The organism is Pseudomonas sp. TE3786 (genome assembly GCF_054057335.1).
The window spans coordinates 226,078-279,015 of the sequence record NZ_JBSRZF010000005.1 but is presented as its reverse complement, the minus strand read 5'-3'; the positions used below and the strand labels follow the sequence as shown (position 1 = coordinate 279,015).

Genomic DNA, 52,938 nt, shown 5'->3' with positions numbered 1-52,938 from the left:
GGATACACAGCGCCCTGGGATACCGTACACCGCTGGAGTTCAGTGCCATGAATGAAGTGCGTAATTAAACTGTCCGAGAAATCGGGGGTGGTTCAATCCGTCCCTCTTTCCGAACAAACCCACCCCGAATGACCACTAATAAATTCCAGCTCTAAAATTTAACGAGTGGAGTATTGATCACAACTCTACATCTACAGATGTTTTTAAATCGCAATCCATTTTTATAAATTTTTGCCATCCGGTAGCTGCTGCCCACCAGTCGGCCAGGGAGAAAAAACCCTCTTTCTGAGCTATCCAGTCCTCGTTAACTTCTATATCTACTTGAACGCCCGTTTTTGTAATGGTCAACGTGACGTCGTTGCCACCTGTTTCGTACTCCCCTTCCCCTCTCTCGGCCATTTCCAAATAGCTTTCCTATCTTTATATTCATAATCGAAAAACGTGGTCTGTCCCCTATTCATTATTCATTATTTATTCTAGGAGTCGTCTGATGCGGTTTCTTCCCGGTAAATACCTCGTCTGGAAACGTTCCTTCCGTTGCAGCTGTACCTGCTACTTCTTTTGCACCAAGAAAATTTTATGAAATCAAGTGTTACCTAAATAAACGGCCCCGTCCGAGAACTCCATTAGCCAAGGCTCAGTTGATGACGTACAAAATGCATTCAAGACGCGGCCGTCAGATAATTTAAAAAACGGATCGATTGGCTGAGAATCAATAAGCCAACCTACCTCAATAATGGATAAACCTAAAAGCTCAGAAACATGTTCAAGGGCGTCGTCATCCCAACAAGCGAACAGCAGCTCCCCCCCCTTAGATACACGCCACGCACTCTCAGTCCGAAAGCTCCAACCCACCGAAAAAAGCATCAAAGTATCGCCATCCCAAAATACTCTTTCAATTTTCATAGGCAACATAAGAGCCACAGCCTGCAAGAATGTATTCATCATTTAGTCCACTTGCTCAATATGCGTACGCTCTCTAATCCACTGCTTCCGTTCAGCCTTCGATAAACCCTGCGGGGGCTGCGGCGGCTTCCCAGTAGTGGGATCAACAGGTCCGCCATTAGCGTTCTCGAATGATGCGCGCTGTGGACTCCGACCATCCGCCTGCATCACCCGAACTCGCGAACCATCAGGCAAGATGTATTGAGTTCCGACAATATTTCCGCTGGTCGGAGAAACTACTGGTTTTGTTGGGTACCCTGCTGCTTCAAAATCAGCAATCATCTTAGACTGACTTTTAGGAAGATTCACTCCAGATATATGACTAATTGACCCCACATTTGCTTTTGCACCCTCGACAGGCGTTGAGGGCAATACATTAACCTGACCACTCGGCAACTCACCAGCAGGTGTTGCCCTTGATGTCGGTTCAAACTCGACCCATTTCCCCCCTACCCATGAAACGAGCTTTCCGCCTACACCTGCGACTAACAACCCGGTGGCGCTATCAAACAGCAGCCCGCCCGCGTTCGCTGCGGACATCGTGGCTAGATCGTCGAGCGATCGCTCTATGGACTGCGCGGGGATAGGGCTGCTAATCCAGTCGGTAAATGCTCCAGGAAGGCCAATTAGCTTTTCAAACACGCCGCTTACAACATCCAACGGATGTGCAAGCGTATCCCCCACTCTGCTAGGTAGCGTTGAAGCCGAGTCTTTAGCTCCCGCGTACGTTTCTCGCGAAATGAATCCAGCCTGCGCCGCAGCAGGATCGCCAACTACAACCTGGCTTTGATCAATATTTCCCCAATACGCGTTTATGCCCGCTTCATATTCTTGTCGAGTCCAACCCTCCAGATATGCTTTTTCCTGCAGCGCTCTTCCGTATTCATACATTTGCTGGTCGCGCAACTTGCTCAACTGATCCGTTGCACGGGTAATGTTGTCCTTACAAGCTAGGACGTCCCCACCTGCGCCGTCACAGGCGGCTCTTGCTTTGTCTGCTTCTTCTACTTCCTGATGAAGTAACCAATTGTATTGAGTGCTGCTTTGCGCGACCCATGAACCGGTTTGAAGCTTTTCTGAATCAGCATCAGGATCTTGGATCGCGGTAGCTAGCACCCCAATCAGTTGTGAGTTCATCACCAGAAGGCTTTTCCTTTGCTCTTCTGGCATCAGTTCATATTGGGCGGCAAGATGGCTTACAAGGGCCTCGTTGACACCGGCGGCGATGGCACCGGTCCTAAAATCACCACCTGCGGCTTCAGAAGCTAACCCTCCCATCACCGCATGCAAACCAATTTTCTCTAACCCGCCAGGCTCAAGGTGATACTCCTTACCGATATCACCTACTAGGTTGAAGCCATAGGCGGCAAATGTGTTGACCAAGCTCGTTTGTAACGCATCACCCAAGCTCCCTTCTCGCCCTAACGCCTTATTCAATACAGCAGAAGTGGTGTTCTGCAGAGCCTGGTTCGCGGCGAACTGGCCCACGCCCTGCAGGCTACTCAAACCACCAGCAGTGTTAGAAACAGTGACCGCCCCCGAATTAGCCATAGCCCCATTGGTGGCGTTAGTCGCTGCCGGAGCCGGCCCCGTCTGAGTACCTGTCCACTCGTTGTAAACCCCTGCGGTAAGGCCCGCAGTTGCGCCAGCGACCATGTAGTTTTTCAGGTTGTCGCTGCTGAACGTCTCCTTCAGTGCGTTACCCACATTGCCTTTATTGTTGATGGTGCTTACGGTGGCCGTGCCGGCGGCAGACGTCAGCATTGCGGTTGCGGCAAGGTTGGCCCAACCTGCGGCCACTGTGGAGCCCACGGCCGCGCCACTGGCTACGGCAGATGCGCTTGCCGTTCCAGCTGCAGCCATGGCAGAACCAGAACCTGCAGCTGCGCCGGCGGCAGAGCCGACCAAGCTAGACGCTGCGCCTGCGGTGAAGTACGTCACGATGATTATGATGATGATCATCGCCGGCCCGCCCAGGCCGGAGTGGCTGTCGCTCCACTTGTCGTGGAGCTCTTTGACCTGACGCCAATCGACGTCGCCGCGTGCCTCTGCTTCTTTTAGCCAGGCCATGCTCGGGTCGGCTTTGACCATCGCGTCGATGGATTGGCTGACCGTTTCTTTGTTGATCTGCCTAACGTCGATATGTAGCCCTTCGACGGCTTTAATCAGTACTTCGCCCTTGGCAGAAAGTTGGCTCTGACGGAGGGTTTCATCAACCTTGCCCTTGTTTTCCATGCTGGTCCAAACCCAGCTACTGCTGCTTTCCTCGTGGCTTTCCTGATGTTTGTCTTTGACTGCCTCAAAGGAAATGGCACCGCCACTGTCGAGAACTAAGTCACCGCCGCTGTCCAGCTTGGCTTTGCGGTAAAGCTGGTCGCTGCCACTTTCCAGGGTAAGGTCACCACCGGTGGTGATACTGGAACCGATATTTCTAATATCGGTGACTTCATCTCGCTTGGCTTCCTTGGTTCCCCATGAGCCCTTCGCCTTCTTGTCATAGAGGCTGTAATCCGAGTTTTCCGCGCTGAGCACCGCTAGCTGGTTGCCCGCATATAAGTAAGCTTCATTCCCTGCTTTCAGGTCACTCGCGCTGACAACAAGGTTGTTGCCTGCAGCGATCTTCAGATCCCCACCCGCTTCAATAACGCTGGAAACCTGCTGTACATGGTCCTCTTTGCGAGTGACCTTTTTGCCGCCGCTTTTGCGGTAGGCATCCAGGTGGTTTTCGTTGGCGGCAGAAGCGATGGTCACATCGCCTACTGCCTGCAACGCCACATCGCCTCCTGCTTTGACGGTGCTGCCAACGATGGCCAAATCGCGGCCGGCTTTAGCACTCAGATCGCCACCGATCTCGATGCCAGAGCTGTATTGGGTAGTTTGATCTCTGTTGCTATACCCCTTGCGACTCTTGTTATTGGCAACATCCATCTCACTCTGGCTAACGATCAACAAATCCCGCCCAGCGCTAAGTTCGGCATTGCCACCGGCCTTCAGATTCCCGCCCTGGTTGACGATGTCGCGCCCAGCCGACAGCGTCAGCCCGTTGCTGGCTTCAATCCCCGCCGCGCTATCAACAAAATCTTCCCTTCTCTCAAAACCCTTCTTGGCGGACTCATGGGTGGTCACGCTGCGCTCGTTGACGATGTCGCCGGTCAGGGCAATAGCACTCACATCTTTGCCGGCGATGATCCCGCCTTTGGCGTTGCGAATGCTGTCGGTGGCCAGTAGCGACAGGCGTTCGTTGGCTTGCATCAGGCCGCTGTTGTTGATGCTGTTGGCGCTGACGCTGAGGGTGTTGCTGGCGCGCAGGGTGCCGCTGTTGTTGAGGGTGCTGCCGGAAATCAGCGCGACGTCGCTCCCTTGAATCAGTGCCCCTGTCGGTGCCAAGCGGTCATTGGCCTGGGCGAGGTACAGCACCGGCACCAACACTTTCTGGCCGTTCACTTGCTGTTCCTGCATCCACACGATGTCGTGGGTCAGTGCGGCCACTTGTTCGGCGCTGAGGGCGATGCCGGGGACCAGGTTGAGGGCCGTTTTGCTGGCGATGGCGTTGTCCATCAGGTATTTGAACTGCGCTTCGTCGCTGGCCAGGCCGTCGAGGAAGCGTTTGCCGGTGCGCGCGACTATGGCTTCTTGCACCAGGCGCTGTTCGTACAGGCCGTCGCCAAGGCGGCGCTGGGTGAGGTCCTGGTTGTAACCGATGATGTTCAGCAGGTAGTCGGAGCTGAGGAAACCACGCAGGGTGGCGAACGCCGGGTTGGTTTCCACCAGGTACGGGTGGCTCCTGTCGGTGTTGACGTGGAACAGACCGTTCTGCCCTTGCGGCAGGTTGAAGGTTGGCAGGGTTACCGCTTGGTGGCTGCTGTCGGGGGGCAGTTGCGGGTTGATGCTGATGTTGGTGGCGATGTTGCTGCCGCTGGCATTGGTGTCGGCGGTGTTGCCGCCGGCGACGTAGGCGAAGGTCGGGCGTACCACGCTGCTGTCGAAGCCAGCCTGGGCGGTGATGTTGACGGCGCCGGCGGTCTGGATGATGCCGGAGTAGCTGAGGTCGCCGCTGGGGGTGGCGGTGATGCTGCGGAAACTTTCGGTCTCTTTCTCGGTGCGGCCGATGAAGTGGTTGAGGGCCGCGGTCAGGCTGTTGGAGTCGACGCTGCTTTTGTTCCAGTAGGCGGCGGTGAATTGTTCGGCTTCGCGCTGCCAGCTGCCGATGTTTTCGGTGCGTTCGGAGCGGAACACGCGGTAGGTGCGCACTTCGCCGGGTTCGATGGCGGTGTTTTGCAGGTTGGCCACGCGCACGGTGAGGTCGCTGCCGGCGCTGATGGCGCTGCTCTGGTTGGTCAGGGTGGTGCCGCGAACGTCGAGCTTGCCGCCGGCGGTGAGGAAGGAGGCGGCGGTGCTATCGGCGCTGACGGCCAGGCGGTCGAATTCTTCGATTTCCCACACGCCGTTGCGTTTGCCGTCGCAGTCACCGGCGCCGTAGTAGCGGCTGCACGGCAGCTCGGCGATGCGCGCGCTGTATTTGCTTTGGGTGGTGCTGAGCACGTCGCGGATGTTGTTGACGGTGGTGGCGTGAATGCTCAGGTCGCCGCTGCTTTCGAGGGTGCCGGAGCGGTTCTCCACCAGGGTGGCGGCTTCGTCCTGGTCGTTTTTGGCGATGCTCAAGGCGCCCAGGCTGTACACGGTGGCCAGGCGGTTGGTGAAGCTGTCGGTGCGCAGCGCCATGTCGTTGCCGCTGAAGATCAGGCCGCCGTCGTTGCGCAGGCTGTTCGATTCAATACGCAGGCTGGTGGCTGCGCCGAGCGTGCCGTAGTTTTCCAGGCGGTCGGCGCGGGCAAGCAGGCTTTGCGCGGCGCTGATTTTGCCGCGGTTGATCAGGTTGCCGCCAATGCTGAAGTCGGCTGCACCCCCGGCCTTCCACTGCGCATCCACGCCGGTGTCGACGCTGGCGGCGACAACGCTCAGGTCGCCCTGGCTGAGCAAGGCACCGTTGCCGCGGTAGGCACCGGTGAGGGTCAGTTTGAGGTCGCCATCGGTTTCGATGCTGCCGTCGTTTAACCAGGTGTCGCCGGTGGCGGTGATGCCTTGGGCAGACAGCAGTTTGCCGGTGGCGCTCTGGGTGAAGGTGCCGACTTTCAGGCTGATTTTGTCGGCTTGCAGTTGGCTGGTGTTGGTCCAGTTGGCGACGTCCAGGCTCAGTTCGCCGTGGGTAACAAAGCTGCCGCCAGCGATGCCAACGTCGGCCAGGGCCAGGGCAAATTGATTGCCGAGGTGGCGCACGCTGCCGCGCTGGTTGCTGAGGCTGGCGCTGGTCAGGCTGAGTTTGCTGTTGCCGATTTCGACCAGGCCGCCATCGTTGTTGAACAGGCCGCCGAGCACGAACTGGCTTTCACCGCTGCTGCCCAGGGCGCGCAGTTTGCCGCCGTTGTTGCTCAGGCTGTCGGCGGTGAGTTGCAGGGTGGTGGTGGATTCGAGCAGGCCGTTGTCGTTGTTGAGGTGGCCGCTCAGGGCGAGGTCGATCTGCGTGGCACCGAGGGTGCCGCTCTGGTTGTTGAGGCTGGCGGCGTCGACTTTGAGGGTGCTGCTGGCCAGCAGGCTGCCGGCCTGGTTGCTGATGGCACCAGCGGTGATGGTTTGCTGGCCTTGGCTGGCGGCGATACGGCCGCTGTCGTTGGTTACGCTGCCGGTGGTGGTGACGGTCAGTGCGCCGCTGTCGGCCTGCACGGTGCCGCCCTGGTTGTTGAGGGTGTGTGCGTTGAGGGTCAGGCCATCGGCTTTGCTCAGCAGCAGGCCGTCGGCGCTGTTGTTGAGGGTGGCGGCCAGGGTCAGGCTCAGGGCTTTGTTGCTGGCGACGGTGCCTGCGCTGTTGTTCAGGTTGTCGGCAGTGACGCTGAGGGTTTTCTGGGCGACCAGTTGGCCGCCACGGTTGTCGATGTTGGCGGCTTTTACCGTGGCATCACCCACGGCGAGAACTTTTTTGCCCTGGTTGTTGAGCTGCTGCAGGTCGGTGTTCAGGTTGCCTTGGGAGCTGATGCTGCCGGCGTTGTTGAGGGTGCCGCCTTGCAGGTGAAGCAGGGCGGCGCTGTTGCCGCTGCCGTCGGTTTTTACCCCGGCCTCGATGCTGCCGTTGTTGTTGATGACCCCGCCATTCAGGGTCAGATTGGCACCGCTGGCCAGGCTGCTGGCGATGTCGATTTGCTCGGCGGTGAAACCGGCGGTGTTGCTGGCGTAAAGGGTGTCGGTCAGTTCGATCTGTTTGGCGTTGGCTTGCACGTTGCCGGCACTGGCCACGCGGGTGACGGTGAGTTTGCCGTTGGCGTCGATATTGATATCGCCACCGCTGGCGGCCATGTCGGCGGCGAGTTTTACCCCTACCCCGGCTTCGGTGCCGACCAGGCGAATGGCACCGGCGTACATGCCGCCCAGGGCCGAGCTGTCGATGGCGAGCAAGGGCTTGCTGCTGCCGTCAGCGGCTTTGGCGGTGGCGGCCAGGGTGGCGGCGTCGACCTGGTTGCGGCCGGCGATGATGTTCAGGCGCTGGGCTTGCAGCTCGGCGTTGAGTTTGGCGCTGCGGGTAATCAGGTCGAACTGGCTGATGTTCGAGGCATTCAGGCCGGCACCTTCGATATTGATTTCGCCGCCGTTGACGTCGAAGTGATCCAAACGTCCGCCGTCGAGCACTGGGGTACCGGTGGTCAGGGTGGCGCGCGGGGTGTTGATAAAGCCGCAGCCATCACAGCTGATGCCGTGGGGGTTGGCCACCACCACGTGGGCACCCTGCCCGGCCACTTCGGTGTAACCCTTGAGCTGGCTCTGGTTGCCGCCGGTGACCTCGTTGAGGATCAGCGTGGCGGCGCGGCCATTGAGGTTGCTGTTGCCGAGGATCACCCCGCCCAACTGGGTTTCGTTGAATGCAGCGGTGCCGTTGTTAAGGATCAGGCCCTGCTGGCCGACGTTGTAGTCGGTGAATTTGTTGTGGGACAAACCGCTGCCGTTGGGGGTGGCGATGTTCACCACCGGCACGCCGTTCTGCGCGTTGCCCAATTGCGTATTGCCGCCCGCTGCGGCGTCCACGCTCAGCTCCGCGGCCGTGCTGACGATGGGATTGAGGAACATCACACCGGCGAGGATGCAGGCGATGTTTTGGAAAAACGGGCTACGAACGTCCATGCAAAAAACTCCAGCCGAGCAGCGACACTAAATCGTTGAAAAGGCGCTTAGAAAAACAGATCGAATCGGAAGTACAGCGGGTGCTCCTGGCGCTCGATGGCGTCCGGGCGTTCCAGTGAGCGGGCGACGGTCACACTGGCGGCGACGTTGCGGCCGCGGGTGCTGAACTCGATGGCATTGCCAGACAAGCGCCCATGCTGGTCACCGTTGTGGCCGTTGCCGTGAATCACCCCGAGGTCGTAGGCCAGGGCCACGCCGTATTCCTGCAGAAACGGGCTGAGGGCTTGCCAGGCCACCGGCCGGCGCCAGCGCACTTGGTTACGCCAGTAAGCGCCGCTGTCGCCGGACAACGACTGCTCCTTGAAACCGCGCACTGAGCTCAGGCCACCGAGGCTGATGCGCTGCGGGCTGAACAGCACGTCTTCGCTGCGCTGGCCGTTGACCAGGCTGTCGACGCTGAAGTTTTCATTCCACAGGGTGAAAGGCTGCAGGTAGCTGGCGGTGAGGCTGTACTTGTTGTAGCGGGCCACCGGCTGGCTGTGGTGCGGATCACCGTCGCCCTGGGCGTCGAAGGCACCGGTGCCTTGCTGCCAGCCGAGGTCGAGGTTGACGAAGGCAGTGCCGATGCGCCGGCCATGGTTGAAGCCCAGCTGGCTTTCGCTGAGGCGCTGGCTGGAGACATCGATGATGTTGTTGTTCAGGTAGTTGCGGGTTTGCAGGTGGCTGATGCCGAGGTTGGCGGCGGTCTTGCTGACGTCGTCGCGGTACAGCACCCGCTCGGCGCGCAGGCTGTGGGTTTTGCTGTCGCCATCGGAGCCGAAGGTGAACCCGGCACCCTGGCTCTGGGTACGGTAGTAGCTCTGGCTGTAGCTGTAGTTCAGGGTCCACCAGCCGTAGGGCAGGCTGTAGCCGAGGCTCTGGTTGGCCGAGTGTTTCCAGTGGTCGCTGACGGTGTCGCCACCGCCGCGCAGGCTCAGTTGGTCGGCCAGGCCCAGCGGGCTGTCCCAGACCAGGCCAGCACCCCACTGCTGCTCACCGGTGGAGGTCTGGCCATCGTTATGCCGGTTGAGGTTGGCTTGCCAGGGTTTGCCCGGCTCGCCTTGCAACTGCACGCGACTGCCGCCAACCGCCTGACCGGGCACCAGTTCCAGCTGCGCGGGGCGCGATTGCAGGCGGTTGAGCTGATCGACCATCTGCTCCAGCTGGCGCAGATTGAGCACCTCGCCGGTGCGGCCGGGAAAGGTCATGGCCAGTTCCCGTGGGCTGGCGATGGCACCGTCGTTGAGGCCCTCCAGCTGCCCTTCCACCACCAGCACCTGCAGTTCGCCATCGGCCAGATCCTGCTGCGGCAGGTAGGCGCGGGAGGTGACGTAACCGTGGTCGATGTAGAACTGGGTGATGCTTTTCAGCAGCTCGTTAAGCTGGCTGCTGCCCAGGCATTGGCCCTCGTAGGGGCGCAGCAATTCGGCCTGGCGACTGGGCGAAATCAGGGTGACGCCCTGTAGCTTGATGCGCGAAATGGCAAAGCACTGCGCATCCGGTTTGCCGGCCTGCTGGGTGGTTTCAGCGGCTTTGCCGGGCAACTGCTGGAGCTCTTCCAGGCGTTTTTGCTGCTCTTGCAGCACCCGTTCCTGGCGGTCGCGGATCAGGTCGCGGTCGGCGGGAAGTTCGGCGTGAGCGAGGGTGGTAACAGCTAACAAGGCGCCAATGGACAGCGCCCTACGACGTAGCGCAGGCATGTCTTCAATCCCTTGAAGAGGGGTGGGTCGAAATGAACGGCGCGGATTAAAACGGATAAACGAGAGGCTGGCGACGAGTTTTTTCCCGGCTGGCCATTATTGCGACATCACTCACAAGGGGGCGGGAAAATGTCTTACAGACGCGGAGGGATTGGGACGCTTGTACGAGATTAGAGTGGTGTTTGCGGCTCAGGCCGATAGACGCTCACGCAGCCGCCCAAGCATGCCAAACAGGCTGCCAACCTTGTCGCGTTCCTGGTCATCGCGGGGCTGTTCGGCAACCCGGTTGATCTGCTGGGCCGGTGCGGCGCGCCATTGTTGCGCTTGCTCGGCGGCGGCTTTCAGGCCTTTTTCGAACAGGCCGCGGCGAATCGGTTTGGGCAGGTAGCGGAAGATCTGTGCTTCGTTGATCAGCTTGAGCAGCGCCTGGGTGTCGCAGAACGGTGTAATCACCAGGCTGAGCAAACCGGGATGGGCCTGGGCCAGGCTTTTCAGCAATGGCGCGGTGTCGTCGCCGGCCAGTTTCAGATCGCTGACCAGCAGGTGCACCGGCTCGCTGTTGAGTACCGCCACTGCCTCGACCAGGTTACGGGCGCGCAGCAGACGATGGCCGGCGGCGCTGCAGAAATCGCCGACGCAGGCCAGGGTGTCGGCGTCTTCATCCAGCAGCAGCACGGTCAGCGCCGTGCTGCTGGCCACCGGCACTTCCAGCAGCGGTGTCTGGCGTGCCGCGACCTCGGCGGCCTGACGCAGGGTAAAGGCCATTTCCTGCTGGTCCCAGGGTTTGCTCAGGTAGCGGAAGATGCCGCCGTTGTTAAGGGCGTCCATGGCGGCATCCATGTCCGAGTAGCCGGTGAGCAGAATACGCAGGGTGTTCGGGGCGATTTCCCGGGCCTTCTCCAGTAGCTGCGCGCCGGTCATCTGCGGCATGCGTTGGTCGCAGACAATGATCTGCACCGGTTCGCTTTTCAGCCGTTCGAGGGCCCGCAGTGGGTCGCTTTCGGTGAGCACCTCGTACTGGCGGCGAAACTGCAGGGCCAGGCTGCGCAGGATGCGCTCTTCGTCGTCGATAAAGAGAATTCGCGTGGTCATCTCAAGCGCTCCGTTGCAGGGTGTCGGGGGCCGGCAATAGCGCAGCCGGCGAACTGGTAACGGCCTGGCGCGGCAGGCGCAACAAAAAGCGCGTGCCGCGTCCGGGTTCGGATGCCACGCGAATCACCCCGCCGTGGTCCTGAATGATCTTGAAACTGATGGACAGCCCCAGCCCGGTGCCCTGACCCACCGGTTTGGTGGTAAAGAACGGGTCGAAAATGCGCTCTAGCACCGCCGCTGGCATGCCCTTGCCGTTGTCTTGCACCGAGATGAATACCGCCGCCTCGTCGGCCCAGCTTTTCACCTGGATCTGGCCGTAGCCGTCGATGGCCTGGGCGGCGTTGGTCAGCAGATTGAGCAATACCTGGTTGATCTGCGAGGGCGCGCAGGCAATACGCGGCAGCTCGGCCAGTTGCATGACCACCTCGGCTTTGTCTTTGGTGGCGTTGCGGGCGATCACCAAGGCGCTGCGGATGCATTCGTTAAGGTCGACTTCCTCGCTCATGGCGCGGTCCAGACGGGCGAAGTTTTTCAGACCGACCACCAGCTCGGCGATCTGCCCCAGGCCATACAGGGTGTCGTTGAACAACTGGTTGAGGTCATCCATCAACAGCTCCGGCGCCGCCTCTTCGCGGGCCTGGGCAGCCGCTTCGAAAGCTTGCGTCAGCTGCGTCTCAGGGCAATCAGGGTCGGCCAGGCAGTCGGCCAATGCCGCTTGTGCCTGGGCCAGGGTAAACAGCGGCGCACTCAGGTCGCGCAGCAGTTCGACGTTGTTTTTCACATAGCCCAGCGGGGTGTTCAGCTCGTGGGCGACGCCGGCCACCATCTGCCCGAGGGAGGCCATTTTTTCCGACTGCACCAGCTGTGTCTGCGATTCCTTGAGATCGACCAGCGCCTTGCGCAGCACCGTGTTGCGCTGAGCAATGCGCGCCTCCATGGCCTTGAGCAGGTCGAGCACGGTGCCGATGCCCTGGTAGCGACCCTCCTCGTCCACCAGGATGAAGTCTTCGGTGATCGGGTATTGCAGTTGGCCGGTGATCTGTTTGGCGGCGTCGTCCAGGTTGGCGTCCAGGCGGACCACCAAGGGCGTCGGGTTCATCACCTCGTGCACCGGATGACGACCGCGCAGGTCGCGGCCGAAGCGCTGCATAAAGATGTCCTGCAACACGGTGCGGCTCACCAGGCCACTGGGACGGCGCTCGCTATCCACCACCGGCAGGGATAGAAAGGCTTTGTGTTCGGGGGTCAGCAAGCGGTCGGCGACGTCGCTGATGGTCATGTTCGGCAACAGCGGCTCGACCGGCTTGAGCAAACGACTAAGGGCACTGGCGGTGGTCATTGCGAAAGCATCCTTGAGGAAACGCGTTCGCCATTCAACCAGCGCCAAGTTGCCGACATGTGACAGCCATCACAATGGGCTGCGGACACATTTGCTGAACGCACTGGCCGATGGGTTGATCCAAACTGGTGAGTGGATGGATTACCCTGTTTTTTTCGTTGTAAGGAGAAACGTATGCCTTGGTATGCCTGGCTGATTCTGGTGTTGGCGATTGGTTCGATTGTGGGTGGGTTGATGATGTTGCGGGATACGGCGAAGAAGCTGCCGCTGACGGAGGAGCAGTTGCGCAAGGTGCATGAGCGGAATGCGCAGATGGATGCCAAGGAGGCGCAGGATCGTTGAGATCCGGCACCTCTTTGGGTGAGTGTTGCACGGGCGAGTCCGGGTGGCCTTCGTTACCGCATGTGCTGGGCGTTTTGGTTTCGCGCCTTACGCGCGAGTTTCTTTTGTCAGTCGACACAAAAGAAACCAAAAGGTCTTGCCCCAACCTGGGGTCTCCGCTGCGCTGCGACTCCCCTCGTTCCGTCGTTGTTCCGGGGGGCGGCGAGATGGGCCATCCATGGCCCAACACGCCTTTCGCGGCTCCTGCCGCTCAACCCCCTGCACAACGACTCCACTCGTCCTGCGCTAATGGGGCGGGTAAATCAAGATCTACAGCCAGATCAAAAGCCAGATCAAAAGCCAGATCAAAAGCCACGGTGCATTTGCTTTTATGTTCGCGGCTGAATCTCCGTCTGCGCTGCGGTTCGACGATTCGGGATGACGGTGTTCGCGACGAAAACCTCCGTCATCCCAGCGCAGGCTGGGATCCAGAATTCTGCAGGCACACGACATTGGTTCTGTGAACAAAGAACAGGCTTTTGCTTGTGATCTGGCTGTTGATCTACCCGCCCGATGACGGCCCCTGTAAGACTCAAGCCAACCGCAACACCACCGCCCCCACCACTATCACGCAAGCGCCAAACACCCGCGCGGGGTTTAACTGTTCTTTGAGAAACACCCCGGCAATCAACACCCCAAACAGAATCGCGGTTTCGCGCAGCGCGGCGACCACCGCGACGGGTGCCAGGGTCATGGCCCATAGCACCAGGCAGTAGGAGGTGACGGTGCCAATCGCGCTAAGCACGCCTGCGCGCCAGTACCGCCGGCTGTAGGCGATAAACACCGCGCGGCGCGCCGCGAGGGCCCAGCTCAGCATGGCCACGCCGGTCAGTAGAAACAGCCACAGGGTATAGGCCGCAGGCGTATCGGCGTGGCGCACACCCAGGCCATCCACCAGGGTATAGGCGGCAATCACCACGGCATTCAGCAGCGACAGCAGCAAACCCCGGCGCTGGTTGGCGGAGGGTTTGCCGCTGCGGCGGATAAAAGCCATGGCCAGGATGCCCAGGCAGATCAGCACGATGCCCAGCAGCGCACCGAGGGACAGTGGGTCATCCAGCCAACACAGGCTGAACAGTGCCACCAACAGCGGCGCGGTGCCGCGCATGATCGGGTAGGTCTGGCTCATGTCGGCGAGCTGGTAGGCGCGGGCCACCAGGGAGAAATACAGCACATGCAGCAGCACCGAGGCGGCCAGGAACGGCCAACTGGCGGCTGCCGGTTGGGGCAGCCAGGGCAACAGCATGGCTGCCAGCACAGCCGCAGCGCTGGTGAGCAGTACGGTGCTCAACAATTTATCGGTGCCGCCTTTGACGATTGCATTCCAACTGGCATGCAGCAGGGCTGCCAGTAACACCACCAGATAGACCGACACCACCACTCCTTATGCAGAACCCGGCAAACGCCGACTGTACAAGGGAACGATGAAGCTCAACAACGCTGGGCGAAAGGTCAACCGTGGCGGTGCAGGGCGCGCACCGGGTTGAGCAATTGTGGCTGCAACAGACGCACGTCCGATTCGATCTGCTCGATGATCCGTGCCACGTCATCGCGGTGCAGGTTGGCGCTGCAGCGGATACCGGCGATGGACAGCAGAGTGGCCCCGCTGTCGGGCTGGAAGATGCGCACCAGCATCGAGTTCGAGCTGTCCATACGCGCCTCCAACCCCAGGGGGGCGAAGTGTTCCTGTAGCTGCAAACAGGCGGCGGGGAAGGAACATTTGCTCACTTCAAGACCTCCTTACGGGCTCGGAAACTATCGATTCAGCCTAGGCCACAGCGCGCGCTCGTGCCCCCGGCAGCTGGCTCGGCGGCATGCCATCCGTCGATACCCCGTGCTCACGCTACCGCCTGACCGATTCCCTGAACCTCCGCCGCCTGAAGGCTTCGATAACCCATAGGGCCCACCGTGGAGGCTCAGGGCTGACGAGCCAGAAAGCTTTGAACAATGCGTTCGTTGGCCTGTTCACCTGCCTCTTGCCCACGTGAGAAAGCAGTCGACCTGACCAGGAGATAGATACTGATGGCTACCCCGAAAAAACCTGCCCCTTCCAATAAGCCTGCCGCCAACCCACCACCTGCCCCACCCGCCACCGCCGGCCTGCCTGCCAGTGCCACGCCTGATCAGGTGTCCCAGGCCGAAGCCGCGCACCAGGCGGTAAGTGGTTGCCCGTTCAATGCCAACAAGGCCAAGGAGTACGGCCCGGCATCCAGCGTACCGAGCCCGGGCGAAACCGTGGATGCGCCGCCAATCGCCGGCGCCAGCACCCTGAGCGAGGACAACGTCAGCGACAAAACCGGCGCGGCCCAACCCGGTTTCAATGCCAATAGCGGTGAGCTGCCGCGCGTGCAGGCCGATAGCGCCGGCCAGCGCCTGACCACCAACCAGGGCGTACCGGTTGCCGATAACCAGAACTCACTGAAAGCCGGCCTGCGTGGCCCGGCGCTGCTGAAAGACTTTATCCTCCGGGAGAAAATCACCCACTTCGACCACGAACGCATTCCCGAGCGAATCGTTCACGCCCGCGGCTCGGCGGCCCATGGCTTTTTCGAAGCCTATGAAGACCTCAGCGAGCTGACCCGCGCCGCGCCCTTCGCCAAAGCCGGCAAACAGACGCCGGTATTCGTGCGCTTCTCCACGGTGGCCGGCGAGCGTGGTTCGAAAGACACTGCCCGCGATGCCCGTGGTTTTGCGGTGAAGTTCTACAGCGACGAAGGCAACTGGGATCTGGTGGGCAATAACATCCCGGTGTTCTTTATCCAGGACGCGATGAAATTCCCCGACCTGATCCACGCGGTCAAACCCGAGCCGCACAACGGCATGCCGCAGGCGGCGTCGGCCCATGACACCTTCTGGGACTTTATTTCGCTGTCGCCAGAGTCCGCCCATATGATCATGTGGGCCATGTCGGACCGCGGCATTCCGCGTAGCTACCGGATGATGCAAGGCTTCGGCGTGCACAGCTTCCGCTTTGTGAATGCGCGCGGTGAGTCGAGCTTTGTGAAGTTTCACTGGAACCCGAAACTGGGCACCCACTCCCAGGTGTGGGACGAAGCGGTAAAAGTCTCCGGTGCCGATCCGGACTACCACCGCCGTGACCTGTGGGACGCCATCGAAGCCGGTGCCTACCCGGAGTGGGAACTGGGCGTGCAGGTGGTCAGCGAAGAACAGGCAGCCAAATTCAGCTTCGATATTCTCGACCCCACCAAGCTGATTCCCGAAGAGCTGGTGCCGGTGCGCCCGATCGGGCGCATGGTGTTGAACCGCAACCCGGACAATTTCTTTGCCGAAACCGAGCAGGTGGCGTTCTGCGCCGCCCATGTGATTCCCGGCATCGACTTCAGTAACGACCCGCTGCTGGCCGGGCGTATCCACTCCTATGTGGACACCCAGATCAGCCGTCTGGGTGGGGCCAACTTCCATGAAATCCCGATCAACGCCCCCATCGCCCCGGTACACAACAACCAGCGCGACGGTATGCATCGGCAAACCATCAACCGTGGGCGGGTGGCCTATGAGCCCAACTCGCTGGCCGGTGGCTGCCCGTTCCAGACCGGCGAAATCGGTTTTGTGCCATTCCCGGAACCTCTGGAAGTGGGCGACGAGGTGCGTGGCAAGCCGGAGAAATTCGCCGAGCACTACAACCAGGCCACGCTGTTCTTCAATAGCCAGGCACCGTTCGAGCAGCAACACATCATCGATGCGCTGCGCTTCGAGCTAAGCAAGGTACAAGTGCCGGCCGTGCGCACTCGGGTGCTGGCAATGCTGCGCAATATTTCCGAAGAGCTGGCGCAGGAAGTGGCCAATGGCTTGGGCGCGCCGTTGCCCGATCCGTTGCCCAAAGCCCTGGCCGAACCGGTGGCGGCGGAAGTGGACCTGTCCCCTGCCCTGTCGCTGCTGGCACGGCCGGGCGACGGCAGCATTACCACGCGCATGGTGGCAATTATCGTCGGCACCGGTATCGACGGCGCGGCGGTGAAAGCCAGCGCCGATGCGCTGATTGCACAGGGCGCGGTGGTGCGGCTGGTCGGTCATCGGGTTGGGCCGTTCAAAACCGCTGGCGGACCGGAGGTGATAGCGGATGCCTCGCTGAACAACCAGCCATCGCCCACCTTCGATGCCGTGGTGGTGCCTGATGGTCAGACGGCTATCGATGCGCTGAAGGTGGACGGCCGCGCCCTGGAGTTTCTGCGCGACGCCTTCCGTCATGGCAAAGCGATTCTGGCGGTAGGCGCTGGTAGCGATTTGCTCGATGCGGCGGATATTCCGCTGGCGAACAATCCGCCGGGGGTGTTTGTGGGGGGCAAGGCCGATAAAGGGCTGCTCGGCAACTTTATTAAAGGCATCGCCAGCCACCGCTTCCCGGAACGGGAAAGCCATCCGCCGGTGGTGTAAACCCGCACAACAAAACGCCCGGCAAATGCCGGGCGTTTTGTTGTGCGGCCATAGGAGCGGCTACAGCCGCGAAGCGGTCGCCTCAGGTCAGCTCGATCAGCGCCTGCACCAATTCATTCTGATTAAACGGCTTGCCTATATGGGGCAACGCCAGGTCCGTATCATCCAGCTTGTCGGCATACCCGCTGGCCAGCAGCACCGGCAACGTCGGCCAGCGCTGGCGGATATGTTGGGCCAGTTCGGCACCGGTCATCAGTGGCATGGCCAGGTCGGTAACCACCACATCAATGCATGGGTTGCTGGTCAGCACCTCCAGCGCCTCGACACCGGAAGTGGCCTGTACGGCGGTGTAGCCGAGGTCTTCCAGCATGGCGACGGTGCTCAACAACACCAGCGGGTCATCGTCGACCACCAGTATGGTCAGCGGCTGCACCACGGCAGAGAGGGAAAACACCGGCGTTTCCTCCAGGGGTTCAGCGACCTCCACGGCGCTGGCCACCGGTAACCACATTTCTGCGCTGGTGCCCTGCCCCACTTCGCTGCTGAGCATCAGTCGGCCGCCGGATTGCTGGGCAAAACCATGCACCATCGACAAGCCCAGACCGGTGCCCTTGCCTACGCCTTTGGTGGTGAAGAAAGGCTCGCGGGCGCGATTGAGGGTTTCGGCATCCATACCCGCGCCGCTGTCGGTAACCGACAGGCAGATATAGCGACCGGCCTTGAGCTCGCCCTCATCCGCCGCCAGACTTTCCTCGCGGGCCGCAATCACGATCTGGCCACCGCTGGCCATGGCATCGCGGGCATTGACCGCCAGGTTGAGCAAGGCCATTTCCAATTGATTGCTGTCGGCCAGCAACGGGCTGAGGCGCAGGGGAAAACGTACTTCGATGCGGCTTTGCGGGCCGAGGGCGCGCTGCAGCAAGTCGGACATACCGCGCACCAGCGCCGGCGCATCCAGGGCTTCGACCACCAGTTTCTGGCTGCGGGCAAAGGCCAGCATGCGCTGGGTAAGCGTGGCTCCGCGTTGCGCGCCCTGGATGGCGTTGTCGAGCAACTTGAGAATTTTCGGGTCGTCGGGCACCCGGCGACGCACCACTTCCAGGCTGCCGAGCACCACCATCAACAGGTTGTTGAAGTCATGGGCGATGCCACCGGTAAGGCGCCCCAAGGATTCCATCTTCTGCGCCTGGAACAGCGATTCGCGGGCCTTTTCCAGGGCGCGCTGGGCCTCCAGGGTGTCGGTGATATCGCGGGTGATCTTGGCAAAGCCGATCAGGGCACCCTGGTCGTTGCGAATCGGGTCGACCACCACGCTGGCCCAGAAGCGGCTGCCGTCCTTGCGAATACGCCAGCCCTGGCTTTCAAAGCGGCCTTCGGCCAAGGCGCGGTTGAGGCCGCGTTGCGGCTCACCGTTGGCAACATCTTCAGGGCCGAAAAATACCGAGTAGTGCTGGCCGATGATTTCCTGCGGGGTATAGCCCTTGATCCGCTGGGCACCGGTGTTCCAGTTGGTGATCACCCCCGTGGGGTCGAGCATATAAAGGGCGTAGTCGGTGACGCCCTCGACCAGAATGCGAAATTGCCGGTCGCTCTGTTTCAGCGACTCTTCGGCCGCTCTACGCTCGGTCAGGTCGCGGGTGACCTTGGCGTAGCCAATCAGGCTGCCGTCCTGGCCACGAATCGGATCGATCACCACATGGCACCAAAAGCGTTCGCCGTTCTTACGCTGACGCCAGCCTTCGCCTTCGAAGCGGCCTTCCACTTCGGCAGTGAGCAGGGCCAGTTGCGGCATGCCGTTGGTACGGTCTTCTTCGGTATAGAAGCGGGAAAAATGCTGACCGAGGATTTCTGCCTCTTCGTAGCCTTTGAAACGCTTGGCTCCAGCGTTCCAGCTGCTGACCAAGCCCTGGGTGTCGAGCATATAAATGGCGTAGTCCGTGACCGCGTCGAGCAGCAACCGATAGCGGTCCTCGCTCATCAAGGGGTCTGGCTTGCGCTTAACCTGAGGCATGCAGGCTCCGGGGAGCTGAAATAGATGAATTGGCGGTTTGCGAATCATAGCGGCCCTGTCGACGACGGGTCTATTGGCCGCACGCCCTGTGCCCCTGGCAGATCCATGGGGTTGATGTGTTGTAGAGCCCCCGGCCCTGCATTCGTTCTGTGTATTTCCACGTAAGATTGCGCGCCGCTGCCCTCGCTCCAGGCGGCTTACGCTACCGCGACGCACCAGCCTGTTACCTAATGCCCCGCCCCCAGGCACCACACTGGTGCATTTACAATTTTCCGTTACCTGGCAAGGTTTTACCGGCCTGTGGAATAGCCAGATACGGCGGGATTCTGATCCAATATGTCGTCATATTTACAATGGTTCGAAAATTGCTGGCATACACTCGTTCGGGACCTGATCCCGTCGTACTTACGCGTTATCTCCCGTGATCTACACACTAAGGACACCAATCAATGAAGAAAGCATGGCTGACTCTTACCGCCCTGGCCCTTTGCGTTGGCGCCGGCGCGCTGCAAGCCAAAGAATTCAAAGAAATCCGCTTCGGTGTTGATCCTTCCTACGCTCCCTTCGAATCCAAAGCCGCTGACGGCAGCCTGGTCGGCTTCGACATCGACCTGGGCAACGCCATCTGCGCCGAGCTGAAGGTCAAGTGCAAATGGGTCGAAAGCGATTTCGACGGCATGATCCCTGGCCTCAAGGCTCGTAAATTCGACGGCGTGATCTCCTCCATGACCGTTACCCCAGCCCGCGAAAAAGTCATCGACTTCTCTGACGAGCTGTTCTCCGGCCCGACCTCCCTGGTGTTCAAGAAAGGCGCTGGCCTGACTGCTGACGTGGCCTCGCTGAAAGGCAAAACCGTTGGCTATGAGCAAGGCACCATTCAGGAAGCCTACGCCAAGTCCGTGCTGGACAAAGCCGGGGTAAAAACCCAGGCCTACCAGAACCAGGACCAGGTTTACGCCGACCTCACCAGCGGCCGTCTGGATGCCTCCATCCAGGACATGCTGCAAGCCGAGCTGGGCTTCCTGAAATCGCCACAAGGCGCTGACTACGAAGTGAGCGCGGCCATCGACAGCGAACTGCTGCCGTCGAAAACCGCCATCGGCCTGTCCAAAGGCAACGACGAGCTGAAAGCCCTGCTGAACAAAGGCATCAAAGCCCTGCACGATGACGGCAAATATGCCGAAATCCAGAAGAAGCACTTTGGTGAGCTGAATCTGTACCTCGGTAACAAGTAAGCTCTGCCGAGCGTGGCGGCGCTAACCTCCGCCCCGCTCTATCGCCCACCTCTCGAGGTGGGCGTTTTATTGGAAACGAAGGTTCGGATTCATGTTTGAAAACCTGCTGCAATTTCTCGGGCTGTCCGCCTTCAGCTTGAAGGGCTTTGGCCCTCTGCTACTGCTCGGCACCTGGATGACCATCAAATTATCGGTACTGTCGCTGCTCGTGGCCGTGATTCTCGGCCTGCTTGGCGCCAGCGCGAAACTGTCCAGCGTGCGCGCCCTGCGCATTCCGGCGCAGCTGTACACCACCCTGATCCGCGGCGTGCCCGATCTGGTGTTGATGCTGCTGATCTTCTACAGCCTGCAAACCTGGCTGTCGTCGTTCACCGACGCCATGGAATGGGATTACATCGAGATCGACCCCTTCGCGGCGGGTGTGATCACCCTCGGCTTTATTTATGGCGCGTATTTCACCGAGACCTTTCGCGGCGCGATTCTCGCCGTCCCGCGCGGTCAGGTGGAAGCGGCCACGGCCTATGGCCTGAAACGCGGTCAGCGTTTCCGTTATGTGGTGTTCCCGCAAATGATGCGTTTCGCCCTGCCGGGCATCGGCAATAACTGGATGGTGATGCTCAAGGCCACGGCGCTGGTGTCGATCATCGGCCTGGCGGACGTGGTGAAAGCCGCGCAGGACGCCGGCAAAAGCACCTATCAACTGTTCTATTTTCTGGTGCTGGCTGCGCTGATCTACCTGGCCATCACCAGCGCTTCGAACTTTGTCCTGCGACGCCTCGAACGGCGCTATGCGGCCGGCGCGCGGGAGGCAGTGCGATGATTGAATTACTGCAGGAATACTGGCGGCCGTTTCTGTACAGCGACGGCGTCAACGTCACCGGTCTGGCCATGACCATGTGGCTGCTCAGCGCTTCGATCTTCTTCGGTTTTCTGGTGTCCATTCCGCTGTCCATCGCCCGGGTTTCACCGTCGCGCTGGGTGCGCTGGCCGGTGCAGTTCTACACCTACCTGTTCCGTGGCACGCCGCTGTATATCCAGCTGCTGATTTGCTACACGGGTATCTACAGCATCGCTGCGGTGCGCGAAGTGCCGATGCTCGACTCGTTTTTCCGCGATGCGATGAACTGCACCATCCTGGCGTTTTCGCTGAACACCTGTGCCTACACCACCGAGATTTTTGCCGGTGCCATCCGCAGCATGAACCACGGTGAAGTGGAAGCGGCCAAGGCCTACGGCCTGAATGGCTGGAAGCTGTACGCCTACGTGATCATGCCTTCGGCCCTGCGTCGTTCGCTGCCCTACTACAGCAACGAAGTGATCCTGATGCTGCACTCCACCACCGTGGCTTTCACTGCCACCGTGCCGGATATTCTGAAAGTCGCACGGGACGCCAACTCGGCGACCTTTCTGACCTTTCAGTCGTTCGGTATCGCCGCCGTCATCTACCTGGCCATCACCTTTACCCTGGTGGGCCTGTTCCGCCTGGCGGAAAAACGCTGGCTGGCCTTCCTCGGCCCCGCGCACTAAGGATTGCCCATGCGTCATTTACAGCACGACCTGTTGGCCCCGGTGCCCGGCACTGCGCGGCAGATCCACAGCTTTCATTTCGGCCCCGAGCAAAGCGGCAAGAAGGCCTATATCCAGGCCTCGCTGCACGCCGACGAACTGCCCGGAATGCTCGTCGCATGGCACCTGAAACAGCGCCTGGCCGAGCTGGAAGCCGCTGGCCAGTTGCTTGGTGAAATCACTCTGGTGCCGGTCGCCAACCCAATTGGCCAGGCCCAGGTGGTGATGGATATGCCGCTGGGCCGCTACGAGCTGGAAACCCGCGAGAACTTCAACCGCGCCTTTATCAATGTCAGCCAGCAGGTCGGAGACGAAGTCGCGGCACTGCTCAATGACGATGCCGAGCACAACCTGCGGTTGATTCGCGCCAGCCTTAAACAAGTGCTGAACAGCCGCACCGCTGCCACCCAGCTGCAATCGCAACGACTGACCCTGCAACGCCTGGCCTGCCAGGCCGATGTGGTGCTCGACCTGCACTGCGACTTCGAAGCCGTGGCGCACCTGTACACCACGCCGGAAGCCTGGGCACGGGTCGAACCGCTGTCGCGTTATATCGGCACCGACGCCAACCTGCTGGCCAGCGACTCGGGCGGGCAATCGTTCGATGAGTCTTTCAGCTTGTTCTGGCTGCAATTGCAGCAGCGCTTCGGCCAGCAGTTCCCGATCGCCCAAGGTGCCATTGCGGTCACCGTCGAGCACCGTGGCGTGCTGGATGTCAGCCACGAGCAGGCCGCCGCCGATTGCCAGGCGATCCTCAACTACCTGAGCCACTTCGGCGTGATTGCCGGCGAGCCCCCTGCCCTGCCCGAACTGCGCCAGCCGGCGACGCCGCTGGCCGGGGTTGAACCGGTGACCACCGCGGTCGGTGGCCTGCTGGTGTTCAGCGCCACCCCGGGACAGATCATGGCCGCTGGCGATCTGATCGCCGAGGTCATCGACCCGATCAGCGACAGCGTCACGCCAATTTATTGCAGCACCGCGGGCCTGCTGTACGCCCGTTCGATGCGCCGCATGGCCACCGCAGGCATGGCCATCGCCCACGTTGCGGGCAGCAATGCCTACCGCAGCGGCTACCTACTTTCGCCTTGAGGACTCCTCGCCCATGTACAAACTGACCATCGATGGCCTGCACAAGAGTTACGGCGACAACGAAGTGCTCAAAGGCGTATCGCTAAAGGCCGAAAGCGGCGACGTGATCTGCCTGATCGGTGCCAGCGGTTCGGGCAAGAGCACCTTTCTGCGCTGCATCAACTTTCTTGAGCAGCCTAACGACGGTGCCATGAGCCTGGATGGCCAGCAGATCCGCATGGTCACCGACCGCGGCGGCATGCGCGTGGCCGATGAAGACGAACTGCAGCGCATCCGGTGCCGCCTGGCCATGGTGTTCCAGCACTTCAATCTGTGGAGCCATATGACGGTGCTGGAAAACATCACCATGGCCCCACGCCGGGTGCTGGGCGTAAGTAAGGAAGAAGCCGAAAGCCGTGCACGCCGTTACCTGGAAAAGGTCGGTTTGCCCGAGCGCGTGGCCAACCAGTACCCGGCGTTTCTCTCCGGCGGTCAGCAGCAACGCGTGGCGATTGCCCGGGCGTTGGCGATGGAGCCGGAGATCATGCTGTTCGACGAACCCACCTCGGCCCTCGACCCCGAGCTGGTAGGCGAAGTGCTGAAAGTGATCCAGGCCCTGGCCGAAGAAGGCCGCACCATGATCCTGGTCACCCACGAAATGGGCTTCGCCCGCCAGGTGGCCAGCCAGGTGGTGTTTTTGCACCAGGGCAAGATCGAGGAACAAGGCACGCCCAAGGATGTGCTGGATAACCCGCAGAGCGAGCGGTTGCGCCAGTTCCTCAGCGGAAACCTGAAATAATCCCCAGTCGTCCCAACGCAGGCTGGGACCCAGAATGTTTCGGCGAACGTATTCCCCCAGACGATTCTGGATCCCAGCCTGCGCTAGGATGACGGTGTGCGGTTGGAGGCATGCGGCAAACCCAATAAAAAACCGGGCACAAGGCCCGGTTTTTTATTGGCTGAAACGACTCACGCCTTGGGCAAGGTCACGCCCAACTGGCCCTGGTATTTGCCGCCACGGTCTTTGTACGACACTTCACAGGCTTCGTCCGACTGCAGGAACAGCATCTGCGCCACGCCTTCGTTGGCGTAGATCTTCGCCGGCAAGGTGGTGGTGTTGGAGAATTCCAGGGTCACATGGCCTTCCCATTCCGGTTCCAGCGGGGTGACGTTGACGATAATGCCGCAGCGCGCGTAGGTGCTTTTGCCCAGGCAGATGGTCAGCACGTCACGGGGAATGCGGAAGAACTCCACAGTGCGCGCCAGGGCGAAGGAGTTCGGCGGGATGATGCAAACGTCGCTTTTGACATCGACAAAGCTCTTCTCATCGAAGTTCTTCGGGTCGACGGTGGCCGAGTTGATGTTGGTGAACACCTTGAATTCGTCGGCACAGCGTACGTCGTAGCCGTAGCTGGACACCCCGTAGGAGATCAGCGCGTTGGCGCCTTCGGCCCGCACCTGACGCTCCACAAAGGGCTCGATCATGCCGTGCTCTTGGGCCATGCGGCGAATCCACTTATCCGATTTGATGCTCATGGCGAGGTGTCCTGAATAGCGAGGTGAAAAAGTGTGGGCATCTTACCGGGAGGCCGTGCCGGGTTCAAACAACGCCCCGTGCGGGGCGTCGGTGGCGGCTTAATCGTCGGAAATCACGATATTCGGCATGCCGGGCGCATTCTGCCCGCTCTGGGCAATACGCGCGCCCACAGCTCGGGCGACTTCCTGATAGAGCATGGCGATCTGGCTTTCCGGATCGGCAATAGCCGTTGGCTTGCCGCCATCGGACTGCATGCGGATGGCCATCGACAGCGGCAGCGAAGCCAGCAGGTCGACGTCGTACTGCGCCGCCAGCTTCTCGCCGCCACCTTCACCGAACAGGTGCTCGGCATGGCCGCAGTTGGAGCAGATATGCACGGCCATGTTTTCCACCACGCCGAGCACCGGAATATTCACTTTGCGGAACATTTCCACGCCTTTACGCGCGTCCAGCAGGGCCAGATCCTGCGGGGTGGTGACGATTACCGCACCAGCCACCGGCACTTTCTGCGCCAGGGTCAGCTGGATATCACCGGTGCCTGGCGGCATGTCCACCACCAGGTAATCCAGATCGCCCCAGGCGGTTTGCGTCACCAGCTGCAGCAAAGCACCGGAAACCATCGGCCCGCGCCAGACCATCGGCGTGTTGTCATCGGTAAGAAAGGCCATGGACATCACTTCCACGCCGTGGGCCTTGATCGGCACAAACCACTTCTGCTCTTTCACCTGCGGGCGGGTGCCCTCGGCAATGCCGAACATGATGCCTTGGCTGGGGCCATAGATATCGGCGTCGAGAATGCCGACCTTGGCACCCTCACGGGCCAGGGCCAGGGCCAGGTTGGCAGCGGTGGTGGACTTGCCCACCCCGCCTTTGCCGGAGGCCACGGCGATCACGTTCTTGACGTTGGCCAGGCCCGGCACCTGGGCCTGAGCCTTGTGCGCGGCGATGTTGATGTCGATCTGCACGCTGGCGCTGTCGATGCCATCGACATTTTCCAGGGCCATTTGCAGCATCTGCGCCCAACCGTTCTTGAACAGATCGGCGGCGTAGCCCAGCTCCAGGCGCACACGCACCTTGCCGCCATCGATGCTGACATCGCGCAGGCAACCGGCGCTTACCGGGTCTTGATTGAGGTTGGGATCGGTGAACTGGCGCAGGGTCGCTTCGACCACCTGGCGGGTAACGGCGCTCATGGGGCAACTCCGAAAGGCTGAGCAAAACAGGCGGGCATCTTACTCCAGCGCAAATTGCATGTGGGCTAAAAGCATCGCGGCTCAAGCCGCTCCTACGGGAATGTGCGGTCGGTAGGAGCGGCTTCAGCCGCGATGCGGGTGAAAAAAAACCGCCAGGCCTTTATAGTTGCCGACTTCCCTCGTAATGCCAGTGCAGCCGATTACCATGTCCGAGCCCCGCAAAATCCTCGTCACCAGCGCCCTGCCCTATGCCAACGGTTCGATTCACCTTGGCCATATGCTCGAGTACATCCAGACCGATATCTGGGTGCGCTTTCAGAAGCACCGCGGCAATCAATGCATTTATGTCTGCGCAGACGACGCCCACGGCTCGGCCATCATGTTGCGCGCAGAGAAAGAAGGCATCACCGCCCAACAGTTGATCGACAACGTCAAAGCCGAGCACAGCGCCGACTTCGCCAGTTTCCTGGTGGACTTCGATAACTTCCACTCCACCCATTCGGAAGAAAACCGCGAGCTGTCCACCTCGATCTACCTGGCCCTGCGCGACAAAGGCCATATCGCCACGCGTTCGGTGACCCAGTATTTCGATCCGGAAAAAGGCATGTTCCTGGCCGACCGCTTTATCAAAGGCACCTGCCCGAAATGCGGCACCGACGATCAGTACGGCGATAACTGCGAAAAATGCGGTGCCACCTACGCGCCCACCGAGCTGAAAAACCCGCGCTCGGCCATTTCCGGTGCCGTGCCGGTGCTCAAAGACTCCAAGCACTTCTTCTTCAAGCTGCCCGACTTCCAGGCCATGCTGCAAACCTGGACCCGCAGCGGCACCTTGCAAGACGCGGTAGCCAACAAGATCGCCGAGTGGCTGGATTCCGGCCTGCAGGAGTGGGATATCTCCCGCGATGCGCCGTACTTCGGCTTTGAAATTCCCGATGAGCCGGGCAAGTACTTCTACGTCTGGCTGGACGCCCCTATCGGCTACATGGCCAGCTTCAAGAACCTGTGCAACCGCACGCCGGAGCTGGACTTCGACGCGTTCTGGAACAAGGATTCGACCGCCGAGCTGTACCACTTCATCGGCAAGGACATCGTCAACTTCCACGCCCTGTTCTGGCCGGCGATGCTCGAAGGCGCGGGCTACCGCAAGCCGACCCAGATCGCGGTGCACGGCTACCTGACCGTCAACGGGCAGAAAATGTCGAAGTCGCGCGGCACCTTTATCAAGGCGCGCACCTACCTCGATCACCTGTCACCGGAATACCTGCGCTACTACTACGCCGCCAAGCTCAGCCGTGGCGTGGATGACCTGGACCTGAACCTCGAAGACTTTGTGCAGAAGGTCAACTCCGACCTGGTGGGCAAAGTGGTGAATATCGCCAGCCGTTGCGCGGGCTTTATTCACAAAGGTAACGCCGGCGTTATGGTCGACAGCAACGCCGCGCCAGAGCTGACCGAGGCCTTCCTCGCCGCCACGCCGAGCATTGCCGATGCCTACGAGGCCCGCGACTTCGCCCGTGCCATGCGCGAAATCATGGCCCTGGCCGACCGCGCCAACGCCTGGATCGCCGACAAGGCTCCCTGGGCCCTGGCCAAACAGGAAGGCAAGCAGGATGAAGTGCAGGCCGTCTGCGCCCTGGGCATCAACCTGTTCCGCCAACTGGTGATTCTGCTCAAGCCGGTATTGCCGACCCTGGCCAGCGATGCCGAGGCCTTCCTCAACGTGGCACCGCTGAGCTGGGACGATCACAAAACCCTGCTGGCCAACCATCAGCTCAACGCCTTCCAGCCGCTGATTACCCGTATCGATCCGAAAGCCGTGGAAGCTATGACCGAAGCCTCGAAAGAAGACCTGGCCAGCAGCGAAGCCGCTGCCGCGCCTGCCGGCAATGGCGAGCTGACAAAAGATCCGCTAGCGGCCGAAATCGGCTTTGACGCCTTCGCGGCTGTCGACCTGCGCATTGCGCTGATCGAGAAATGCGAGTTCGTTGAAGGTGCCGACAAGTTGCTGCGCCTGACCCTGGATATCGGCGATGCCAAGCGCAATGTGTTCTCCGGCATCAAGAGCGCCTACCCGGACCCAAGCAAACTGGAAGGTCGCCTGACCCTCTATGTGGCCAACCTGGCGGCACGCAAGATGAAGTTCGGCGTCTCCGAAGGCATGGTGCTGGCCGCCGGCCCTGGCGGTGAAGAGATTTACCTGCTGAGCCCGGACAGCGGCGCGAAGCCGGGGCAGCGGGTTAAGTAAGGCGGTACCGAGCGGGGCTGAGTAATCTCAGCTCCGTTTTTATTTCTGCAAGGAAGCAATGATGAAATTCACTTGGATGATGCCTGTTTTGTTGCTGGTTCTAGCGGGCTGTGATCAGCGCCAAACGGCGGGTTATGACACCTCCGATGTACAGGGCGAAAAGTCCAAAACCAGCAGCTTTCTCGCTTATGAACACACCCTCGATTTCCGACTCGACGAAGCCGTAGTTAGCCAGCGCGTTACCGACACCCGCGAAGCGTGCATCAGCGGCCGTTTCGGGGCCTGCGAGCTCCTCGGTATCGAGCAAGGCGACAACCACTATCGCGCGGCGAGCCTGCGCGTGCGCATCGTCCCGGAAGGTGTCGAGCCTTTGGTGGCCCTGGCCGGCAACGGCGGCCAACTGGTTAACCGTCAGACCCACGCCGAAGACCTCGCCCAAGCCGTCAGCGACAACAATCAGGTGCGCGAGCGCCTGCAGCGCCAATACAAAACCCTCGAACAATTCCAGGACCGCAAAGACCTCAGCGTCAGCGACATGCTCGCCCTCGCCCGCGAAATGGCCGAGGTGCAAGTGCAACTCGACGCCACCTCGCAGGAAGCGGCCCAACAGCAGCGCCGGATCAACACCAACTTGCTGACGCTGAACTTCAGCACCTCCGTGCAACGCCAAGGCCGCTTCAGTCGCATCTGGGATGCCGTCGGCGACCTGCTCGACAACGCCACCGACGGCACCACCAAGGCCCTGGAAGTGCTGGGTTACGGCATTCCGTTCCTGATCGTGCTGTTGCCGCTGGCGCTGCTGGTGCGCTGGGTATGGCGCAAGGTCACGCGGCGCAAGGCCAACTGATTTCCGCTAGGCCTGTACACCTGGCTGTACCGAGCCGGTGCCATCCCGGATAATGGCACCCCTCTCTGGCCATGCAGCGACAGCCCCGCGTGATGACCGCTTTTTTCCTCGCCCTGATTGGCGCCGCGCTGGTCAATAACCTGCTGGTACTGCTGCCCGCTGGTGCCGACGCCGTGCAGGCGCAACCGGCGCGGCTGGCCTTGCTGGGTCCGGCCAGCGCGCTACTGATCGCCGTGGCCACGCCGCTGGGCTGGCTGCTGTTTCATGGCCTGCTGTTACCGCTGCAACTCGATTACCTGCGTCTGTTCGTTTACCTGCCGTTGGTGGCGGCGCTGGCCTGGCTGTGCCTGCGCCTGCTGCGCCGGGTCCGTGCACTGAGCGTCGAAGGCCTGGGCTGGCCGCTGTTGGTCGGCAATGGCGCGGCCTTGGGCAGCATGCTGCTGGCCGAGACGCAGCCCTTTGTGCAGGCACTGGCGTTGGGGGTGGGCGGCGGACTGGGCTTCTGGCTGGCGCTGCGGCTGCTGGCGGATCTGCTCGCCCGCATCGACCACCAGGCCGTTCCGGCGGCCTTTCGCGGCGCACCCATTGTGCTGATCAGTGCCGGCCTGCTGGGTTTGGCGCTGCTTGGTCTGCAAGGGTTGGCAGGGCAATGAGCAGCTTGATTTCCGTGGTCGCCATCGACGCCCTGCTGCCGCAGACCCAGTGCGGCAAGTGCGGCCATCCGGGCTGCAAGCCCTACGCCGAGGGCATTGCTCAAGGCGAAGCGATCAACAAGTGCCCGCCGGGCGGCGAAAGCACTATCCAAGCGTTGGCGCAATTGCTCCAGGTGCCGGTGCTGCCGCCAGAGGTACCCCCCATTCCGCCGCAGCTGGCGTTTATCCGCGAGGCCGAGTGCATTGGCTGCACCAAGTGCATTCAGGCCTGCCCGGTGGATGCCATCGTCGGTGCCGCCAAGTTGATGCATACGGTGATTACTGACGAATGCACCGGCTGTGAATTGTGCGTGGCACCCTGCCCGGTCGATTGCATCGATCTGCTTCCCCTGGCCGAGCCCGAGGCACAGGCACAGCGGCGGCGTGCCGATCATTTCCGTCAGCGCCATGAAAACCACCTGACGCGCTTGCAGCGCGACGATGCGCAGCGCCAGGCGGAACGCGTGGCGCGCGCGGAGCGTCAGGCGCAACCGGTTGCCGTCGCCACCCTCGACCCTGTGCAAGCGGCTATCGAACGAGTCAAGGCGCAGAAAGCCGCCAGCGGCGATGATCAGCACAAGCGCTTGAAAATCGAAGCGGCCATGGCTCAGGTGGCGTACAGCAAAGCACAACGGCAACTGGCGACCTATGGCACTGCGGAGCTGGAGCAGCAGGTGGAGGCGTTGCGTCAGGTCGCCGAAACCGCCCAGGCGGCGCTCAAGGCTGCCAACGCAGCGGCACCTGCCGATGACAGTCAGATCGCGCTGAAAAAAGCCAAGATCGCCCTAGCGGTTGCCCGCGCCGCACTGAAAAGCGCTGAGCGCGAGGGTGCCGAGCTGGCGGCCCTGCAAGCCGCTTTGAGCGCAGCGGAACAGGCGTTGCACCACGCCGAAGCGGCCTGCAACAAGCCGGCACCCAATCTGCTACGCATCGACAAGCGTCCGATAGACAGCCAATCCCGCGCGCTGAAAACCGAGCTGGCCTATGCCCGCGCTGAGGTCAGCAAAGTCGAGCGCCAGCAGCCGCTCGATGAGGTGGCGTTGGCTACAGCAAAACAACGTCTGCGTAATGCAGAGGCACAACTCAATGCCTACCACGCCCCTTAACCTCGCGTTCGACCCGCGCCCCAGCATGCAATGGGTGCTGCTGGCCTGCGTGCCCGGCGCGCTGGTGCTGAGCTGGCAATACGGCTGGGGCACGCTGCTGCAACTGCTGCTCGGCCTGGCTACCGCGTTGACCTGCGAGGCGCTGGTACGCCGTCTGCGTGACCAGCCCGCCAGCGCTGCTACGGCGCTGGGTGGTGTGGCCCAGCTCGGCGAAGGCAGTGCGTTGGTCAGCGCCGTGCTGCTGGCGTTGGCGCTGCCGCCCTATGCGCCCTGGTGGCTGAGCGTCAGCGCCGCGGCCTTTGCGCAGGTGTTCGGCAAGGCGCTGTTTGGCGGCTTTGGCAAAAACCCGTTGAACCCGGCCATGCTTGGCTATGCCTTCGCCCTGCTGGCCTTTCCGCTGCAGATGAGCCAATGGCCGGCAGCGGGCAGCGGCCAAGGGCTGATCGCCGCGCTGCAGCAGGTGTTGGGCGGGCAACTGCCGGTGGATGGCTGGAGCCAGGCCACGCTGCTGGACAGCCTGAAACACAATGATCGGCTGACCGTAGATGAGCTGTTCCAGCGCAACCCAGCCTTTAGCCAGTGGAGCGCCGGCTGGGTCAACCTGGCCTTTTTGCTCGGCGGCTTGTTGCTGCTGCAACGCCAGGTGATTCGCTGGCACACCCCGGTGGGCATGCTGGGCGCGTTGTTTGTGGCCAGCCTGCTGTGCTGGAACGGCACGGGCTCGGATTCCAATGGCTCGCCGTTTTTCCATCTGTTTTCCGGGGCGACCATGCTGGGTGCGTTTTTTATCGCCACCGAGCCGGTGTCCGGCCCCGTCAGCGACCGGGCGCGCCTGCTGTTCGGGATTGGCGTGGGGCTCTGGCTGTATGTGATCCGCACCTGGGGCGGTTATGCCGATGGCGTGGCGTTTGCCGTGCTGGGCATGAACCTGCTGGTGCCGCTGCTGGAACGGCACGCCGCACAGCGTATGGAGAAACCGGCCCATGAGTAAGCGTTCGCTGGCCGTCTTGGGCGGGGTGCTGCTGGCCTTGATAGCCGCCGTCGCGGGTGTCGAGCGCCTGCTCAGCGAACAGATCGCCAGCGAGCGCCAGGCCGCCCAGGAGCGGGCACTGCTGGATCTGCTGGCACCGGGCAGCTACGACAACCATCCCCTCGCCGCTCCAATCGCCCTGCCAGACACTGAGCGACTCGGCCTGCCGGCACCGGCCTTCGCTTATCTTGCCAGCCGCAACGCTATGGCCAGCGCGGTGCTGCTACCGGCCCGTGGCAATGGCTACGAGGGCAGCATCGACCTGCTGCTGGCCATCTCCCCCGCCGGCCAACTGCTGGCGGTGAAGGTGTTGAGCGAGCATGAAACGCCCGGCCTCGGCGATCTCAGCAGCGCGGCGAAAAGCCCCTGGCTACGCGGCTTCTTTGGCCATAGCGCCAGCGATGCCGATTGGCGGGTGAAGGCCGATGGCGGCCAGTTCGACCAGATGGCCGGTGCTACCGTGACCTCCCGCGCAGTCAGCAAGGCGGTGCAACAAGGCCTGAGCTACTTCGATGCCCATAAACCGTTGCTGCTCAAGCAGGAGGCACCATGAGACCGCTATGGCTGGTGGGGCTGGCACCGTTGCTGGGGGCCAGCGATCAGTTGATCAGTGCCTTGGGCCTGAGTCTGGTGGCGCTGCCCCTGCTGCTGGTGCTGGGCGCGCTGGGCGGGCTGCTGGTGCGTCTGGAACCAGGGCTGCGCAGGCTGGCCCTGGCGATGGTTGCCTGCACGCTGCTGACCCTGGCCGATCTGCTGCTGCAAGCCTGGGCCCTGGAACTGCGCCAGGCCCTGGGGATCTTCCTGCCGCTGTTGCTGGTGACACTGGTACAGCCGCCCGCGCAATGGCGTCAGGGGCTCAACCAGGCAGCGCTGTTCGGTGCCGTCGCCGTGCTGCTGGGCAGCCTGCGCGAAGTGCTGGGCAGCGCTACCCTGCTGCGTCATGCCGAGTGGTTATTCGGTGCGGCGGCGGGCAATTGGACGCTGCACCTGGCCGGTTTCAATGGCCTGCATCTGTTTGCCCTGGCACCGGGTGCCTTTATTCTGCTGGGCCTGCTGTGGGCTGCAGCCCGCTGCGTCTTCCCTTCCACTCTTGCTGCTGACTCCAACGCCCGATGAACGCTGCCAAACGTTACGAGATCTTTCGCCGTCTACACGAAGACAACCCCGAACCGAAAACCGAGCTGGCGTACAGCACGCCATTCGAATTGCTGATTGCGGTGATTCTTTCGGCACAGGCCACCGACGTCAGCGTCAACAAGGCCACCGCCAAGCTCTACCCGGTGGCCAATACCCCGGAGGCGATTTACGCCTTGGGCGTCGAGGGTCTGAGCGAATACATCAAGACCATCGGCCTGTACAACAGCAAGGCCAGGAACGTGATCGAAACCTGCCGCCGCCTGATCGAGCTGCACGGCAGTCAGGTACCGGAAACCCGCGAAGCACTGGAAGCCCTGCCGGGCGTTGGCCGCAAGACCGCCAATGTGGTGCTCAACACCGCGTTCCGGCAGCTGGCAATGGCGGTGGACACCCATATTTTCCGGGTTAGCAACCGCACCAACATCGCCCCGGGCAAGAATGTGGTCGAGGTGGAAAAACAGTTAGTCAAATTCGTACCCAAGGAATTTCTCCTCGACGCTCACCATTGGCTGATCCTCCACGGCCGTTATGTGTGCATCGCACGCAAGCCCCGCTGCGGCAGTTGCCGGATCGAAGACCTGTGCGAGTACAAAGGCAAAACATCCGACGATTGACTTATTTGCGAATTCCCTGACAGTCGATTGAAAAAATCTTTTTTACCAGCCTCGGATTTGCCGATATAAGGTGCGCCAATGGCCCTGTAGCCGGAGTGGACGTCAATGAGCACTAGCAAAGAAGAACTGGAACTCGACGAAGACGTGGTAAGCGACGATGGCGATGACGTGGTGGAAGCCCCGGTCGAAGTGGCAAAAACCAATCTGACCAAGCGCCGCATCATCGACAACCTCTTGGAAGAGCGACGGTTGCACAAACAACTGGCCGAATACGATTTCGATCTGTAATCAGCCAATAAAAAGCCCGACTTGATGTCGGGCTTTTTATTGGGCGTTACATCGCCTCGTAGGAGCGGCTTCAGCCGTTTCGACAGGATCAATCAATCGCCGCGTGACGGCGACAGCAGTTCGATCTTGTAGCCATCCGGATCTTCAACGAACGCCAGGATGCTGGTGCCGTGCTTCATCGGGCCGGGCTCGCGGGTAATTTTGCCGCCACGGGCGCGGATGTCTTCGCAGGCTTTGTACACATCGGCCACTTCCAGGGCGATATGGCCATAGCCGGTGCCCAGTTCATAGCTGTCCACGCCCCAGTTGTGGGTCAGCTCTATCACGCTGTTTTCCGCTTCATTGCCGTAGCCGACGAACGCCAGGGTGAACTGCCCTTCCGGGTAATCCTTGCGGCGCAGCAGGGTCATGCCCAGCACTTCGGTATAGAACGCGATGGATTTATCCATATCGCCGACACGCAGCATGGTGTGCAGCAGTCTCATCAGTCGTTTCCTCATCGTTTGCCCGTAGTTTCGGGCTTATAAACACAAACCCCGGCTCATGGCCGGGGTTTGTTCAGGCACCTGCAGCTTATCAGAACAGCTTGCGGCCCTTGTTGGCGGCGATGCGCATGCGCAAGGCGTTCAACTTGATAAAGCCAGCCGCGTCGGCCTGGTTGTACGCGCCGCCGTCTTCTTCGAAGGTGGCGATATTGGCGTCGAACAACGAGCCGTCGGACTTGCGACCGGTGACGATGACGTTGCCTTTGTACAGCTTCAGGCGGACCACACCGTTCACGTGGGCCTGGGAAGCGTCGATCATCTGTTGCAGCATCAAACGCTCAGGGCTCCACCAGTAGCCGGTGTAGATCAGGCTGGCGTACTTGGGCATCAACTCGTCTTTGAGGTGAGCCACTTCGCGGTCGAGGGTGATCGACTCGATGGCGCGGTGCGCACGCAGCATGATGGTGCCGCCAGGGGTCTCGTAGCAGCCACGGGACTTCATGCCGACATAGCGGTTTTCGACGATATCGAGACGACCGATACCGTTCTCCCCGCCGATCTTGTTCAGCGTGGCCAGTACGGTGGCCGGGCTCATTTCCACGCCGTCGAGGGCGACGATGTCGCCGTTGCGGTAGGTGAGTTCCAGGTAGGTCGGCTTGTCTGGAGCGTTCTCCGGGGAGACGGTCCATTTCCACATATCTTCTTCGTGCTCAGTCCAGGTGTCTTCCAGCACGCCGCCTTCATAGGAGATGTGCAGCAGGTTGGCATCCATGGAGTACGGGGATTTTTTCTTGCCGTGACGCTCGATCGGGATGGCGTGCTTCTCGGCGTAGTCCATCAGCTTCTCGCGGGACAGCAGGTCCCATTCACGCCAAGGAGCAATCACTTTCACGCCGGGCTTGAGGGCGTAGGCACCCAGTTCGAAACGTACCTGGTCGTTGCCTTTGCCGGTGGCACCGTGGGAAATGGCGTCGGCGCCGGTTTCATTGGCGATTTCGATCAGACGTTTGGCAATCAGCGGACGGGCAATGGAAGTACCCAGCAGGTACTCGCCTTCGTACACGGTGTTGGCGCGGAACATGGGATAAACGAAATCACGCACGAATTCTTCGCGCAGGTCGTCGATGAAGATTTCCTTGACGCCCATAGCCTGTGCCTTGGCACGGGCCGGCTCAACTTCTTCGCCTTGACCGAGATCGGCGGTGAAAGTCACCACCTCACATTGATAGGTGTCTTGCAGCCACTTGAGAATTACCGAAGTGTCGAGGCCACCGGAATACGCCAGGACAACCTTCTTTACGTCCGCCATGCCATCACTCCACGGGGTTCTACGGAAAACCCGCGATTCTACTGGCAGCAACGCGCGATTTACAGAGGCGCGACAGCTTATGACGATGAAGCGACGGTTTCTTTCGTCTAAACGACGACCGGATCAGGACGTGGCAGCCGGTTTTATCGGCGCGGCGGTAGCCGGTGTCGCGGATTCCGGGGCCACTGGCTGGCGAGACAAGTGCACGGTTACGCGGCGGTTCTTCGCGCGATTGGCGGCGTTGATGTTCGGCACCAGCGGGTATTGCTCGCCATAGAAGCGCACAACGATCTGCTCTTCGGGCACGCCATTGGCTTTGAAGTATTCCATGACCGCCAGCGCCCGGCGGCGGGACATGTCGCGGTTGGTCAGGCGGTTGCCGCCGTTGTCGGAGTGGCCGTCCAGTTCGATATGGTTAACGCTGGGATCGGCCTTCATGTACTGCAGGATGATTTCCAATTTGGCGCGGGAAACATCGTCAAGATCAGCGCCGCCGCCGGGGAAATTGACCTGGGCTTGCTTGATCTGGTCGAAGTTCACCGGCAGCAGTTTGGTCGTGCAATCCAGGTAATCGTGATAGGCCTTGTTGAATTTCACCGGCAGCAGGCGTATTTCCACGCCTTCACCGCCTTCCGCGGTGCGGTGACGCACCAGTGGGCTGCGGCCTTCGAGCAGACCGGTGAGCAGACGCGCACCTTGCTGCTGGGTGCTATTAAAGGGCAAGGCACCGTTATCGACAGTCACCATTCCCAGGTTGATATCGCCACGACCCGGCTGCCAGGGCGCAGCGGCGGCCACCAGGGTGGCTGAACCCGCCCCCAGCCAACGCTCACGAGCCTGTAGGCGAAAAGTGACCTGCTCACCGGCACGGCGAACGAATTGGCCTTGGCCAAAATCGGTAATGTCTTGCGACAGACGGCATTCGAATTGATCGCCATCCACCTTCCATTCGACCTTTTCCAGACGCGTCTGAAAGGTGATCGCCACGGCCGGCAGGCTGGCGAAGAGGCTAAACAAGGCGAGATAGCGCTGGCGCACGGTAGGCTCCACAAGGATTTACTGCATTCTCAGGGGGTATCGGTTGGCGCTGGCAAAACTTGATAGCGGGTGCCGCTCTCAGGCTTTTCCGGTAGCATTCGCAGCAGTTTTTACCGCACAAATTTCGCTGATCTGGTATCGCCCCCCATGACTGACCGCCTAACCCTGTTGCGCCCCGACGACTGGCATATTCACTTGCGCGACGGCGCGGTGCTGCCCCATACGGTCGCCGACGTCGCGCGCACCTTTGGCCGCGCCATCATCATGCCGAATCTGGTGCCGCCAGTGCGCAATGCCGCCGAAGCCGATGGCTATCGCCAGCGCATTCTTGCCGCACGCCCGGCCGGCAGCCAATTCGATCCCTTGATGGTGCTGTACCTCACCGACCTGACCAGCCCTGACGACGTGCGTGCCGCCAAGGCTTCGGGTTTTGTCCATGCCGCCAAGCTCTACCCCGCCGGAGCCACCACCAACTCCGACTCGGGAGTAACCAGCGTCGACAAGATTTTCCATGTTCTCGAAGCCATGGCCGAAGTTGGCCTGCCGCTGTTGGTACACGGCGAAGTGACCCGCGGCGAGATCGACGTGTTCGACCGCGAAAAGGTGTTTATCGATGAGCACCTGACCCGCGTGGTCGCGCGCTTCCCGACGCTGAAAGTGGTGTTCGAACACATCACCACCGGCGACGCGGTGCAGTTCGTCAACAGTGCCCCGGCCAACGTCGGCGCCACCATCACCGCCCACCATTTGCTCTACAACCGCAACCATATGCTGGTTGGCGGCATCCGCCCGCACTTCTATTGCCTGCCGATTCTCAAGCGCAATGTGCACCAGGAAGCCCTGCTCGACGCCGCCACCAGCGGCAGCGCCAAGTTTTTCCTCGGCACCGACTCGGCACCCCATGCCCAGCATGCCAAGGAAGCCGCTTGCGGCTGCGCCGGTTGCTATACCGCCTATGCGGCGATCGAGTTGTATGCCGAAGCGTTCGAGCAGCGCAATGCGCTGGACAAGCTGGAAGGATTCGCCAGCAAGAACGGCCCGGATTTCTACGGCCTGCCACGCAATACCGACACCATTACCCTGGTCCGTGAAGAATGGACTGCCCCGACCAGCTTGCCGCTTGGCGAGCACAGTGTCGTCCCGCTGCGCGCCGGTGAAAAACTGCGCTGGCGCCTGCTGGAGCAAAACGCGTGAGTGAAGACAACTACGACGACGAACTGGAAGGCGGCGGCAGCAATTCGCGCCACCCCATGGCGGCACGTTTTCGCGGCTATCTGCCGGTGGTCGTCGATGTCGAGACCGGCGGTTTCAACTCCGCTACCGACGCACTGCTGGAAATTGCTGCAGTCACCGTGGGCATGGATGAAAAGGGGTTTCTGTTTCCGGAGCACACCTACTTCTTCCGGATCGAGCCGTTTGAAGGTGCCAATATCGAGCCGGCGGCGCTGGAGTTCACCGGGATCAAACTGGATCACCCACTGCGTATGGCAGTGAGCGAGGAGTCGGCGCTCACCGATATCTTCCGTGGCATCCGTAAAGCGCTGAAGGCCAATGGCTGCAAGCGCGCGATTCTGGTCGGCCATAACAGTAGCTTCGACCTGGGCTTCCTCAATGCGGCGGTCGCTCGCAATGACTTGAAGCGCAACCCGTTCCACCCCTTCTCCAGCTTCGATACCGCTACCCTCGCCGGCCTCGCCTATGGGCAGACGGTGTTGGCGCGCGCCTGTCAGGCGGCCGGGATGGATTTCGATGGCCGGGAAGCGCATTCGGCGCGTTACGACACCGAGAAGACTGCCGAGCTGTTCTGCGGCATCGTCAACCGCTGGAAAGAGCTCGGCGGATGGCAGGATTTCGACGACTGATCCTGTTGGTTTCCAACAAAAACCCGGCCTTGGTGCCGGGTTTTTTATTACCTGCCCATCGGCGCTTTACCGTTTATCGGTCCGCGGGAATATCCGCGCCAATCGCCCTCCAGCGCTTTGACAAGCGTTCTCATTAACATTAGTATCCTTCGCATCACGCCATATTGAGTTTTGGGCCTTTTATGTACGTATGCCTTTGCATGGGTGTCACCGACGGTCAGATCCGCGATGCAATCAATGAAGGTTGCTGCAGCTACCGCGATGTTCGTAACGCTCTGGAAGTTGCCAGCCAATGCGGGAAATGCGCGACCCTGGCCAAGCAGGTAGTTCGCGAAACCCTCACCGAAGTGCAAAGCAGCCAGGCCGCCCTCGCCTACCCAGCAAATTTTGTCATGGCATAAAGTAGTCAGATTCTGAAAACCGGACCTAGTGTCCGGTTTTTTTATGCCCAAAATTCAAGCAGTTAGCGCCAAGACGCAGAAATAAAACATTCGTATTCGGTTTTAATTTTCGTTTAAATTCAAACACTTACATTTGACAGTCGAAATTCGCAGGGTCAGACTCTCAGGCTATCACTCCCTTGCACGGCAGGACCCCGACATGAAAGGCGACAAGAAAGTCATCCAGCACCTCAATAAAATCCTCGGCAACGAGCTGGTCGCCATCAACCAATACTTCCTGCATGCGCGCATGTATGAAGACTGGGGCCTGAAAAAGCTGGGCGAGCACGAGTACCACGAGTCCATCGATGAGATGAAACACGCGGACAAGCTGATCAAACGCATTCTGTTCCTTGAAGGCCTGCCAAACCTGCAAGATCTCGGCAAGATCCTGATCGGTGAGAACACCAAGGAAATGCTGGAGTGCGACCTGAAGATCGAGCACAAAGCGCATATCGATCTGAAAGAAGCCATCGCTTACTGCGAAAGCATTTCCGACTACGCCAGCCGTGAACTGCTCGAAGAGATTCTCTGCTCCGAGGAAGATCACATCGACTGGCTGGAAACCCAGCTCAGCCTGATCGATAAAGTCGGCCTGCAGAACTACCTGCAATCGCAGATGGACGAGTGATTCGTCAGGCATAAAAAAGCCCCGCAGATGCGGGGCTTTTTATTTACTGCGTTTGATCAGGCGTCCGCTTTGGCGGAGGCTGCCTTGACCAGGGTTTGCAGCTCACCCTTTTCAAACATCTCGACCATGATGTCGCTGCCACCAACCAACTCACCACCAACCCACAGTTGCGGGAAGGTTGGCCAGTTGGCGTATTTTGGCAGGTTGGCGCGGATTTCCGGGTTCTGCAGGATGTCGACATAAGCGAATTTCTCGCCGCATGCCATGACCACCTGGGCCGCCTTCGACGAGAAGCCGCATTGCGGAGCGTTCGGCGAGCCTTTCATGTACAGCAGGATGGCGTTGTTAGCGATCTGCTCTTTGATAGTTTCGATGATATCCATGGGTACCTCAGCACTAAGGCCTGTCTGATCAACTCGCCGACTCACGGGCCGACACGGTGGCGGGCATTGTAACGGAAAGCCGCGCGCTTGGCGCGACCCTCCTATCGTCGTAATCCGCAGACGTTGTAGGCCAATCAGGCCGCCGCCACTACCACCGGCACCCCATTCAACGCCGCGTTGCCAGACAGCACGTCCAGCTGACGTTCATCGGTCAGGTCATTGGCGCTGGCACCCGGTTGCGCGCTGGCAATCGCCATCTGTACGCCTGGGCGGCCGTGACCCCAGCCGTGGGGCAGACTGACCACGCCTTGCATCATGTCATCGCTGCCCGCCACTTCCACTTCGATCATGCCGACCCGCGAACGCACGCTGACCAACTGGCCATCGATGAGCGAGCGGCTGGCCATATCCTGCGGATTCATCAGCAATTGATGGCGCGGCTTGCCTTTCACCAGACGGTGATAGTTGTGCATCCAGGAGTTGTTGCTGCGTACATGGCGACGGCCGATCAGCATCAGTTCATCGGCCTTGGGCGCTGGCTGGGCGGCGAAGCGTGCCAGGTCGTTGAGGAGAATCTGCGGTGCCGCCTGCACGGTTTTGCTCGGGGTTTTCAGGCGCTCCAGCAGATTGGCTTTCAGTGCGCCCAGATCGAGACCGTGGGGATGCTCGCGGAGTTTGGCCACCGACAGTTTGTGCTCGGACTTGTCGCCATACAGGCCAAAGCGCAGGCCCATGTCGATCATCTGCGCCGGCTCGATGGTCGGCTTCAGCTCGGTGCCGTTCTTCGCCGCGAAGGCCTTGGCCAGGCCGACGAAAATCTCCCAGTCGTGCAAGGCACCAGCCGGCTTGGCCAGCACCGGCTCGTTGAAGCGGGTGACATTGCGCACGGCGAACACGTTGAAGGTGGTGTCGTAATGATCGTGCTCCAGCGGAGCCGTAGGCGGCAGGATCAGGTCGGCGTAACGGGTGGTTTCGTTGATATAGAAGTCGATGCACAGCATAAATTCGAGGCCATCCAGGGCCTGCTCCAACTGCCGGCCGTTGGGGGTCGATAACACCGGGTTGCCGGCCACCGTCACCAGGGCGCGAATCTGTCCTTCCCCTGGGGTCAGCATCTCTTCGGCCAACGCGGATACCGGCAGCTCGCCGCCGTACTCCGGCAATGCCGAAACCCGGCTTTGCCAGCGATTGAAATGGCCGCCCGAGGTGGTTGCCACCAGGTCCACAGCCGGCTCGGTGCAGAGCACGCCGCCAACCCGGTCGAGGTTGCCGGTGACCAGGTTGATCAGTTGCACCACCCACTGGCACAGGGTGCCGAATACCTGGGTGGAAACCCCCATACGGCCATAACACACCGCCTTGTCGGCACCCGCGAAGTCCCGGGCCAATTGCCGGATGGTGTCGGCCGGCACACCACAACGGGCGCTCATGGCCTCGGCCGTAAAGGCAGCCACCGCCTTACGCACCTCCTCCACGCCATCGATGGGCAAGTGGCTAGTGCGAGTCAGGCCCTCTTCGAACAGGGTATTGAGCACACCAAACAGCAGCGCCGCATCCTGCCCGGGCCGGACAAAAATATGTTGATCGGCAATCGCCGCCGTCTCGCTGCGGCGCGGGTCGACCACCACCACTTTGCCACCACGGGCCTTGATCGCCTTCAGCCGTTTTTCCACGTTGGGCACGGTCATGATGCTGCCGTTGGAGGCCAACGGGTTGCCGCCGAGAATCAGCATGAAATCGGTATGGTCGATATCGGGGATCGGAATCAGCAGACCATGGCCGTACATCAAATGGCTGGTCAGGTGATGGGGCAACTGGTCCACCGAGGTGGCCGAATAACGGTTGCGAGTTTTCAGTTGGCCGAGAAAGTAATTGCTGTGGGTCATCAGCCCGTAGTTATGCACACTCGGGTTGCCCTGGTAGATGGCCACCGCGTTCTGCCCGTGGCGCGCCTGAATATCGGCAAGGCGACTGGCCACCAATTCAAACGCCTCCTCCCACTCGATGGCTTGCCATTCACTGCCAACGCGGCGCATGGGTTGGCGCAAGCGATCGGGGTCGTGCTGGATATCTTGCAGGGCCACCGCCTTGGGGCAGATATGGCCGTTGCTGAAGCTATCTTGCGCGTCGCCCTTGATAGAAAGGATCTGCTGACTGCCGTCAGCCAGGGTTTCGGTTTCGATGCTAAGGCCACAAATGGCCTCGCACAGATGACATGCACGGTGATGGAGGGTCTTGGTCATGGCCTAGCCTCATTTTTATTTGGGACGACCAATCAGGTCGGTAAGCGTCGACTATGGAGTGCCCGACCGGCCTTCGCCATCAGCCTAAGCCCCGTGAATCGGGGCTTATCAGGCCTACCCATACACTCGTTCAGACGCCGACTACAGCAATTCTCAGCTGCGAACCACGGCGCGTTTCGGCGGATATATGCCATTTATATCGATAACAACGCCTTCGCTAGTCGCATTACTCAAACAAAGTGCGTATCTTTAGACCACTGTGCTGCATGTGTACCGCGAATCGCAACCTGGTGTTTAGATCTCGATCCAACCATCTACACGTATTCCGATAACTCTTTGCACTCAGTACTGGCTGGGCCTGAAGCCCGCCGCAATCCACTCTGTTCAAGGATCTACACCATGGCTAATCGCGAAACTGGTACCGTTAAATGGTTCAACGATGAAAAAGGCTTCGGCTTCATCACTCCAAGCAACGGCGGCGCTGACCTGTTCGTGCACTTCAAAGCTATCCAATCCGATGGCTTCAAAAGCTTGAAAGAAGGTCAGACCGTATCTTTCGTGGCCGCTAAAGGCCAGAAAGGCATGCAAGCTGAAGAAGTACAGGTAGTCTAAGACTCCCCGCGCTTCATAAAAAAACCCCGCTTCGGCGGGGTTTTTTTATGCCTGGCGTTTGACGCTTTTCCCTTCGCCGATGCCGCTGCCGGGTTTGCCAATGCCCGTAGCCGCAGTGTACAAAGGCTGCCCTCAGGCGCTACCGGGCGCAGCAAATCGCCTGGTTTGAGACATCTTGTACAAGCGTCGCTCCGGTCGAAGATGACATGAGGCGACATTTCCTTATAAGATCCGGCCTCCCCATATTCGTCGCACCGTGCGGCCCCCAGCCGCTGGTAGAGCCTTTTTTTTCGTGAAAACCCAAGGCTTGCTCACCAGCGCAATCGTTGTACAAAAGGTAGTTAATGATGAGCGCAAGACACTTTCTCTCGCTAATGGACTGCACGCCCGATGAACTTCTGGGCCTGATCCGTCGTGGCATCGAGCTGAAGAGCCTGCGCAATCGAGGCATCCTTTTCGAACCCCTGAAAAACCGCGTGTTGGGCATGATCTTCGAGAAGGCCTCAACCCGCACCCGCCTGTCGTTCGAAGCCGGCATGATCCAGTTCGGCGGCCAGGCCATCTTTCTCTCGCCGCGCGACACCCAGTTGGGCCGTGGCGAGCCGATCAGCGATGCGGCCATCGTGATGTCGCGCATGCTCGATGCGGTGATGATCCGCACCTTTGCCCACAGCACCCTCACCGAATTCGCCGCTCATTCGCGTGTGCCGGTGATCAATGGCCTGTCGGACGACCTGCACCCCTGCCAGCTGCTGGCCGATATGCAAACCTATCTGGAGCTGCGCGGCTCGATCAAGGGCAAGACCGTGGCCTGGATCGGCGATGGCAACAATATGTGCAACAGCTACATCGAAGCGGCCCAACAGTTCGACTTCCAACTGCGTATCGCCTGCCCACAGGGTTACGAGCCGAATCCAAGCTTTATCGCCCAGGCCGGCGAACGCGTGACCATTGTCCGCGACCCGGTTGAAGCCGTGGCCGGTGCCCACTTGGTAAGCACCGACGTGTGGACCTCCATGGGCCAGGAAGAAGAAGCGGCCGAGCGACTGGCCCTGTTCAAGCCTTATCAGGTCACCCGCGCCCTCCTCGACCAGGCCGCCAGCGACGTGCTCTTCCTGCATTGCCTGCCCGCCCATCGTGGCGAGGAAATCAGCGAAGATCTGCTCGACGATCCGCGCTCCGGTGCCTGGGATCAAGCTGAGAACCGTCTGCACGCGCAGAAGGCGCTGCTGGAAATGCTGGTCGAGCCCGGCTACCGCCCGGCATGAGTGCTGGCCCGCTGTTAACCCTGCGCGACCTCAGCTGCGGCTACCGCGATCATCCCGTGGTGCAGCAGCTGAACCTGCAATTGAATGTCGGGGATATCGGCTGCCTGCTCGGCCCCTCGGGCTGCGGCAAAACCACCACGCTGCGCGCCATTGCCGGTTTCGAACCAGTGCTCAGTGGTGAAATCCAGTTGGCCGACACCCTGCTGTCGCGCGCCGGATTTACCCTGGCGGCGGAAAAGCGCCGCATCGGCATGGTGTTCCAGGACTACGCCCTGTTCCCACACCTGACGGTGGCCGACAACGTCGCCTTCGGTATTCGCCAGCAGGCCAACTGCGCGCAGGTCACTGCCGAGCTGCTGGAACTGGTGAAGCTCTCGACCTTGAGCAAGCGCTATCCCCACGAGCTTTCCGGCGGCCAGCAGCAGCGCGTGGCGCTGGCCCGCGCCCTGGCACCGGAACCGCAACTGCTGCTGCTCGATGAGCCCTTCTCCAACCTCGACAACGAGCTGCGCCGGCGGCTTAGCCAAGAAGTTCGCGAGATCCTCAAGGCCCGCGGTACCAGTGCCATTCTGGTGACCCACGACCAGGAAGAAGCCTTCGCGGTCAGCGATCAGGTCGGGGTGTTCAAGGAGGGTCACCTGGAGCAATGGGACACGCCCTACAACCTTTACCACCGGCCGCAGACCCCCTTTGTCGCCAGCTTTATTGGCCAGGGTTATTTTATTCGCGGCGAAATGCTGACCCGCGAATCGGTGCAAACCGAGCTAGGTGTGGTGGGCTGTCAGCCCCGCGATTGGCCGAGCGGTAGCCCGGTGGAGGTTTTGCTGCGCCCGGATGACATCGCCTTCGCCGACCAGGCCGAGCAGCAAGCGCTAGTCCTGAGCAGCAGCTTCCTCGGCTCCAGCACCCTGTATCGCCTGCGTCTGGCCACTGGTGGGCATGTCGAAGCGTTATTCCCCAGCCATGTGCAGCACCAGGCCGGCGAGCATGTCGGCGTGCGCCTGGCCGCCGAACAGGTGGTGACCTTCGCCGCCCCGGGCAGTCAGCTCTAAAGCACCACCACCTGATCGCGGCCATTGTCCTTGGCCTGGTACAGCGCGCGATCGCCGCGCTGCATGGTGGTCTGCCAGGGTTCCGGGCTGATGTAACGGCTGATGCCCACCGACAGGGTCATACGCAACTGGGCCAAGCCTTCCCACTGGGTAACGCTGAGGGTCTGGCGCAAACGCTCCATGGCATGCAGCGCGCCGATTTCGTTGGTGTTGGAAAGCACCAGCAAAAACTCCTCACCGCCCATACGGGCAACGAAATCCACATCGCGGACTACCCGCTGCAGAATCGTCGCCAACTGGCACAGCACCGCGTCGCCCCCGGCATGTCCATAGGCATCGTTGACGTGTTTGAAGAAGTCCAGATCGATCAGGCACAGAACAAAATCGTAGGTGCCGCGATCAGCCAGGGCCTTTTGCTGATCCAGCACCTCGTTGGCAAAGCGACGGTTGTAGAGGCCGGTGAGCTCGTCGGTGATCGCCAGTTGCTGAATTCGCTCCAGGGCTATCTGGAGGTCGCGATTGCGCTCTTGAAGAATATCGCGCAGACGGCTCATCTCCAGGCCAAGCATGGACACGCCGGCAATCAACACAAAAAACGCCGGCGCGCGAATCGCCTCCACATGCCAGTCGAACACCACCCCGCGATGCATCAGCGCCGCCATCAGCAGGCCGTAGCACACCGCGGTAAACAGGCCGATGCGAATAAAACCGCGCAGATCGAGGCGGAAGGCACCGAACATCAGCACCACCAGCACCATCATCAGAAATAGCGAACGCAGACTGTCGGCGAAGTACACGCTGACAAAGATCACGCCAATGGCCCAGCCCATCTGTGGCAAGGTCAGGCTGGGATCATGAAAGCGCAGGTTGAGATTGAACCAGGTCAGGGCCAGAAAAGCGCCCATGCTGGCCAGCACGGCGATGGTCAGCAGCAACATGCCGGCCACCGTCAGTTGCATAAAGCCACCAGCGAATGCCAGCCAGCACAACAGCAGATAGCCCAGGGAGGCACTGCTGGCTAACAGAATCCGGCGTACACGCAACAGTTGTTGGCGAGACGGCATCGGCGGGTCCTTCTCCGTAAGGATCGTTAGCGCAGTATAACCACCCGAGTGTTTGCCGCCCGCCTCGTCAACAGAAGCACGTCACAGATGCAAACGGCCACTGGCCACCAGTACGGCGTGGCCGGCGATTTTCACCCGCTCGCCATCCAGCCGGCAGAACAGCTCGCCGCCACGGGCCGAGCACTGGAAGGCATTCAGCTCGGCCTTGCCCAGGCGCGCTGCCCAGTAGGGAATCAGGCTGCAATGGATCGAACCGGTCACTGGGTCTTCATCGATGCCGATGGCGGGGGCGAAGTAGCGGGAAACGAAATCGTGCTGCTGCCCGGGGGCGGTAACCATCATGCCCAGCCAGGGCAACTGCGCCACGGCAGCCAGATCGGGCTGGCAATCGCGCACCTGCTGCTCGTTTTCGACCACCACCAGCAACTCTTTGCCGGTATCCAGCACCTCGACGATGGGCGCATTCACCGCCGCCTTGATCGCCTCACTGGCAGCGATCACCTTGCCCGGCAGCGTGGGGAAATCCAGCACCAGGCGCTCGCCGTCACGGCTGACGCTAAGGGCACCGGACTGGCAGATGAAGTCCAACTGCAGCGCGGTTTCGCCATGCAGGTTGAACAAAGCATAAGCGCTGGCCAGGGTGGCATGACCGCACAGCGGCACTTCACAGGTAGGGGTAAACCAGCGGATGTGCCAGACCGCGCCTTCCTTCACCACAAAAGCGGTTTCCGCCAGGTTGTGCTCGGCGGCAATCGCCTGCATGCGCGCCTCGTCCAGCCAGCTGTCCAGGCGGTAGACAATTGCCGGGTTGCCGGCAAACGGCTGCTGGGTAAAGGCATCGATCTGATGGAAGTCGAGGGACATGGGCGCGCTCCTTGGCAGGGAAAGGCACCCAAGATACCGACTTGCCAGCACGCCGGCCTTATACAGCCGACGCTTTTTGCAGCGTTACAGCGCTCAACCTTCGCTGCGTACCCGCTTCACCGCATCCAGCCAGCCGGCGTAAAGCTTTTCCCGGTGGGCGGTGGCCATGCGTGGGCCGAACAGGTGCTGGCGATGCCAGTGCTGGGCGATGGCCTGCAGGTCCGGGTAAATGCCAGCCTGCAGCCCCGCCAGATAGGCCACGCCCAGGGCGGTGGTTTCCGTGACCTGGGGACGCTCCACCGGCACGCCGAGAATATCGGCGAGAAATTGCATCACCCAGTTGTTCTCCACCATACCGCCATCCACCCGCAGCGAGCTGGGTGCGGCCGCGCCATCCTGCCCCATGGCGACCAGCAGGTCGCGGGTCTGGTAGCACACCGACTGCAGGCCAGCGGTAACGATTTCCTTGATGCCGGTGTCACGGGTCAGGCCGAAGATCGCGCCGCGGGCTTTCGGGTCCCAGTACGGCGCACCCAGGCCGGTAAAGGCCGGCACCAGAAACACCCCACTGGCATCGCCGGTCTGCTCGGCCAGGGCTTCGGTATCGCGGGCATGGCTGATCAGCTTGATGCCATCGCGCAGCCACTGCACCGCAGCGCCGGCAACAAAGATGCTGCCTTCCACCGCATAGGTCACTTCGCCCTTGAGGCGATAACCCACGGTGGTCAGCAAGCGGTTCTGCGATACCACCGGGGTTTTGCCGGTGTTCTGGATCATAAAACAGCCGGTGCCGTAGGTGCTTTTCACCATGCCCGGTTCAAAGCACGCCTGGCCGACCAGCGCCGCCTGTTGATCGCCAGCCATGCCCAGCACCGGAATGCTGGCACCGAACCAGTTGGCATCGGTGGTGCCGAAGTCGGCCGCGCAGTCCAGCACCTCGGGCAGCACGCTGGCGGGAATCTCGAACAGCGCCAGCAGGTCGGTATCCCATTGCTGGGTATGGATATTGAACAGCATGGTTCGCGAGGCGTTGCTGGCGTCGGTTTTATGCGACTTGCCGCCCGTCAGGCGCCAGAGCAGAAAGCTGTCGACGGTGCCGAAACGCAGCTCACCGCGCTCGGCGCGCTCACGGGCACCGGGAACCTGCTGGAGAATCCAGCGCAGCTTGGTGGCAGAGAAATAGGGGTCGATCAACAGGCCGGTCTTGGCCGCCACCGTGGCTTCATGGCCGGCGTCCTTCAGGCCGGCGCAGTAATCGGCGGTACGCCGGTCTTGCCAGACGATGGCCGGGTGGATCGGCGTACCGGTGGCGGCGTCCCACACCAGAGTGGTTTCGCGCTGGTTGGTGATGCCGATGGCCGCCACTTCCGAGGCATTCAGGCCACTCTGGCGCAGAGCATCGCGACAGACTTTCAAAGTGGTGAGCCAGAGATCTTCACCGTCGTGCTCGACCCAGCCGTCTTTGGGGAAGTACTGCTTGAATTCCTGTTGCGCGCGAGCCACCGGCAAGCCCTGGGCACTGAACACAATCGCGCGGCTGCTGGTGGTGCCTTGGTCGATGGCAAGAAGGTACTGGGACATCTGCGCTTCCTTATTATTTTTCGTTAGGACATCGCCAGGGGCGAACCTGCTGAGGTGTTGCTTACTCGCGACCAATCGGGGCGAAGGTGCCCTGGCAATGTGCGGCCAGCACATCGGCCGCCAACTGCACTTCCAGACCGCGACGTCCGGCACTCACATAAATGCTCGGGTACTGCTTGGCGCTTTCATCGATAAAGGTGCGCAGGCGCTTCTTCTGCCCCAAGGGGCTGATCCCACCGAGCAAATAACCGGTGGAACGCTGCGCTGCGGCCGGGTCGGCCATCTCGGTTTTCTTCACCCCGGCGGCATGGGCCAGGGCCTTGAGATCCAGGGTACCGGCCACCGGCACCACCGCGACTAACAAATCGCCTTTTTCGCTGGCCGCCAGCAGCGTCTTGAAGACGCGCGCAGGGTCCAGACCCAGTTTTTCCGCCGCCTCCAGACCGTAGGAAGCGGCCTTGGGGTCGTGGCTGTAACTCAGCACCTGGTGCTCGGCGCGGGCTTTTTTCAACAGGTCGATGGCTGGGGTCATGTTCGAATGTGAAAATAATCGGGCAAAGTTCGCGTACCTTAGAGGCAGACCTGGCAAAAGTCGAGCGCCACGGGCGGTGCCATGGCCCGCGCCCATCGGCCTATAATGCCGCGCAAAACAAGGAAGCCCTTATGACCCTGGCGCCCCGACAGCAAGACATCCTCGACCTCGCCCGCGAACGCGGTTACGTCAGTATCGACGAGCTGGCGCAAGCCTTTGCCGTGACCCCGCAAACCATTCGCCGCGACATCAACCAGCTTGCCGAACAGGGCCTGCTGCGCCGCACCCACGGCGGTGCCGCCAGTGAAGCCTCGAGCACACAGAACACCGCCTACGCCATGCGCGCCGGGCTGATGCGCGATGAAAAGCAGCGTATCGCCGAGGCCATTGCCGCCCAGGTGCCCGACCACGCCTCGGTGTTTATCAATATCGGCACCACCACCGAAGCCATCGCCCGCGCCCTGCTCAACCACCGGGGTTTGAAGGTCATCACCAACAACCTGCATGTGGCCGCACAGCTCAGCGACAAGGCCGATTTCGAAGTACTGGTGGCCGGCGGTACGGTGCGCAGCGACGGCGGCATCGTTGGCCAGACGGCGGTGGATTTTATCCAGCAGTTCAAGGTCGACTTCGCCCTGATGGGCATCAGCGGCATCGATGATGACGGCAGCCTGCTGGACTTCGATTACCAGGAAGTGCGGGTTTCCCAAGCCATCATCGACAACGCCCGGCAAGTGCTGCTGGCCGCAGACTCCAGCAAGTTCGGCCGCAATGCCGTGGTGCGCCTGGGCTCGATCAGCCTGATCAACCAGCTGTTCACCGACCGCGCCCCCTCCGCCGCCCTCGCTCGCCTGCTGGCGCAGCATAAGGTCCAGCTGAAGCTGGTCTGAGCTTTCCCCGCGATGCCTCCAGTGACCATTCGGCATGCCAGCGCACGCCCGGCTGGCCAGTGGCAAAACATTCGGCTACCATTTTCGAAATCGAACATAACAACGTTCACTTTCGACTTCAGAGGCCTGCCATGCGCGCAACGCAGAACCCCACCAGCTCGGTTGCTGAAATCTATGACGTCGCCGTGGTTGGCGGCGGCATCAATGGTGTGGGGATTGCCGCCGACGCAGCAGGTCGTGGTTTGTCGGTGTTCCTTTGCGAAAAAGACGATCTGGCGCAACACACCTCCTCCGCCAGCAGCAAACTGATCCACGGTGGCCTGCGCTACCTCGAACACTACGAATTCCGACTGGTACGCGAGGCCCTCGCCGAACGCGAGGTGCTGCTGGCCAAGGCCCCGCATATCGTCAAACCCATGCGTTTTATTCTTCCCCACCGCCCGCACCTGCGTCCGGCGTGGATGATTCGTGCCGGGCTGTTTCTCTACGACCACCTCGGCAAACGGAAAAAGCTGGCAGGTTCACGCGGTCTGCGCTTTGGTGCCGGCAGCCCGCTGAAAGCCGAGATCAGCCGCGGTTTCGAATACTCCGATTGCTGGGTGGACGATGCCCGTCTGGTAGTTCTCAATGCCATGGCCGCCCGCGAACAGGGCGCGCATATTCACACCCGCACCCGCTGCGTCAGCGCCCGGCGCAGCAAAGGCCTGTGGCATATCCATCTGGAGCGCGCCGACGGCAGCCTCTATTCGATTCGCGCCCATGCGCTGGTCAATGCCGCTGGGCCATGGGTCGCGCGCTTTATTCAGGACGATCTGCAGCAAAAATCGCCCTATGGCATTCGCCTGATCCAGGGCAGCCATATCATCGTGCCGCGCCTGTTCGATGGTGAGCAGGCCTATATTCTGCAGAACGAAGACCGCCGCATCGTCTTCGCCATTCCCTATCTGGAACGTTTCACCCTGATCGGCACCACCGACCGCGAGTACCAGGGCGACCCGGCCCAGGTGGCGATCAGCGCCGAAGAAACCCAGTACCTGCTGGATGTGGTCAACGCCCACTTCAAACAATCCATCAGCCAGGCGGATATTCTGCACACCTACTCTGGCGTACGGCCGCTGTGTGATGACGAATCGGACGACCCGTCGGCCGTCACCCGCGACTACACCCTGGCCCTCTCCGCCCACCCCGGCGAAGCGCCATTGCTCTCGGTGTTCGGCGGCAAACTGACCACCTACCGTAAGCTGGCCGAGTCGGCCATGGGCCAGCTGGCACCCTTCTTCAGCAAGATGCAGGCAAGCTGGACCGCCACCTCGCCACTGCCCGGCGGTGAGCAGATGAGCAGCCGCAGCGCCCTGGTGGAAAGCCTGTGCAGCCAGTACGGCTGGCTGCCCACCCAGGTCGCCCGCCGCTGGGCCAGCACCTACGGCAGCCGCAGCTTCGCGCTGCTGGATGGTGCCACCAGCCTGGAAGACCTCGGCGAACATATGGGCACCGGCCTGTATGCCCGCGAAGTGGATTACCTGTGCCGCGAAGAATGGGCTCGCGATGCCGCCGATATTCTCTGGCGGCGCAGCAAGCTTGGGCTGTTTATGACCCCCGGGCAGCAAGCGCGGTTGACCACCTACCTGGAAAGCCCGCAGGGAGTGCATGCGGCGTGAACTGAATCTATGTGTGTGCTTGGCAAGACCTCTGCCCCGCCATTTGGCGGGGCTTTTTTATGGAAGTTGTCGAGCGAGCCAGATCGGTATAAGGCCGCTAAAGATCAAAACCTCGCGGCGAAAGCCGCTCCCGCAGAGAACGCATGTCCACCTGGGAGGGCTTTAGCCGCGATGCCTTTGCTGGTTGCCAGACAAAAAAACGCCCAGCAAACCGGGGCTGGTTTGCCAGGCAGTTACACCCAGGAGCGCGGGTGTCAAAGGAGGAGTTTCAGTGCTGCATCAGGCCACTTGCGCCAACTGCGCCTTGGCCTGATTCAAGCCTTTTTCCATAAATTCGCCGCCCAGGTTCAGCCCCTCGGCGTGGATAAATTGCACCTCGTGGATGCCGACAAACCCCAGGGCCTGCCGCAGATAGGGTTCTTGATGGTCCGCCGCGCTGCCGGCGTAGATACCGCCACGGGACGTCAGCACATAGGCGCGTTTGCCGGTGAGCAGACCCTGCGGGCCGGTATCGGTGTATTTGAAGGTGACGCCAGCGCGCAGCACATGGTCGAGCCAGGATTTCAGGGTGCTGGGGATGGTGAAGTTATACATAGGCGCAGCCAGCACCAGTACGTCGGCGGCCAGCAGCTCATGGGTCAGGGTATTGGAGCGGGCCAGGGCGGCTTTTTCGGCGTCGCTCTGCTGCTCGGCCGGGGTCATCCAACCGCCGAGCAAGTCCATGTCCAGGTGCGGCACTTGCTGCACCGCCAGGTCACGCACGGTAATGGTGTCGCCTGGGTGTGCGGCCTGCCATTGCGTAATAAATTGTGCGGTGAGTTCGCGCGATACCGAGCCCTGTTGGCGGGCGCTGCTTTCGATGACCAGAACCTGGGACATAAGACTGACTCCATCTGCGTTGTGCGTTGATGAAGCAAGGTTACGGTCATCGATATTGATTAAAAAGAGGAAAAAACCGCTGCAACCAATCTATTAATTTGATTTATCCCCCGGCTAACTCTAGGCTTGCCTCACACCGGCTTGCAGGTGACCTTGATGCGCATCTTGATCACTTGCGAGGTGAAGCGCCCGGTCAGCAGCGCGTCTTTACCCGGCGGCAGGGTGACCTTGCGGCTGCGGGGTGCTTCCGGCCCATTGCGGAACACCGCTTTGCATTCCGCCGCCGCCTGACCGTAGTTGTACAACTGAACTGCGCCCATATTGAAGTCGACCTCTTGGGTCGATGCCGACACCTCGGCACCATTCATGGTCTTCTCCAGTTCGATGGGGAATGCCCGGGCGCTCAGCGAGAAGGCACTCAAGGGCAGTGCAAGCAGGGCAATAGAGACGATCTTATTCATTATTGGGCTCCAAACGGGAACCCAGCTTAGGACAAGAGGATGCGAGGATGAAAGCG

The 52,938-nt window shown here is 60.9% G+C and carries 48 protein-coding genes (1 of these 48 only partly in view); 26 read left to right on the top strand and 22 right to left on the bottom strand.

The window, feature by feature from the left end; genetic code table 11:
- Positions 1-177: 177 nt before the first annotated feature.
- The 6 genes from ACVW0Y_RS08770 to ACVW0Y_RS08745 all read right to left on the bottom strand — a co-directional run bounded on the left by ACVW0Y_RS08770 (position 178) and on the right by ACVW0Y_RS08745 (position 12,282).
- Positions 178-405 (bottom strand): hypothetical protein, encoded by a 228-nt coding sequence (locus ACVW0Y_RS08770; protein WP_457437580.1) that lies wholly within the window; start codon positions 403-405, stop codon positions 178-180.
- Positions 406-585: 180 nt separating this feature from the next.
- The gene (locus ACVW0Y_RS08765; RefSeq protein WP_457437579.1) at positions 586-945 is read right to left on the bottom strand and encodes a hypothetical protein; all 360 of its coding nucleotides are present in this window, start codon (positions 943-945) and stop codon (positions 586-588) included.
- A gap of 3 nt (positions 946-948) precedes the next feature.
- A complete protein-coding gene (locus ACVW0Y_RS08760; RefSeq protein WP_457437578.1) occupies positions 949-8,112 on the bottom strand; it encodes a two-partner secretion domain-containing protein in 7,164 nt (2,387 codons plus the stop codon).
- Positions 8,113-8,159: 47 nt separating this feature from the next.
- Positions 8,160-9,851 carry a ShlB/FhaC/HecB family hemolysin secretion/activation protein gene (locus tag ACVW0Y_RS08755; protein ID WP_457437576.1) on the bottom strand — a complete coding sequence of 564 codons (1,692 nt, stop codon included), beginning with the start codon at positions 9,849-9,851 and terminating at the stop codon, positions 8,160-8,162.
- A gap of 189 nt (positions 9,852-10,040) precedes the next feature.
- Positions 10,041-10,943, bottom strand: a complete 903-nt coding sequence (locus ACVW0Y_RS08750; protein WP_457437574.1) for a response regulator — start codon at positions 10,941-10,943, stop codon at positions 10,041-10,043.
- A 1-nt stretch (position 10,944) separates the two neighbouring features.
- Positions 10,945-12,282: an ATP-binding protein gene (locus ACVW0Y_RS08745; RefSeq protein WP_457437573.1), complete on the bottom strand. Its 1,338-nt coding sequence runs from the start codon at positions 12,280-12,282 to the stop codon at positions 10,945-10,947.
- A 174-nt stretch (positions 12,283-12,456) separates the two neighbouring features.
- Here ACVW0Y_RS08745 and ACVW0Y_RS08740 point away from each other — a divergent pair, with 174 nt between their 5' ends.
- Entirely contained in the window at positions 12,457-12,624 is a 168-nt protein-coding gene (locus ACVW0Y_RS08740; RefSeq protein WP_457437571.1) for a DUF2897 family protein, read from the top strand.
- Positions 12,625-13,195: 571 nt separating this feature from the next.
- Here ACVW0Y_RS08740 and ACVW0Y_RS08735 read toward each other — a convergent pair.
- Together ACVW0Y_RS08735 and ACVW0Y_RS08730 are read right to left on the bottom strand one after the other, a co-directional pair.
- On the bottom strand, positions 13,196-14,038 hold the full coding sequence (locus tag ACVW0Y_RS08735; protein WP_457437570.1) for an EamA family transporter: 843 nt from the start codon (positions 14,036-14,038) through the stop codon (positions 13,196-13,198).
- Positions 14,039-14,115: 77 nt separating this feature from the next.
- The gene (locus ACVW0Y_RS08730) at positions 14,116-14,391 is read right to left on the bottom strand and encodes a DUF1652 domain-containing protein (RefSeq protein WP_457437568.1); all 276 of its coding nucleotides are present in this window, start codon (positions 14,389-14,391) and stop codon (positions 14,116-14,118) included.
- Between the two features lie 540 nt (positions 14,392-14,931).
- Between ACVW0Y_RS08730 and ACVW0Y_RS08725 the strand changes: the two genes are divergently transcribed.
- Positions 14,932-17,058 (top strand): catalase, encoded by a 2,127-nt coding sequence (locus ACVW0Y_RS08725; RefSeq protein ID WP_457437592.1) that lies wholly within the window; start codon positions 14,932-14,934, stop codon positions 17,056-17,058.
- Positions 17,059-17,140: 82 nt separating this feature from the next.
- Here the strand turns inward: ACVW0Y_RS08725 and ACVW0Y_RS08720 are convergent, their stop codons facing one another.
- Complete coding sequence (locus tag ACVW0Y_RS08720) at positions 17,141-19,069, bottom strand: PAS domain S-box protein (RefSeq protein ID WP_457437566.1); 1,929 nt, start codon at positions 19,067-19,069, stop codon at positions 17,141-17,143.
- 449 nt (positions 19,070-19,518) lie between these two features.
- Here ACVW0Y_RS08720 and ACVW0Y_RS08715 point away from each other — a divergent pair, with 449 nt between their 5' ends.
- The 5 genes from ACVW0Y_RS08715 to ACVW0Y_RS08695 all read left to right on the top strand — a co-directional run bounded on the left by ACVW0Y_RS08715 (position 19,519) and on the right by ACVW0Y_RS08695 (position 23,737).
- A complete protein-coding gene (locus tag ACVW0Y_RS08715) occupies positions 19,519-20,304 on the top strand; it encodes a transporter substrate-binding domain-containing protein (protein WP_457437564.1) in 786 nt (261 codons plus the stop codon).
- Positions 20,305-20,395: 91 nt separating this feature from the next.
- Positions 20,396-21,124 carry an ABC transporter permease gene (locus ACVW0Y_RS08710; protein WP_457437563.1) on the top strand — a complete coding sequence of 243 codons (729 nt, stop codon included), beginning with the start codon at positions 20,396-20,398 and terminating at the stop codon, positions 21,122-21,124.
- Complete coding sequence (locus ACVW0Y_RS08705) at positions 21,121-21,831, top strand: ABC transporter permease (RefSeq protein WP_457437561.1); 711 nt, start codon at positions 21,121-21,123, stop codon at positions 21,829-21,831. The genes ACVW0Y_RS08710 and ACVW0Y_RS08705 overlap by 4 nt, the downstream gene beginning before the upstream one ends.
- Before the next feature lie 9 nt (positions 21,832-21,840).
- On the top strand, positions 21,841-22,959 hold the full coding sequence (locus tag ACVW0Y_RS08700; RefSeq protein WP_457437559.1) for a succinylglutamate desuccinylase/aspartoacylase family protein: 1,119 nt from the start codon (positions 21,841-21,843) through the stop codon (positions 22,957-22,959).
- Positions 22,960-22,972: 13 nt separating this feature from the next.
- A complete protein-coding gene (locus ACVW0Y_RS08695; RefSeq protein WP_457437558.1) occupies positions 22,973-23,737 on the top strand; it encodes an ABC transporter ATP-binding protein in 765 nt (254 codons plus the stop codon).
- 170 nt (positions 23,738-23,907) lie between these two features.
- Here the strand turns inward: ACVW0Y_RS08695 and dcd are convergent, their stop codons facing one another.
- Both dcd and apbC read right to left on the bottom strand, forming a co-directional pair.
- Positions 23,908-24,474, bottom strand: coding sequence for a dCTP deaminase (gene dcd, locus ACVW0Y_RS08690; protein ID WP_108097498.1), 567 nt, complete (start codon positions 24,472-24,474; stop codon positions 23,908-23,910).
- A gap of 99 nt (positions 24,475-24,573) precedes the next feature.
- On the bottom strand, positions 24,574-25,668 hold the full coding sequence (gene apbC / locus ACVW0Y_RS08685; RefSeq protein ID WP_457437556.1) for an iron-sulfur cluster carrier protein ApbC: 1,095 nt from the start codon (positions 25,666-25,668) through the stop codon (positions 24,574-24,576).
- 205 nt (positions 25,669-25,873) lie between these two features.
- Here apbC and metG point away from each other — a divergent pair, with 205 nt between their 5' ends.
- The 9 genes from metG (at position 25,874) to ACVW0Y_RS08640 (ending at position 33,630) form a co-directional block, all read left to right on the top strand.
- Positions 25,874-27,916: a methionine--tRNA ligase gene (gene metG, locus ACVW0Y_RS08680; RefSeq protein ID WP_457437554.1), complete on the top strand. Its 2,043-nt coding sequence runs from the start codon at positions 25,874-25,876 to the stop codon at positions 27,914-27,916.
- 61 nt (positions 27,917-27,977) lie between these two features.
- Positions 27,978-28,763, top strand: a complete 786-nt coding sequence (locus ACVW0Y_RS08675) for a DUF4349 domain-containing protein (RefSeq protein ID WP_457437553.1) — start codon at positions 27,978-27,980, stop codon at positions 28,761-28,763.
- A gap of 92 nt (positions 28,764-28,855) precedes the next feature.
- Positions 28,856-29,416 carry an Rnf-Nqr domain containing protein gene (locus ACVW0Y_RS08670; RefSeq protein WP_457437591.1) on the top strand — a complete coding sequence of 187 codons (561 nt, stop codon included), beginning with the start codon at positions 28,856-28,858 and terminating at the stop codon, positions 29,414-29,416.
- Between the two features lie 5 nt (positions 29,417-29,421).
- Positions 29,422-30,561 carry an electron transport complex subunit RsxB gene (gene rsxB / locus ACVW0Y_RS08665; RefSeq protein ID WP_457437589.1) on the top strand — a complete coding sequence of 380 codons (1,140 nt, stop codon included), beginning with the start codon at positions 29,422-29,424 and terminating at the stop codon, positions 30,559-30,561.
- Positions 30,542-31,552: an RnfABCDGE type electron transport complex subunit D gene (locus ACVW0Y_RS08660; protein WP_457437552.1), complete on the top strand. Its 1,011-nt coding sequence runs from the start codon at positions 30,542-30,544 to the stop codon at positions 31,550-31,552. Before rsxB ends, ACVW0Y_RS08660 begins: the two co-directional genes overlap by 20 nt.
- Positions 31,545-32,144, top strand: a complete 600-nt coding sequence (locus tag ACVW0Y_RS08655) for an RnfABCDGE type electron transport complex subunit G (RefSeq protein ID WP_457437550.1) — start codon at positions 31,545-31,547, stop codon at positions 32,142-32,144. Before ACVW0Y_RS08660 ends, ACVW0Y_RS08655 begins: the two co-directional genes overlap by 8 nt.
- Positions 32,141-32,707, top strand: a complete 567-nt coding sequence (locus ACVW0Y_RS08650; RefSeq protein WP_457437548.1) for an Rnf-Nqr domain containing protein — start codon at positions 32,141-32,143, stop codon at positions 32,705-32,707. The genes ACVW0Y_RS08655 and ACVW0Y_RS08650 overlap by 4 nt, the downstream gene beginning before the upstream one ends.
- Complete coding sequence (gene nth / locus ACVW0Y_RS08645) at positions 32,704-33,342, top strand: endonuclease III (protein ID WP_457437547.1); 639 nt, start codon at positions 32,704-32,706, stop codon at positions 33,340-33,342. Before ACVW0Y_RS08650 ends, nth begins: the two co-directional genes overlap by 4 nt.
- Positions 33,343-33,447: 105 nt before the next feature.
- Positions 33,448-33,630 (top strand): PA3496 family putative envelope integrity protein, encoded by a 183-nt coding sequence (locus tag ACVW0Y_RS08640; RefSeq protein WP_457437546.1) that lies wholly within the window; start codon positions 33,448-33,450, stop codon positions 33,628-33,630.
- Between the two features lie 92 nt (positions 33,631-33,722).
- Here the strand turns inward: ACVW0Y_RS08640 and gloA are convergent, their stop codons facing one another.
- The 3 genes from gloA to ACVW0Y_RS08625 all read right to left on the bottom strand — a co-directional run bounded on the left by gloA (position 33,723) and on the right by ACVW0Y_RS08625 (position 36,462).
- A complete protein-coding gene (gloA, locus tag ACVW0Y_RS08635; RefSeq protein WP_457437545.1) occupies positions 33,723-34,115 on the bottom strand; it encodes a lactoylglutathione lyase in 393 nt (130 codons plus the stop codon).
- Positions 34,116-34,206: 91 nt separating this feature from the next.
- Complete coding sequence (locus ACVW0Y_RS08630) at positions 34,207-35,424, bottom strand: argininosuccinate synthase (RefSeq protein ID WP_457437544.1); 1,218 nt, start codon at positions 35,422-35,424, stop codon at positions 34,207-34,209.
- 123 nt (positions 35,425-35,547) lie between these two features.
- The gene (locus ACVW0Y_RS08625) at positions 35,548-36,462 is read right to left on the bottom strand and encodes a flagellar protein MotY (RefSeq protein WP_457437543.1); all 915 of its coding nucleotides are present in this window, start codon (positions 36,460-36,462) and stop codon (positions 35,548-35,550) included.
- A gap of 147 nt (positions 36,463-36,609) precedes the next feature.
- Here ACVW0Y_RS08625 and pyrC point away from each other — a divergent pair, with 147 nt between their 5' ends.
- The 4 genes from pyrC (at position 36,610) to bfr (ending at position 39,395) form a co-directional block, all read left to right on the top strand.
- Positions 36,610-37,656, top strand: coding sequence for a dihydroorotase (gene pyrC / locus ACVW0Y_RS08620; RefSeq protein WP_457437542.1), 1,047 nt, complete (start codon positions 36,610-36,612; stop codon positions 37,654-37,656).
- Positions 37,653-38,324 carry a ribonuclease T gene (gene rnt / locus ACVW0Y_RS08615; protein ID WP_457437541.1) on the top strand — a complete coding sequence of 224 codons (672 nt, stop codon included), beginning with the start codon at positions 37,653-37,655 and terminating at the stop codon, positions 38,322-38,324. Before pyrC ends, rnt begins: the two co-directional genes overlap by 4 nt.
- Positions 38,325-38,506: 182 nt before the next feature.
- Positions 38,507-38,725 carry a bacterioferritin-associated ferredoxin gene (locus tag ACVW0Y_RS08610; RefSeq protein ID WP_108097517.1) on the top strand — a complete coding sequence of 73 codons (219 nt, stop codon included), beginning with the start codon at positions 38,507-38,509 and terminating at the stop codon, positions 38,723-38,725.
- Positions 38,726-38,924: 199 nt separating this feature from the next.
- Positions 38,925-39,395 (top strand): bacterioferritin, encoded by a 471-nt coding sequence (gene bfr / locus ACVW0Y_RS08605; RefSeq protein ID WP_457437540.1) that lies wholly within the window; start codon positions 38,925-38,927, stop codon positions 39,393-39,395.
- Between the two features lie 56 nt (positions 39,396-39,451).
- Here bfr and grxD read toward each other — a convergent pair whose 3' ends face one another.
- A complete protein-coding gene (gene grxD, locus ACVW0Y_RS08600; RefSeq protein ID WP_108097519.1) occupies positions 39,452-39,778 on the bottom strand; it encodes a Grx4 family monothiol glutaredoxin in 327 nt (108 codons plus the stop codon).
- Between the two features lie 134 nt (positions 39,779-39,912).
- Positions 39,913-42,021 carry a molybdopterin oxidoreductase family protein gene (locus tag ACVW0Y_RS08595; RefSeq protein ID WP_457437539.1) on the bottom strand — a complete coding sequence of 703 codons (2,109 nt, stop codon included), beginning with the start codon at positions 42,019-42,021 and terminating at the stop codon, positions 39,913-39,915.
- A 399-nt stretch (positions 42,022-42,420) separates the two neighbouring features.
- On the opposite strand from ACVW0Y_RS08595, the gene ACVW0Y_RS08590 reads away from it, so the two are divergent.
- The 3 genes from ACVW0Y_RS08590 (at position 42,421) to ACVW0Y_RS08580 (ending at position 44,953) form a co-directional block, all read left to right on the top strand.
- A complete protein-coding gene (locus ACVW0Y_RS08590) occupies positions 42,421-42,633 on the top strand; it encodes a cold-shock protein (protein WP_108097521.1) in 213 nt (70 codons plus the stop codon).
- A 347-nt stretch (positions 42,634-42,980) separates the two neighbouring features.
- Complete coding sequence (argF, locus tag ACVW0Y_RS08585) at positions 42,981-43,901, top strand: ornithine carbamoyltransferase (protein WP_457437537.1); 921 nt, start codon at positions 42,981-42,983, stop codon at positions 43,899-43,901.
- A complete protein-coding gene (locus ACVW0Y_RS08580) occupies positions 43,898-44,953 on the top strand; it encodes an ABC transporter ATP-binding protein (protein ID WP_457437535.1) in 1,056 nt (351 codons plus the stop codon). The genes argF and ACVW0Y_RS08580 overlap by 4 nt, the downstream gene beginning before the upstream one ends.
- On the opposite strand, the gene ACVW0Y_RS08575 is transcribed toward ACVW0Y_RS08580, so the two are convergent.
- The 4 genes from ACVW0Y_RS08575 to ybaK all read right to left on the bottom strand — a co-directional run bounded on the left by ACVW0Y_RS08575 (position 44,950) and on the right by ybaK (position 48,994).
- Positions 44,950-46,017, bottom strand: a complete 1,068-nt coding sequence (locus tag ACVW0Y_RS08575) for a diguanylate cyclase (RefSeq protein ID WP_457437534.1) — start codon at positions 46,015-46,017, stop codon at positions 44,950-44,952. The genes ACVW0Y_RS08580 and ACVW0Y_RS08575 overlap by 4 nt on opposite strands.
- An 81-nt stretch (positions 46,018-46,098) precedes the next feature.
- A complete protein-coding gene (locus tag ACVW0Y_RS08570) occupies positions 46,099-46,881 on the bottom strand; it encodes a PhzF family phenazine biosynthesis protein (RefSeq protein WP_457437532.1) in 783 nt (260 codons plus the stop codon).
- A 93-nt stretch (positions 46,882-46,974) separates the two neighbouring features.
- Entirely contained in the window at positions 46,975-48,462 is a 1,488-nt protein-coding gene (gene glpK / locus ACVW0Y_RS08565) for a glycerol kinase GlpK (protein ID WP_457437531.1), read from the bottom strand.
- A gap of 61 nt (positions 48,463-48,523) precedes the next feature.
- Positions 48,524-48,994 carry a Cys-tRNA(Pro) deacylase gene (gene ybaK, locus ACVW0Y_RS08560; protein ID WP_457437530.1) on the bottom strand — a complete coding sequence of 157 codons (471 nt, stop codon included), beginning with the start codon at positions 48,992-48,994 and terminating at the stop codon, positions 48,524-48,526.
- A 131-nt stretch (positions 48,995-49,125) separates the two neighbouring features.
- Here ybaK and ACVW0Y_RS08555 point away from each other — a divergent pair, with 131 nt between their 5' ends.
- Positions 49,126-49,884 carry a DeoR/GlpR family DNA-binding transcription regulator gene (locus ACVW0Y_RS08555; RefSeq protein ID WP_457437529.1) on the top strand — a complete coding sequence of 253 codons (759 nt, stop codon included), beginning with the start codon at positions 49,126-49,128 and terminating at the stop codon, positions 49,882-49,884.
- A 131-nt stretch (positions 49,885-50,015) separates the two neighbouring features.
- The gene (glpD, locus tag ACVW0Y_RS08550; RefSeq protein ID WP_457437527.1) at positions 50,016-51,542 is read left to right on the top strand and encodes a glycerol-3-phosphate dehydrogenase; all 1,527 of its coding nucleotides are present in this window, start codon (positions 50,016-50,018) and stop codon (positions 51,540-51,542) included.
- A gap of 279 nt (positions 51,543-51,821) precedes the next feature.
- Here glpD and ACVW0Y_RS08545 read toward each other — a convergent pair whose 3' ends face one another.
- Positions 51,822-52,421, bottom strand: coding sequence for an FMN-dependent NADH-azoreductase (locus ACVW0Y_RS08545; RefSeq protein WP_457437526.1), 600 nt, complete (start codon positions 52,419-52,421; stop codon positions 51,822-51,824).
- A 131-nt stretch (positions 52,422-52,552) separates the two neighbouring features.
- Positions 52,553-52,882, bottom strand: coding sequence for a 3-phosphoglycerate kinase (locus ACVW0Y_RS08540; protein WP_457437525.1), 330 nt, complete (start codon positions 52,880-52,882; stop codon positions 52,553-52,555).
- Positions 52,883-52,929: 47 nt separating this feature from the next.
- On the opposite strand from ACVW0Y_RS08540, the gene ACVW0Y_RS08535 reads away from it, so the two are divergent.
- On the top strand, positions 52,930-52,938 hold the beginning of the coding sequence (locus tag ACVW0Y_RS08535) for a LysR family transcriptional regulator (protein ID WP_457437524.1). The gene runs 918 nt beyond the window's last position; the window shows 9 of its 927 coding nt (coding positions 1-9); it begins with the start codon at positions 52,930-52,932; the stop codon falls past the right edge of the window.

Excerpts from the sequence above, each read along its gene's own strand:
- ACVW0Y_RS08765 (WP_457437579.1), bottom strand. The coding sequence starts at position 945 with ATGAATACATTCTTGCAGGCTGTGGCTCTTATGTTGCCTATGAAAATT.
- ACVW0Y_RS08760 (WP_457437578.1), bottom strand. The coding sequence starts at position 8,112 with ATGGACGTTCGTAGCCCGTTTTTCCAAAACATCGCCTGCATCCTCGCC.
- ACVW0Y_RS08755 (WP_457437576.1), bottom strand. The coding sequence starts at position 9,851 with ATGCCTGCGCTACGTCGTAGGGCGCTGTCCATTGGCGCCTTGTTAGCT.
- ACVW0Y_RS08750 (WP_457437574.1), bottom strand. The coding sequence starts at position 10,943 with ATGACCACGCGAATTCTCTTTATCGACGACGAAGAGCGCATCCTGCGC.
- ACVW0Y_RS08745 (WP_457437573.1), bottom strand. The coding sequence starts at position 12,282 with ATGACCACCGCCAGTGCCCTTAGTCGTTTGCTCAAGCCGGTCGAGCCG.
- ACVW0Y_RS08740 (WP_457437571.1), top strand. The coding sequence starts at position 12,457 with ATGCCTTGGTATGCCTGGCTGATTCTGGTGTTGGCGATTGGTTCGATT.
- ACVW0Y_RS08720 (WP_457437566.1), bottom strand. The coding sequence starts at position 19,069 with ATGCCTCAGGTTAAGCGCAAGCCAGACCCCTTGATGAGCGAGGACCGC.
- ACVW0Y_RS08715 (WP_457437564.1), top strand. The coding sequence starts at position 19,519 with ATGAAGAAAGCATGGCTGACTCTTACCGCCCTGGCCCTTTGCGTTGGC.
- ACVW0Y_RS08710 (WP_457437563.1), top strand. The coding sequence starts at position 20,396 with ATGTTTGAAAACCTGCTGCAATTTCTCGGGCTGTCCGCCTTCAGCTTG.
- ACVW0Y_RS08705 (WP_457437561.1), top strand. The coding sequence starts at position 21,121 with ATGATTGAATTACTGCAGGAATACTGGCGGCCGTTTCTGTACAGCGAC.
- ACVW0Y_RS08700 (WP_457437559.1), top strand. The coding sequence starts at position 21,841 with ATGCGTCATTTACAGCACGACCTGTTGGCCCCGGTGCCCGGCACTGCG.
- ACVW0Y_RS08695 (WP_457437558.1), top strand. The coding sequence starts at position 22,973 with ATGTACAAACTGACCATCGATGGCCTGCACAAGAGTTACGGCGACAAC.
- dcd (WP_108097498.1), bottom strand. The coding sequence starts at position 24,474 with ATGAGCATCAAATCGGATAAGTGGATTCGCCGCATGGCCCAAGAGCAC.
- apbC (WP_457437556.1), bottom strand. The coding sequence starts at position 25,668 with ATGAGCGCCGTTACCCGCCAGGTGGTCGAAGCGACCCTGCGCCAGTTC.
- metG (WP_457437554.1), top strand. The coding sequence starts at position 25,874 with ATGTCCGAGCCCCGCAAAATCCTCGTCACCAGCGCCCTGCCCTATGCC.
- ACVW0Y_RS08675 (WP_457437553.1), top strand. The coding sequence starts at position 27,978 with ATGAAATTCACTTGGATGATGCCTGTTTTGTTGCTGGTTCTAGCGGGC.
- ACVW0Y_RS08670 (WP_457437591.1), top strand. The coding sequence starts at position 28,856 with ATGACCGCTTTTTTCCTCGCCCTGATTGGCGCCGCGCTGGTCAATAAC.
- ACVW0Y_RS08660 (WP_457437552.1), top strand. The coding sequence starts at position 30,542 with ATGCCTACCACGCCCCTTAACCTCGCGTTCGACCCGCGCCCCAGCATG.
- ACVW0Y_RS08655 (WP_457437550.1), top strand. The coding sequence starts at position 31,545 with ATGAGTAAGCGTTCGCTGGCCGTCTTGGGCGGGGTGCTGCTGGCCTTG.
- ACVW0Y_RS08650 (WP_457437548.1), top strand. The coding sequence starts at position 32,141 with ATGAGACCGCTATGGCTGGTGGGGCTGGCACCGTTGCTGGGGGCCAGC.
- nth (WP_457437547.1), top strand. The coding sequence starts at position 32,704 with ATGAACGCTGCCAAACGTTACGAGATCTTTCGCCGTCTACACGAAGAC.
- ACVW0Y_RS08640 (WP_457437546.1), top strand. The coding sequence starts at position 33,448 with ATGAGCACTAGCAAAGAAGAACTGGAACTCGACGAAGACGTGGTAAGC.
- gloA (WP_457437545.1), bottom strand. The coding sequence starts at position 34,115 with ATGAGACTGCTGCACACCATGCTGCGTGTCGGCGATATGGATAAATCC.
- ACVW0Y_RS08630 (WP_457437544.1), bottom strand. The coding sequence starts at position 35,424 with ATGGCGGACGTAAAGAAGGTTGTCCTGGCGTATTCCGGTGGCCTCGAC.
- pyrC (WP_457437542.1), top strand. The coding sequence starts at position 36,610 with ATGACTGACCGCCTAACCCTGTTGCGCCCCGACGACTGGCATATTCAC.
- ACVW0Y_RS08610 (WP_108097517.1), top strand. The coding sequence starts at position 38,507 with ATGTACGTATGCCTTTGCATGGGTGTCACCGACGGTCAGATCCGCGAT.
- bfr (WP_457437540.1), top strand. The coding sequence starts at position 38,925 with ATGAAAGGCGACAAGAAAGTCATCCAGCACCTCAATAAAATCCTCGGC.
- grxD (WP_108097519.1), bottom strand. The coding sequence starts at position 39,778 with ATGGATATCATCGAAACTATCAAAGAGCAGATCGCTAACAACGCCATC.
- ACVW0Y_RS08595 (WP_457437539.1), bottom strand. The coding sequence starts at position 42,021 with ATGACCAAGACCCTCCATCACCGTGCATGTCATCTGTGCGAGGCCATT.
- ACVW0Y_RS08590 (WP_108097521.1), top strand. The coding sequence starts at position 42,421 with ATGGCTAATCGCGAAACTGGTACCGTTAAATGGTTCAACGATGAAAAA.
- argF (WP_457437537.1), top strand. The coding sequence starts at position 42,981 with ATGAGCGCAAGACACTTTCTCTCGCTAATGGACTGCACGCCCGATGAA.
- ACVW0Y_RS08580 (WP_457437535.1), top strand. The coding sequence starts at position 43,898 with ATGAGTGCTGGCCCGCTGTTAACCCTGCGCGACCTCAGCTGCGGCTAC.
- ACVW0Y_RS08575 (WP_457437534.1), bottom strand. The coding sequence starts at position 46,017 with ATGCCGTCTCGCCAACAACTGTTGCGTGTACGCCGGATTCTGTTAGCC.
- ACVW0Y_RS08570 (WP_457437532.1), bottom strand. The coding sequence starts at position 46,881 with ATGTCCCTCGACTTCCATCAGATCGATGCCTTTACCCAGCAGCCGTTT.
- glpK (WP_457437531.1), bottom strand. The coding sequence starts at position 48,462 with ATGTCCCAGTACCTTCTTGCCATCGACCAAGGCACCACCAGCAGCCGC.
- ybaK (WP_457437530.1), bottom strand. The coding sequence starts at position 48,994 with ATGACCCCAGCCATCGACCTGTTGAAAAAAGCCCGCGCCGAGCACCAG.
- ACVW0Y_RS08555 (WP_457437529.1), top strand. The coding sequence starts at position 49,126 with ATGACCCTGGCGCCCCGACAGCAAGACATCCTCGACCTCGCCCGCGAA.
- glpD (WP_457437527.1), top strand. The coding sequence starts at position 50,016 with ATGCGCGCAACGCAGAACCCCACCAGCTCGGTTGCTGAAATCTATGAC.
- ACVW0Y_RS08545 (WP_457437526.1), bottom strand. The coding sequence starts at position 52,421 with ATGTCCCAGGTTCTGGTCATCGAAAGCAGCGCCCGCCAACAGGGCTCG.
- ACVW0Y_RS08540 (WP_457437525.1), bottom strand. The coding sequence starts at position 52,882 with ATGAATAAGATCGTCTCTATTGCCCTGCTTGCACTGCCCTTGAGTGCC.